Source organism: Massilia eburnea (assembly GCF_009720745.1).
GTDB classification, from domain to species: domain Bacteria; phylum Pseudomonadota; class Gammaproteobacteria; order Burkholderiales; family Burkholderiaceae_D; genus Rugamonas; species Rugamonas eburnea.
In genome coordinates, this window is sequence record NZ_WNKX01000025.1 from 1 (window position 1) to 56,214 (window position 56,214).

Annotated in this window: 51 protein-coding genes and 1 tRNA gene (1 of these 52 only partly in view); 25 read left to right on the plus strand and 27 right to left on the minus strand. The window is 63.3% G+C overall.

Annotated features, from left to right (window positions below; genetic code table 11):
• Window positions 1-115 (plus strand): transposase (locus GM658_RS23735; protein WP_155456544.1); only part of this gene is annotated, 115 nt, incomplete at its 5' end.
• 142 nt (window positions 116-257) lie between these two features.
• On the opposite strand, the gene GM658_RS23740 is transcribed toward GM658_RS23735, so the two are convergent.
• From GM658_RS23740 to GM658_RS23755, 4 genes are all read right to left on the minus strand, one after another.
• Window positions 258-2,504 carry a carboxy terminal-processing peptidase gene (locus tag GM658_RS23740; RefSeq protein ID WP_155456545.1) on the minus strand — a complete coding sequence of 749 codons (2,247 nt, stop codon included), beginning with the start codon at window positions 2,502-2,504 and terminating at the stop codon, window positions 258-260.
• Between the two features lie 194 nt (window positions 2,505-2,698).
• Complete coding sequence (locus GM658_RS23745) at window positions 2,699-3,205, minus strand: hypothetical protein (RefSeq protein ID WP_155456546.1); 507 nt, start codon at window positions 3,203-3,205, stop codon at window positions 2,699-2,701.
• A 7-nt stretch (window positions 3,206-3,212) separates the two neighbouring features.
• Complete coding sequence (locus GM658_RS23750) at window positions 3,213-5,333, minus strand: xanthine dehydrogenase family protein molybdopterin-binding subunit (protein ID WP_155456547.1); 2,121 nt, start codon at window positions 5,331-5,333, stop codon at window positions 3,213-3,215.
• Window positions 5,334-5,336: 3 nt separating this feature from the next.
• Window positions 5,337-5,792, minus strand: a complete 456-nt coding sequence (locus GM658_RS23755) for a (2Fe-2S)-binding protein (protein WP_155456548.1) — start codon at window positions 5,790-5,792, stop codon at window positions 5,337-5,339.
• A 110-nt stretch (window positions 5,793-5,902) separates the two neighbouring features.
• On the opposite strand from GM658_RS23755, the gene GM658_RS23760 reads away from it, so the two are divergent.
• Window positions 5,903-6,262: a helix-turn-helix domain-containing protein gene (locus GM658_RS23760; protein ID WP_155456549.1), complete on the plus strand. Its 360-nt coding sequence runs from the start codon at window positions 5,903-5,905 to the stop codon at window positions 6,260-6,262.
• Here GM658_RS23760 and GM658_RS23765 read toward each other — a convergent pair.
• Window positions 6,250-6,801: a thymidine kinase gene (locus GM658_RS23765; RefSeq protein ID WP_170298941.1), complete on the minus strand. Its 552-nt coding sequence runs from the start codon at window positions 6,799-6,801 to the stop codon at window positions 6,250-6,252. The two genes, GM658_RS23760 and GM658_RS23765, sit on opposite strands and share 13 nt — an antisense overlap.
• A 142-nt stretch (window positions 6,802-6,943) precedes the next feature.
• Here GM658_RS23765 and GM658_RS23770 point away from each other — a divergent pair, with 142 nt between their 5' ends.
• From GM658_RS23770 to GM658_RS23780, 3 genes are read left to right on the plus strand one after another with little or no spacing between them, the layout of a single operon-like run.
• Window positions 6,944-8,320 carry a pyridoxal-phosphate dependent enzyme gene (locus GM658_RS23770; RefSeq protein WP_155456550.1) on the plus strand — a complete coding sequence of 459 codons (1,377 nt, stop codon included), beginning with the start codon at window positions 6,944-6,946 and terminating at the stop codon, window positions 8,318-8,320.
• Window positions 8,317-9,495 carry a trans-sulfuration enzyme family protein gene (locus GM658_RS23775; protein ID WP_155456551.1) on the plus strand — a complete coding sequence of 393 codons (1,179 nt, stop codon included), beginning with the start codon at window positions 8,317-8,319 and terminating at the stop codon, window positions 9,493-9,495. Before GM658_RS23770 ends, GM658_RS23775 begins: the two co-directional genes overlap by 4 nt.
• Window positions 9,485-10,414 carry a TFIIB-type zinc ribbon-containing protein gene (locus GM658_RS23780; protein ID WP_155456552.1) on the plus strand — a complete coding sequence of 310 codons (930 nt, stop codon included), beginning with the start codon at window positions 9,485-9,487 and terminating at the stop codon, window positions 10,412-10,414. The genes GM658_RS23775 and GM658_RS23780 overlap by 11 nt, the downstream gene beginning before the upstream one ends.
• Here GM658_RS23780 and GM658_RS23785 read toward each other — a convergent pair.
• The 3 genes from GM658_RS23785 to GM658_RS23795 all read right to left on the minus strand — a co-directional run bounded on the left by GM658_RS23785 (window position 10,411) and on the right by GM658_RS23795 (window position 14,852).
• Window positions 10,411-11,715, minus strand: coding sequence for a hypothetical protein (locus GM658_RS23785; protein WP_155456553.1), 1,305 nt, complete (start codon window positions 11,713-11,715; stop codon window positions 10,411-10,413). The two genes, GM658_RS23780 and GM658_RS23785, sit on opposite strands and share 4 nt — an antisense overlap.
• An 83-nt stretch (window positions 11,716-11,798) precedes the next feature.
• A complete protein-coding gene (locus GM658_RS23790) occupies window positions 11,799-14,000 on the minus strand; it encodes an acylase (RefSeq protein WP_155456554.1) in 2,202 nt (733 codons plus the stop codon).
• A 3-nt stretch (window positions 14,001-14,003) separates the two neighbouring features.
• Window positions 14,004-14,852, minus strand: coding sequence for a hypothetical protein (locus GM658_RS23795; RefSeq protein ID WP_155456555.1), 849 nt, complete (start codon window positions 14,850-14,852; stop codon window positions 14,004-14,006).
• Between the two features lie 122 nt (window positions 14,853-14,974).
• Here GM658_RS23795 and GM658_RS23800 point away from each other — a divergent pair.
• From GM658_RS23800 to GM658_RS23830, 7 genes are all read left to right on the plus strand, one after another.
• Window positions 14,975-15,058 (plus strand) — tRNA-Leu (locus tag GM658_RS23800).
• Between the two features lie 33 nt (window positions 15,059-15,091).
• Window positions 15,092-15,991 carry a WD40 repeat domain-containing protein gene (locus GM658_RS23805; RefSeq protein WP_155456556.1) on the plus strand — a complete coding sequence of 300 codons (900 nt, stop codon included), beginning with the start codon at window positions 15,092-15,094 and terminating at the stop codon, window positions 15,989-15,991.
• A 291-nt stretch (window positions 15,992-16,282) separates the two neighbouring features.
• Window positions 16,283-17,974 carry an ABC transporter permease gene (locus GM658_RS23810; RefSeq protein ID WP_155456557.1) on the plus strand — a complete coding sequence of 564 codons (1,692 nt, stop codon included), beginning with the start codon at window positions 16,283-16,285 and terminating at the stop codon, window positions 17,972-17,974.
• Window positions 17,971-19,251 carry an ABC transporter ATP-binding protein gene (locus GM658_RS23815; protein WP_155456558.1) on the plus strand — a complete coding sequence of 427 codons (1,281 nt, stop codon included), beginning with the start codon at window positions 17,971-17,973 and terminating at the stop codon, window positions 19,249-19,251. The genes GM658_RS23810 and GM658_RS23815 overlap by 4 nt, the downstream gene beginning before the upstream one ends.
• Window positions 19,211-19,891, plus strand: a complete 681-nt coding sequence (locus GM658_RS23820) for a PA4824 family protein (RefSeq protein WP_155456559.1) — start codon at window positions 19,211-19,213, stop codon at window positions 19,889-19,891. Before GM658_RS23815 ends, GM658_RS23820 begins: the two co-directional genes overlap by 41 nt.
• A 4-nt stretch (window positions 19,892-19,895) precedes the next feature.
• Window positions 19,896-20,429, plus strand: a complete 534-nt coding sequence (locus GM658_RS23825; RefSeq protein WP_155456560.1) for a hypothetical protein — start codon at window positions 19,896-19,898, stop codon at window positions 20,427-20,429.
• Between the two features lie 111 nt (window positions 20,430-20,540).
• Window positions 20,541-21,404, plus strand: a complete 864-nt coding sequence (locus GM658_RS23830; protein ID WP_170298942.1) for a DUF72 domain-containing protein — start codon at window positions 20,541-20,543, stop codon at window positions 21,402-21,404.
• Here GM658_RS23830 and GM658_RS23835 read toward each other — a convergent pair.
• The 5 genes from GM658_RS23835 to GM658_RS23855 form a co-directional block, all read right to left on the minus strand.
• Window positions 21,387-22,601 (minus strand): voltage-gated chloride channel family protein, encoded by a 1,215-nt coding sequence (locus GM658_RS23835; protein WP_371865249.1) that lies wholly within the window; start codon window positions 22,599-22,601, stop codon window positions 21,387-21,389. The genes GM658_RS23830 and GM658_RS23835 overlap by 18 nt on opposite strands.
• Window positions 22,597-23,973 carry a multicopper oxidase family protein gene (locus tag GM658_RS23840; protein WP_155456562.1) on the minus strand — a complete coding sequence of 459 codons (1,377 nt, stop codon included), beginning with the start codon at window positions 23,971-23,973 and terminating at the stop codon, window positions 22,597-22,599. Before GM658_RS23840 ends, GM658_RS23835 begins: the two co-directional genes overlap by 5 nt.
• Window positions 23,970-25,325 (minus strand): TolC family protein, encoded by a 1,356-nt coding sequence (locus GM658_RS23845; protein WP_155456563.1) that lies wholly within the window; start codon window positions 25,323-25,325, stop codon window positions 23,970-23,972. Before GM658_RS23845 ends, GM658_RS23840 begins: the two co-directional genes overlap by 4 nt.
• Before the next feature lie 72 nt (window positions 25,326-25,397).
• On the minus strand, window positions 25,398-25,781 hold the full coding sequence (locus GM658_RS23850) for a hypothetical protein (protein ID WP_155456564.1): 384 nt from the start codon (window positions 25,779-25,781) through the stop codon (window positions 25,398-25,400).
• Window positions 25,782-25,806: 25 nt separating this feature from the next.
• Window positions 25,807-27,726, minus strand: coding sequence for a TOL_0244 family TonB-dependent receptor (locus GM658_RS23855; RefSeq protein ID WP_155456565.1), 1,920 nt, complete (start codon window positions 27,724-27,726; stop codon window positions 25,807-25,809).
• Window positions 27,727-27,882: 156 nt separating this feature from the next.
• On the opposite strand from GM658_RS23855, the gene GM658_RS23860 reads away from it, so the two are divergent.
• Window positions 27,883-28,740 carry an MBL fold metallo-hydrolase gene (locus GM658_RS23860; RefSeq protein WP_155456616.1) on the plus strand — a complete coding sequence of 286 codons (858 nt, stop codon included), beginning with the start codon at window positions 27,883-27,885 and terminating at the stop codon, window positions 28,738-28,740.
• 122 nt (window positions 28,741-28,862) lie between these two features.
• Here the strand turns inward: GM658_RS23860 and GM658_RS23865 are convergent, their stop codons facing one another.
• Complete coding sequence (locus GM658_RS23865; RefSeq protein ID WP_155456566.1) at window positions 28,863-30,302, minus strand: M20/M25/M40 family metallo-hydrolase; 1,440 nt, start codon at window positions 30,300-30,302, stop codon at window positions 28,863-28,865.
• Between the two features lie 195 nt (window positions 30,303-30,497).
• On the opposite strand from GM658_RS23865, the gene GM658_RS23870 reads away from it, so the two are divergent.
• Entirely contained in the window at window positions 30,498-30,923 is a 426-nt protein-coding gene (locus tag GM658_RS23870; protein WP_155456567.1) for a glycine zipper 2TM domain-containing protein, read from the plus strand.
• 77 nt (window positions 30,924-31,000) lie between these two features.
• Here GM658_RS23870 and GM658_RS23875 read toward each other — a convergent pair whose 3' ends face one another.
• Window positions 31,001-31,684, minus strand: coding sequence for a hypothetical protein (locus tag GM658_RS23875; RefSeq protein ID WP_155456568.1), 684 nt, complete (start codon window positions 31,682-31,684; stop codon window positions 31,001-31,003).
• A gap of 193 nt (window positions 31,685-31,877) precedes the next feature.
• Between GM658_RS23875 and GM658_RS23880 the strand changes: the two genes are divergently transcribed.
• Window positions 31,878-33,353, plus strand: a complete 1,476-nt coding sequence (locus GM658_RS23880) for an FHA domain-containing protein (RefSeq protein ID WP_155456569.1) — start codon at window positions 31,878-31,880, stop codon at window positions 33,351-33,353.
• Here the strand turns inward: GM658_RS23880 and GM658_RS23885 are convergent.
• Genes GM658_RS23885 through GM658_RS23900 form a run of 4 tightly spaced genes read right to left on the minus strand, consistent with a single transcriptional unit; the run spans window position 33,350 to window position 39,199 of the window.
• The gene (locus GM658_RS23885) at window positions 33,350-34,234 is read right to left on the minus strand and encodes a pirin family protein (protein ID WP_155456570.1); all 885 of its coding nucleotides are present in this window, start codon (window positions 34,232-34,234) and stop codon (window positions 33,350-33,352) included. The genes GM658_RS23880 and GM658_RS23885 overlap by 4 nt on opposite strands.
• A 5-nt stretch (window positions 34,235-34,239) precedes the next feature.
• Window positions 34,240-34,638 carry an OsmC family protein gene (locus GM658_RS23890; protein ID WP_155456571.1) on the minus strand — a complete coding sequence of 133 codons (399 nt, stop codon included), beginning with the start codon at window positions 34,636-34,638 and terminating at the stop codon, window positions 34,240-34,242.
• Window positions 34,639-34,680: 42 nt separating this feature from the next.
• On the minus strand, window positions 34,681-36,996 hold the full coding sequence (locus tag GM658_RS23895; RefSeq protein WP_155456572.1) for an SUMF1/EgtB/PvdO family nonheme iron enzyme: 2,316 nt from the start codon (window positions 36,994-36,996) through the stop codon (window positions 34,681-34,683).
• A gap of 13 nt (window positions 36,997-37,009) precedes the next feature.
• Window positions 37,010-39,199, minus strand: a complete 2,190-nt coding sequence (locus GM658_RS23900) for a hypothetical protein (RefSeq protein WP_155456573.1) — start codon at window positions 39,197-39,199, stop codon at window positions 37,010-37,012.
• A gap of 243 nt (window positions 39,200-39,442) precedes the next feature.
• On the opposite strand from GM658_RS23900, the gene GM658_RS23905 reads away from it, so the two are divergent.
• On the plus strand, window positions 39,443-39,991 hold the full coding sequence (locus GM658_RS23905) for a YXWGXW repeat-containing protein (protein WP_155456574.1): 549 nt from the start codon (window positions 39,443-39,445) through the stop codon (window positions 39,989-39,991).
• Between the two features lie 8 nt (window positions 39,992-39,999).
• Here GM658_RS23905 and GM658_RS23910 read toward each other — a convergent pair whose 3' ends face one another.
• Window positions 40,000-41,916, minus strand: coding sequence for a S9 family peptidase (locus GM658_RS23910; RefSeq protein WP_211841925.1), 1,917 nt, complete (start codon window positions 41,914-41,916; stop codon window positions 40,000-40,002).
• A 61-nt stretch (window positions 41,917-41,977) separates the two neighbouring features.
• Here GM658_RS23910 and GM658_RS23915 point away from each other — a divergent pair, with 61 nt between their 5' ends.
• The gene (locus GM658_RS23915; RefSeq protein ID WP_229417044.1) at window positions 41,978-42,445 is read left to right on the plus strand and encodes a ribonuclease HI family protein; all 468 of its coding nucleotides are present in this window, start codon (window positions 41,978-41,980) and stop codon (window positions 42,443-42,445) included.
• 6 nt (window positions 42,446-42,451) lie between these two features.
• Here GM658_RS23915 and GM658_RS23920 read toward each other — a convergent pair whose 3' ends face one another.
• Entirely contained in the window at window positions 42,452-43,999 is a 1,548-nt protein-coding gene (locus GM658_RS23920) for a methyl-accepting chemotaxis protein (protein ID WP_155456576.1), read from the minus strand.
• Entirely contained in the window at window positions 43,996-44,466 is a 471-nt protein-coding gene (locus GM658_RS23925; RefSeq protein WP_155456577.1) for a chemotaxis protein CheW, read from the minus strand. Before GM658_RS23925 ends, GM658_RS23920 begins: the two co-directional genes overlap by 4 nt.
• 150 nt (window positions 44,467-44,616) lie before the next feature.
• On the opposite strand from GM658_RS23925, the gene GM658_RS23930 reads away from it, so the two are divergent.
• From GM658_RS23930 to GM658_RS23945, 4 genes are read left to right on the plus strand one after another with little or no spacing between them, the layout of a single operon-like run.
• Window positions 44,617-45,267: an HD domain-containing protein gene (locus tag GM658_RS23930; protein WP_155456578.1), complete on the plus strand. Its 651-nt coding sequence runs from the start codon at window positions 44,617-44,619 to the stop codon at window positions 45,265-45,267.
• Window positions 45,264-46,508, plus strand: coding sequence for an MFS transporter (locus tag GM658_RS23935; protein WP_155456579.1), 1,245 nt, complete (start codon window positions 45,264-45,266; stop codon window positions 46,506-46,508). The genes GM658_RS23930 and GM658_RS23935 overlap by 4 nt, the downstream gene beginning before the upstream one ends.
• A gap of 7 nt (window positions 46,509-46,515) precedes the next feature.
• Window positions 46,516-47,337, plus strand: a complete 822-nt coding sequence (locus tag GM658_RS23940) for a substrate-binding periplasmic protein (RefSeq protein WP_155456580.1) — start codon at window positions 46,516-46,518, stop codon at window positions 47,335-47,337.
• Window positions 47,337-48,212, plus strand: a complete 876-nt coding sequence (locus GM658_RS23945) for an EamA family transporter (protein ID WP_155456581.1) — start codon at window positions 47,337-47,339, stop codon at window positions 48,210-48,212. Before GM658_RS23940 ends, GM658_RS23945 begins: the two co-directional genes overlap by 1 nt.
• A 127-nt stretch (window positions 48,213-48,339) precedes the next feature.
• Here GM658_RS23945 and GM658_RS23950 read toward each other — a convergent pair whose 3' ends face one another.
• Complete coding sequence (locus GM658_RS23950; protein ID WP_155456582.1) at window positions 48,340-50,226, minus strand: CocE/NonD family hydrolase; 1,887 nt, start codon at window positions 50,224-50,226, stop codon at window positions 48,340-48,342.
• 132 nt (window positions 50,227-50,358) lie between these two features.
• On the opposite strand from GM658_RS23950, the gene GM658_RS23955 reads away from it, so the two are divergent.
• The 3 genes from GM658_RS23955 (at window position 50,359) to GM658_RS23965 (ending at window position 52,272) form a co-directional block, all read left to right on the plus strand.
• Window positions 50,359-50,733 carry a YXWGXW repeat-containing protein gene (locus tag GM658_RS23955; protein WP_155456583.1) on the plus strand — a complete coding sequence of 125 codons (375 nt, stop codon included), beginning with the start codon at window positions 50,359-50,361 and terminating at the stop codon, window positions 50,731-50,733.
• A gap of 211 nt (window positions 50,734-50,944) precedes the next feature.
• The gene (gene trpS / locus GM658_RS23960; RefSeq protein ID WP_155456584.1) at window positions 50,945-51,964 is read left to right on the plus strand and encodes a tryptophan--tRNA ligase; all 1,020 of its coding nucleotides are present in this window, start codon (window positions 50,945-50,947) and stop codon (window positions 51,962-51,964) included.
• Complete coding sequence (locus GM658_RS23965) at window positions 51,964-52,272, plus strand: DUF1294 domain-containing protein (protein WP_155456585.1); 309 nt, start codon at window positions 51,964-51,966, stop codon at window positions 52,270-52,272. Before trpS ends, GM658_RS23965 begins: the two co-directional genes overlap by 1 nt.
• On the opposite strand, the gene GM658_RS23970 is transcribed toward GM658_RS23965, so the two are convergent.
• Complete coding sequence (locus tag GM658_RS23970) at window positions 52,219-53,550, minus strand: erythromycin esterase family protein (RefSeq protein WP_155456586.1); 1,332 nt, start codon at window positions 53,548-53,550, stop codon at window positions 52,219-52,221. The two genes, GM658_RS23965 and GM658_RS23970, sit on opposite strands and share 54 nt — an antisense overlap.
• Window positions 53,551-53,611: 61 nt before the next feature.
• Here GM658_RS23970 and GM658_RS23975 point away from each other — a divergent pair, with 61 nt between their 5' ends.
• Window positions 53,612-54,565, plus strand: a complete 954-nt coding sequence (locus GM658_RS23975; protein ID WP_155456587.1) for a DMT family transporter — start codon at window positions 53,612-53,614, stop codon at window positions 54,563-54,565.
• Here GM658_RS23975 and GM658_RS23980 read toward each other — a convergent pair.
• The 3 genes in view from GM658_RS23980 to GM658_RS23990 are tightly spaced (at most 50 nt apart) and all read right to left on the minus strand, a layout consistent with a single transcriptional unit that may run on beyond the window.
• A complete protein-coding gene (locus GM658_RS23980) occupies window positions 54,552-55,220 on the minus strand; it encodes an FMN-binding negative transcriptional regulator (protein WP_155456588.1) in 669 nt (222 codons plus the stop codon). The two genes, GM658_RS23975 and GM658_RS23980, sit on opposite strands and share 14 nt — an antisense overlap.
• A 50-nt stretch (window positions 55,221-55,270) precedes the next feature.
• Window positions 55,271-55,885, minus strand: coding sequence for an LON peptidase substrate-binding domain-containing protein (locus GM658_RS23985; protein WP_155456589.1), 615 nt, complete (start codon window positions 55,883-55,885; stop codon window positions 55,271-55,273).
• A 6-nt stretch (window positions 55,886-55,891) separates the two neighbouring features.
• Window positions 55,892-56,214, minus strand: the 3' portion of a protein-coding gene (locus GM658_RS23990; protein WP_155456590.1) for a metal-dependent hydrolase family protein. 964 nt of this gene lie beyond the right edge of the window; the window shows 323 of its 1,287 coding nt (coding positions 965-1,287); its start codon lies off the right edge, out of view; the stop codon is at window positions 55,892-55,894.

Here is a 56,214-nt window from a genome sequence, read left to right on the forward strand (position 1 = left end):
CCAACTGGAGGGAATCAATAACCGGATTAAGGTGATGAAGCGGATGGCTTACGGATACCGCGACTCCGAATTCTTCTTCATGAAGATCAAAGCCGCGTTTCCCGGAAATCCGTGATGAACCAAAAAAAAGCCCGCTCTGGGAGCGGGCTGAAGTCTATTTCCTTGGAGGAGAATAGAGGAGACAGGTGTAATTATGCTGCGACGCGGTATATCTGTCTACTTTATTGTAGTAATACTAGATATAACCAAACGCAATATCACTTGTCTCCCACATACGGCAGCACCCGGCTGGCCAGGCGGGTATCGGTACGCAGCACGCTTACCTCGTCAGCCAGGATGTGCACCGCCTCATTCAACAGTACATCTTTGGCGTTCTTGGCCGCTTTTTCAGCCTCCAGTTCCGCCGACAGCGAACGTTCGTCACCCTGCAGGCCGTCATCGGTGTGGATCGCTCCGCGCACCTGGTTGGTCTGGCGCTGGGCGGCACGCGGATTGGCTGGTTTGGCGGCAATCGCCTTGTTCAGCGCATCTTTGGCGTCCGCTACCTGGATAGGGTCATCCGGCGACGGGCCGGCGGCGAGGCGCTGCTCACGCAGCTTGGCACGGGCTTCCTGCTGGTCGCGTTCCTTGCGGCGCACCGTTTCGTTGAGCGACACCACATTGTCCTTGCGCTGCTTTTTGACGTAGTTGATGTCGTCCAGCAGGTACTGGTAGTCCTTGTCCTTGGCCACGCGGGCTTCGTGCTTTTTGTCCAGGATCGGCACGATTTCTTTCAGCTCACCGGCAGGGATATACACCGCTGGCTTGACCTGGGTGTAGGGCAGCGCGTTGTCGTAGCTCGATTCGCCGAAGCTGTCGGCATCGCTGGTGGCGGCCAGCTTGATATCCGGCGTCACGCCGCGCAGCTGGGTGGTGCCGCCATTGATGCGGAAGAACTGGGCAATGGTCATCTTCAGCTCACCGAAGCGCGATTTGTCGCTCTGGCCGAAGCGGTCCAGGTTGACCAGGGTCTGCACGGTGCCTTTGCCGAAGCTTGGCTCGCCGATGATCAGGCCGCGGCCGTAATCCTGGATGGCGGCAGCAAAGATTTCGGAGGCGGATGCAGAGCCGCGGTTGATCAGCACACCAACCGGACCTTCCCAGGCCAGGCCAGGGACGTTGTCGGACTCCACTTCGACGCGGCCTTCGGCATTACGCTGCTGCACTACCGGACCACGGTCGATGAAGAGGCCGGTCAGCTCCACGGCCTCGGTCAGCGAGCCGCCGCCGTTGTTGCGCAGGTCGATCAGCACATTGTCGACCTTCTCTTTCTTCAGTTCGCCCAGCAGGCGGGCGACGTCGCGCGTGGCGCTCTTGTAGTCCTTGTCGCCCTTGCGGCGGGCGTCCCAGTCCTGGTAGAAGGTCGGCAGCGAGATCACGCCGACACGGCGCTTCACGGCGCCATCCTTGACTTCCAGGATGGTTTTCTTGGCCGACTGCTCTTCCATGCTGATTTTCTTGCGTACCAGCGACAGCACGTAAGGCTTGCCGTCCGGGCCGGCGTCTGCCGCCAGCACCTGCATTTTGACGGTCGAATCTTTCGGTCCGCGGATCAGTTGCACCACGTCGTCGATACGCCAGCCCAGCACGTCGGTAAACTTGTCGCTATCGCCCTGGGCCACGCCGACAATGCGGTCGCCCACTTTCAGCTTGTTGGACAGGCCGGCCGGGCTGCCCGGCACGATTTCGCGGATGACGGTGTACTCATCGCGGTTCTGCAGCACGGCGCCGATGCCTTCCAGCGACAGGCGCATGGCGATGTCGAAGTTTTCGGATGCACGCGGGCCCAGGTAGTTGGTGTGCGGCTCGATCGACATCGCATACGCGTTCATGAAGATCTGGAACACGTCTTCGTTATTCAGCTTGCGCGAACGGGTGACATAGTTCTCGTAGCGCTTGTCCAGCGTTTCGCGGATGGACTTGTCGTCCTTGCCGGCCAGCTTCAGGCGCAGCCAGTCGTTCTTCACGCGCTTGCGCCACAGGTCTTTCACTTCGGCTTCGGTCTTCGGCCAGTCAGCCTTTTCACGATCGAACTGGTAGCTCTCGTCCTGCGTGAAGTCGAATTTGGATTTCAGCAGTTCGCGCGCATACGCCATGCGGTCGGCGAAACGCTGCTGGTACAGGTTGTAGATAGCGAAAGGCGTTTGCAGGTTTTCGCTGTTGATGGCGTCATCCAGGCGGGTTTTTTCCTTGCTGAAGGAGTCGATATCAGCCTGGGTAAAGAACAGTTTTTCGCCGTCGAGCGATTTGAAGTAGCGGTCGAAAATCTTTTCCGACATCGCATCGTCCAGCGGCGTAGCCTTGTAATGGTAGCGCGACAGCACGCGGGACGCCCACAAGGCGGCCTGGGTCTGCTGTGCTGCAGGCTTCATTGGTGCATCTGCGGCCTTGTCTGCCTGGGCTGCGCCAGCATAGGCGGTGACCAGTGCCAGGGACATCGTGGCCAACAGGGTGTGCTTCTTCATCGGCTTGCTCCGAACGTAGGTGATTCCAAGAGAATAGTGCTAATCCCATTCTACAGGATAGGTCATGCTTCTGGAGAGAGGGATGACGGCCAGTGTGCTGCGCTTCACTTAAGCCAGACTGAAGGCTGAGCTCTCTGACAATATTTGCCCTAAGTCGTTGAATTTGGCAGAAATTTCCGCAAGGCAATTGGCGTTCAGCGCCCTGGCTGCCATGAATGCAGCCAGGGATATGCCGTCCATGCGTACCACCCGGCGCCTGCAATAAGGGCCAATGGCCATGAACGCATGGCCAGCTTCCAGTCCGCCGCGGATGGCCAGCAGGCCAGGAACTGCGGCGCGATCAGCAAAGCCAAGCCGGCGTCCAGCGGCGTGAAATGCCATGCGCCGTGCGTGCGCTGTACGGCGATCCCCCAAGGAATCAGTACCAGCAGCATCGGCGCCAGCGCCGTGAGCGCGGAGTTGTACCAGCTTGCGTTGGCGAGTTTGACCTCGCCCAGGCGATAGCCGTTCCCATCGCGGCGCGGGATGACCGACAGTGAAACTGGCTGCGCAAACGTGACCAGGCCGGCCAGAAAATGGGCCAGTTCGTGGCACAGCGTGCCGGGCAGCTGCAGCAGCGTGAATACGACAAAGCGCCGCGACAGCACCCAGATTGCCGCCGCCAGGCAAAGCGACGGCACGAGATAGAGGCCTATATCCATCGAGCCATTATACCGGCCCCACCTCCAGCGGCAGGGTGCGCAGGCGCTTGCCGGTGGCGGCAAAGACCGCATTGGCCAGCGCCGGAGCGATCAGCGCCGTACCCAGTTCGCCCATGCCGCCGGGCGATTCGGTGCTCGGCACGATATGGGTTTCCATCACCGGCATTTCATTCATGCGCATCAACGGATAGTCATGGAAATTGCTCTGCATGATGCGGCCATTTTCCAGCGTCAGCTTGCCGTACAGCGCGGCCGTCAGCCCGTAGACCTGGCCGCCTTCCGCCTGCGCCACGACGCCATCCGGGTGCACCGGCTGGCCGCAATCGATGGCGGTCACCACGCGCTTCACCGTCACCGTGCCCTCTTTGCTGACAGCGCATTCAAGTACCGCTGCGGCAAAGCTGCCCCAGGCGGTGCCGACCGAGACGCCAAAGCCCTCGCCCGGCCCCGGCTTGCGCGTAGCCCACCCGGCTTTTTGCGCGGCCAGGTTCAACACGGCCAGCGCGCGCGGGTTCTTGCCCAGCAAAGCCTGGCGGTAGGCGACGGGATCCTTGCCCGCCGCATCCGCCAGCTCGTCGATAAAGCTTTCCACCACAAAGATATTGTGGGTCGGTCCCACGCCGCGCCAGAAACCTGTTGGCACGCCGGTTTCGACCGGCATGTATTCGACATAGCGCGCCGGGATGCTGTACGGTCCTTCGGCCATTTCGACCGCATCGGTATCGATACCCTTCGCCAGCCACTCCGGCGCGTAGCGCGCTTCGATGGACGAGCCGGCGAAACGGTGGCTGAAAGCGACCGGCATGCCGCCTGCATCCAGCACGGCCGCCATCTCGTCGCGCCAGAATGGCCGGTAGTAATCGTGCTGGATGTCTTCCTCGCGGCTCCAGATCAGCTTGACCGGATAGTCCACCTGCCGGGCCACCAGCGCCGCCTGCACCGCTACGTCCACCTCGAGCCGCCGGCCGAAGCCGCCGCCCAGCAACTGGTTATGCACCCGCACCGACGCCGGCGCAATGCCGAGCGCCTTGCCCACGAAATTCTGCAAGCGCTCGGGTGCCTGGGTTCCGGTCCAGATGTCGACGCCATCCTTGCCTACGCGAGCGGTTGCGTTCATCGGCTCCATGGTCGCGTGCGCGAGGAAGGGCATGGTGTAGACTGCATCCACCTTGCGCCCCGCGCCCCCGGCCACCTTGGCGTAGCCGCCTTCATCGTGCACCACCAGGCCTTTTTCCTTGCCGGCACTGGCCAGTTTCTGCTCCCACGCCGCACTGGAAAAGCCTTTGTTGCTGCCTTCATCCCAGGTAATGGCGCAGGCGGCCAGGCCCTTGCGGGCCGCGCCGGTATGGTCGGCAATCACCGCCACCGCATCGTCCAGCCTGACTACCTTGCGCACGCCTTTGACTTTCAGCGCCTTGCTGTCGTCCACCTTGGCGAGCTTGCCGCCGAACACCGGGCAGGCGGCGATGGCAGCAACCTTCATTCCCGGCACCACCGCGTCAATGCCGAATTTTGCCGTGCCGTTGACCTTGGAGGGCGTATCGGTGCGCTTGGCGCCCTTGCCGACCAGGGTATAGCTGCCAGCCGGCTTGAGCGCGATGTCTTTTGGCACCGGCAGCGCCGCCGCGTCGGCAGCCAGCGCACCGTAAGCCAGCTTACGGCCGCTGCCAGCATGCACCACTTCGCCGCGTACCGCCTTGCAGCTTGCCGGATCGACGCCCCATTGTTTGGCGGCCGCCTGCACCAGCATGGTCCGTGCCGCGGCGCCGGCCTGGCGCAGCGGCATCCAGGCCGCACGGATACTGGCGGAGGCGCCGGTCAGCTGGACGCCGAACAGGCCGTGCCGGTAAGCCGGATCGGCGGGCGCATGGGCCGTCCTGACTTGCGACAGGTCGACCTCCAGCTCTTCCGCGACCAGCATGGGAATCGAGGTATAAGTACCCTGCCCCATTTCGACATAGGGCATGGTCAGCGTGACCATGCCGTCACTGCCGATGGTCACAAATGCATTCGGGGTAAAGCTGTGGGCCGCAGCGGCCAGCCCGGGCAGGTGCACGGCCAGTACCAGGCTGCCAGTAGCACCTGCGCTGGCCTTGAGGAATTCGCGGCGCGAGACAAGGGCTTCCATGGCTCATCCTTTCGCAGCAGTCTTGATGGCGGCACGAATGCGGGAATAAGTCCCGCAGCGGCAGATATTGCCCGCCATGGCGGCGTCGATATCGGCATCCGTCGGGTGCGGATTGGAGGCCAGCAGCGCGCTGGCGCTCATGATTTGCCCCGACTGGCAGTATCCGCACTGCGGCACATCGTGCGCGATCCAGGCCTGCTGGATGCGCTTGCCCGCCGCCGTCTCCCCGATCGCCTCGATGGTCGTGACCTTGCCCTTGCCGACACTGGACACCGGCGTCTGGCACGAACGGATCGGCTGTCCGTCCAGGTGCACCGTGCAGGCCCCGCACAAGGCCATGCCGCAGCCGAATTTGGTGCCATTCATCTGCAGCACATCGCGCAATACCCATAGCAGCGGTGTATCGCCGTCGACATCGACGGTGTGCCGCTTGCCGTTGATCGTCAGGACATAGCTCATGGCTGGCTCACTTTCGTAACAGATGGTATATAGTGATTATCTTGCCAGTCGCTAAGTCCTTGTAGGACTGGCTTGCTCACTTCTGGTACTTTCTTGCTACGAGGGATGCTATGCCTGCCACGCTGCCCCCGCGCGTGCAGCATCGGCTGGAGGATTTCATCCAGGCGCACCTGCACGAAGAGATCAACCTGGATACACTGGCCTCCGTGGCCAATGTCAGCCGCTTCCATTTTGCGCGGGTCTTCCGCGCCAGCAAGGGCAGCAGCGCCATGGCTTACCTGGAACAGCGCCGCATCGAACGCGCGCAAGACTTGATCCGCAGCGGCGAAAGCACGCTGGCCCAGGTCGCGTCGTTGGTGGGGTATGAGGACCCGAGCTATTTCACCCGGCGCTTCCGGTTAAGGACGGGCCTGACGCCGTCCGCCTGGGCGCGCCAGGCCGGCAAAGCAGCAGAGGGTCAGCCCGTGTAGAAGCAGCGGCCGCAGGCCTGGCGATAGGCTTCGTTGCCGCCGATGCTGATTTGTTCGCCCTCGCGGATGCGCTCACCCTTTTCATCCACGCGGATGTTCATGGTCGCCTTCTTGCCGCAGGTGCAGATGTTCTTGATTTCCTCGATATCGTCGGCCAGCGCGAGCAGGTAGGCCGAGCCTGGGAACGGCTCGCCGCGGAAGTCGCTGCGCAAGCCGTAGCAGATCACCGGCACGCCCTTGGCCTGCGCCAGCTGGTGCAGCTGCTTGACCTGTTGCGGCGAGAGGAATTGCGCCTCGTCGACAAGCACGCAAGCGACCTTCTGCATGTCCTGCAGGAAGTCGGTGTCGGCCGAGAACAGCTCGACTTCGCGCTGCGGACCAAGGCGCGAGGTGACCTTACCCACGCCATAGCGGTCGTCGATGGCGGCGGTGAACAGGCGCACCATCAGGCCCTGCTCTTCGTAATTGTGGGCGACCTGCAGCATGGAGGTCGATTTACCTGCGTTCATCGCAGAATAACGGAAGTAGAGTTTTGCCACGGTGGAATGTATGTTAAAAGTCGCTGCGGGATTATACGGTGCCGCCCGCCATCTTCCAAAAAAGGTATAAGCTAGCGCAGAGAAATTCCTTCTTGATTCATTCGAAACGCCACACAATGCGCGCTTTTCGCAAGGAGAGAAAATGCAGAATACCCGACCTGCAGCTTTGTTCAGTCTGATCGGCAATACACCGCTTGCCGAAGTCACACGTCTCGATACCGGCCCGTGCCGGCTGTTCCTCAAGCTCGAATCGCAGAATCCCGGCGGCTCCATCAAGGACCGCATCGGCCTGTCCATCATTGAAGCGGCCGAGCGCGATGGTTTGCTCAAGCCGGGCGGCACCATCGTTGAAGCCACGGCCGGCAACACCGGCCTGGGGCTGGCCCTGGTCGGCGCCATCAAAGGCTACAAGGTGCTGCTGGTAGTGCCGGACAAGATGGCCACCGAAAAAATCCTGCACTTGAAGGCGCTTGGCGCGGAGGTGCGCATTACGCGCTCGGACGTGGGCAAGGGCCATCCCGAGTATTACCAGGACTACGCCGCCCGCCTGGCCGGCGAGATTTCCGGCGCTTTCTTCGCCGACCAGTTCAACAACCCGGCCAACCCGCTGGCGCACGAAACCACCACCGGCCCGGAAATCTGGGAGCAGATGGCGCGCGAAATCGATGCCATCGTGGTCGGCGTCGGCTCCTCAGGCACGCTCACGGGCCTGGCGCGCTATTTCCGCAAGGTGGCGCCGCACATCAAGTTCATCCTGGCTGATCCCAAGGGTTCGATCCTCAAGGAGTATGTCGACACCGGCAAGGTGGCCGACACCAGCGGTTCCTGGGCGGTGGAAGGCATCGGCGAAGACTTCATTCCCGCCATCGCCAATATGGACGCTATCTCACAGGCCTACACCATCAGCGACCAGGAGAGCTTCGACACCGCGCGCACCCTGCTGCGCGCAGAAGGCATCCTGGCCGGGTCCTCCACCGGCACCCTGCTGGCGGCGGCGCTGAAATACTGCCGCGAACAGACCACGCCGAAGCGCGTCGTCACTTTCGTCTGCGACACCGGCACCCGCTACCTGTCCAAGGTCTACAGCGACAGCTGGATGTTCGACCAAGGCCTGCTGCAGCGGCAGAAGCTGGGCGACCTGCGCGACCTGATCGGCCGCCGCTTCGAGAACGGCGACGTGGTCAGCGTGGCCCCTGGCGACACCCTGCTGATCGCCTTCAACCGCATGCGTGCGGCCGACCTGGCGCAACTGCCCGTGATCGCGGACGGCAAGCTGGCCGGCATCATCGACGAGTCGGACATCCTGCTCAATGTGGAAAACGATGCCTCGCATTTCAAAGGAGAGGTGGGCGATACCATGACCACCCGCGTCGAAACGCTGGCGCCATCGGCCGGGATGCCCGCGCTGCGCGATACCCTGGACCGGGGCCTGACTGCTATCATTGCGGAAGGCGGCAAATTCTATGGCCTGATCACCCGCTACGACTTACTCAATCACCTGCGCAGGACCTTATCTTGAGCGACAAGAAAAGCAAAGCCAGCCTGGCCACGCGCGTCATCCACGCCGGCCAGCATCCCGACCCATCGACGGGCGCCATCATGCCGCCGATCTACGCCACTTCCACCTTCGTCCAGCAGAGCCCCGGCGTTCATAAAGGCCTGGACTATGGCCGCTCGCATAACCCGACACGCTGGGCGCTGGAACGCTGCGTGGCTGACCTGGAAGGCGGCGCCCAGGCCTTCGCCTTCGCTTCCGGCCTGGCCGCCATTTCCACCGTGCTGGAATTGCTCGATGCAGGCTCGCACATCGTGGCTGGGGATGACATGTACGGCGGTACCTTCCGCCTGTTCGAACGCGTGCGTCGCCGCAGCGCCGGCCACGAATTCACCTACGCCGACCTGACCAATCCGGAAAACCTGCTGGCCGCCCTGCGGCCCGAAACGAAAATGGTCTGGGTCGAGACCCCGACCAACCCGATGCTCAAGCTGGCCGACCTGTCCGCCATCGCGCGCATCTGCCGCGAGCGCGGCATTCTGGCTGTGGCCGACAACACCTTCGCCAGCCCGATCGTGCAGCGCCCGCTGGAACTGGGCTTCGACATCGTGGTTCATTCCGCGACCAAGTACCTGAATGGCCACTCGGACATCATCGGCGGCATCGCCGTGGTGGGGGGCGAAGAGCGCCAGTCGCAATGGCGCGAACAGCTGGCCTTCCTGCAGAATTCCGTCGGCGCGATTGCCGGTCCGTTCGATGCCTTCCTGGCCTTGCGCGGCGTGAAGACGCTGGCGATCCGCATGGAGCGCCACTGCAAGAGCGCACTGGAACTGGCGCGCTGGCTGGAACGCGAGCCGAAAGTGAAGAAGGTGTTCTATCCCGGCCTGGAGTCGCATCCGCAGCACACGCTGGCCAAGGCGCAGATGGACGGTTTCGGCGGCATCATCTCGATCGACCTGGACACCGACCTGGCCGGCGCCCGCCGCTTCCTGGAGCGCTGCGAAGTGTTCGCACTGGCCGAAAGCCTGGGCGGAGTCGAATCGCTGATCGAGCACCCTGCCCTGATGACCCACGCCTCCATTCCTGCCGCACAACGTGCTGCGCTGGGCATCGGCGATGGCTTGATCCGCCTTTCCGTTGGCATCGAAGATCTCGAGGACCTGCGACAAGACTTGCGCAATGCCCTTGATGCAATCTGAACGCCACTGCAGCAACTGCGCACGCCCGATGCAGGTGCTCGACTTATCCGGGCACTACCAGCACCGGGTCCAGGTCGACACCTGCCAGCATTGCTGCCTGGTCTGGTTCGATGAGACGGAGTCGGTACGCCTGGCGGGACCGGGCATCGCCGCATTCGTGCGCGAGATCCACGGCGCCATGCAGGCCACCGAAGGGCATGACCACGCGATCTCGCTGTCGCGCATGCAGACTTGCCCGGTTTGCCAGTCCGCGCTGAAGACGGTAGCCAACCGCACGCGCTTCGGCCGCACCAGGCAAATGGAATGCCCCGAGGGGCACGGCTATTACCAGACCTATATTCTCTACCTGGCGGAGAAAGGTTTCGTGCGGCCGCTGGCCTGGTCGGATATCCATTCCCTGCAGGCGGCAGGCAAAAAGCTGTTCTGCGCCGATTGCGGCCATCCCCTGCCCGACCGCCCGATTGCCGAATGCCCTGCCTGCCGCTCCGCCATCGAGGTCATCGACCCCACACGGCTGGCCATGGCGATCGACCGGATCGACGCCCCCCTTGCGGCCCCTGCCCCTGCCGCAACCGCGCTTGACCAGTACAAGTGCCACGGCTGCGGCGGCGCCGTCGACCAGACGCGTGAAATCTACTGCCCGCATTGCCACGCACCCGTGCTGCGCCACGACACTGAGGATGCCGCTACGGCAGCGGCGCATGCTTCCGAACTGGCGCAGGCGGCCGTTCGGTCACAGCGCATGCGCCAGGAAGCTTCAGCCAGCGCGGCCCACGCCCTGGCCGAGCAGCGCGCGATGAACGCCTACATCGAAGGCCAGCGCGGCCAATGGGCGAAAAAGCTCGAAGGCAAGTTCGCACTGGGCATCCTGCTCGCAGCCCTTGCTTTCATCGTCTACATGAGAAGCCACTTTTTCTAGTCTGTCGGGCGGCGCGCCGGGTCGGTGATGTTGAAGACCCGCCGCACCAGGCTTTCCAGCGCCACGAATACGCCTTCCACGCCAAAGCCGGCGATGAAGGACAGGGCCGACGTGCTCAATGCCCAATTCCCCAGCAGGCCGATTTCGCTGCCCGGCGTCTGGCCGGAAGGGTTGACGAACAGCGCAATGCAGGCGCCGATCGTGGCCCCAAGCGCGAGCTGCAGCAAGGCCAGCGTGTAGTCGCGCGGCGATAGCAGGCTTTCCCGCATCTTGGCCCACAGGCCGCGCACCACCGCCGCACCTGCGCCGAGTATGCCGTAGAACAGCGGCAGCACGGCGGTTCCCACCACCAGCGTGACGACGCGCGCCTGCTCCTCGACGCTGCTGCGCGCGATGCGCTCCTTCTCTACTGCCGTCGCCCCGGCGGGCGCGGCTTCCGCCGGCGGCAGCGGCCCAAACAGCTGCGCCACCTTGCCGTAGCATATGCGCCACGGCACCAGCCAGTCACGCAGGTTGCTGCGCACGACCGCCACCTGCCCGGAGAGCACGCGGCGGCGCGTGCAGAGCTGGAATTCCTCGGTGCTGCGGAATTGCGGCATCCCGGTACGGTCAACCGCCGTACAGAATTGCAGCGGGGGCGCGTTGGCATTGGCAGCGTGCTTGATTTCCGCTTCGTCGATTGCTTTGGACAGCGTGGTTTGCTGCGCTTCCAGCGTATCCAGGTGCTGCAGCATGGCGTTCCCGCCGGTGATATGCCAGGACATCACGCAGGTCATCACCAGGCCGATCAGCAGCAGGAGCACGATCCAGAATATGCGCCGGTTGAAGCGGTCGGCAGCTTTCACCAGACCAGGGAAAGCATAGCGTGCCAGCGTCAGGCGCGTCGGCTTGTCCATGTGGCGCGCCGGCGCGGCAATGACCGTCCCGCGACGCAGCATCATCGCGCGCAGCCAATTGCGCCAGTCGCGCTGGTTGTCCTCACCCACCACCAGCAGCGTGAAGGCAATGGTCAGGCCGGTGGCCGGGCGCGCGACGGCGTTCAGCCTGTCCTTGGCGCACAGCACTTTCACCGCCTGCGCCACACGCTGCTCGTCGTTCTCCGGCGGCGTCAGGCCGATGGCGCACAGTTCATCGATGTGCGGCTCGCCGTCGTCATGGTTGTGGAAATTGTAGAGGCTCTTGTCCCAGCGTCCGGAGATGTGGTCAAGCAGCAGGAAGACTTCATTCAGTTCGCGCACGAAGATGAAGTCTTCGATCCTCTGGCAGGCCTGGCTGCCGTTCTCGTCTTGGCTGGAAGACATGGCGCCTCCCCATTGGGCAAGTTGTCACTTCATTGTGCGCCTGGCAGGACGGGGAGGAGTTTGCGCCAGCTCAAAAGTACGCCTTATTCGCCCGGATGGTACTTGCGCTCCAGGTTCTTTTCAATGTCTTCCTTGTAGAACAGCACGTCCTTGAATTCACCGCGCGCGTACATCTCGGCCTGGTCGGTGAAGTGCGGCGAGGCCGGGTCGCCACTTTCGCCGCCGGCCAGGATGCTCTTGGCCTTTATCTTCGGTCCGAATTCCACGGCCGCCACAAAGCTATTGCCGCGCTCGCCATAAATGCGCTTGGTGCGCTGCGGCGAAGTCATGCCGAAGGCCGCCAGCGAGCCCCAGTTGCCGGACGCGAAAGGCACGGGGATGCTTGGCTTGTTGTCGTCGTAGGTCTGCACAATGTCGCCGGTGAGGCGCTGGAAGCGGTTGATCTCGCCCCATGGCGTTTTCCAGCTGCCGAAATCCGAAGCCAGCTTGTTCGAAGCGCGCACCAGGGCTTCCAGACGCTGCTTCGGCGTCAGCTGCGTGGCCAGGTAATCCAGCAAAGGCATGCCCTTTTCTTTTGCCGCCGGACCGTATTGCTTGGCCTGATCCTGCAGCCAATAGATCGCCACCGAGGTCGGCACGGACGTCAGCGAATAGCGCATGTCCCAATCGCGCAGCAGCGTGACCTGTTCGATCACCGCGGCCTTCGACAGGTCGCTGGCAGGAGCCTCGTCGTAGGCGCGCACCAGCAGAGGCAACAGTGGTTCGAATGCAGTCAGCTGGCTGTCGTAAGCGGCGGCGATCAGGCTGTCGATGGTGAAGTCCCTTTTCCCCTGCAGCACGCGCACCGCATGGATACCGCGCGCGTTTTCGCCGTTGACCGACATATAGGCCGGGTAGTCTTGCGGACGCGGGCTGTAGGCGCCCGCGGCAGAAAACGGCCAGTTGTTCGTGTTCTGGATCCAGCCATTCTTTGGATTGAACAGCTGGATGGTCTCGCGCACCTGGTGCAAGCCCTTCCAGTCGGTCGCCGGATCGGCGCCGTCCACAGGTTTTGTGAAGTCGAAGCGGGGATCGCGCACAGGCATGAAATTGCCGTGGAAGTAGGCGATATTGCCGTCTGCGTCAGCGTACACGGTGTTGTTCGAGGAATTGGTGCGCAGCTCCATCGATTTGTAGAAGGCCGCGTAGCTGCGCGCCTTGGTGCGGATGAACGACTGCGTGAGCGCCTTGAGCGGCTCATTCATCATCGCCACCGAAACCCACTTTCCATCCTTCTCGCGCACCACGGGGCCGCGATGGGTGAAGTAGGCTGTTACCGTCTTTTCGGCCATGCTGCCGTCAGCCGCCTTGTATGGCAAGCGTACGGTCTCCGCGCGGAACGGGCGCAACGCCTTGCCGTACTGATAGAAGAACTTACCGTTCTTCCCGACCACCGTTTCCAGGTATTCGTCGATCACATCGCCGCCGCCGGACGTGTGCATCCAGCCGATACGGTCATTGAAACCCTGGTAGACGAAGAACTGGCCCCAGGTCACGGCGCCGTAGGCATTCAATCCTTCCTGGCTGCTGACGTGGATCTCCGGCCGGAAGTAGAAGGATGTATGCGGGTTGATCATCAACAGCGCATGGCCCGATTTGCTCAGCGACGGCGCGATGGCGAATCCGTTCGAGCCGCTCGGCTCTTTTTCCAGCGCGCTCACGCTGCCCATTTGCACCGGCGCCGGCTGCTTGCTGTAGAAGGCTTTCAGTTGCTCGATGTTGACCGACTCGATATCGCCGCCGATGCTGCCTTCACTGAAGCTGAGCGCCATCCATGGTTCGAAGCGGGTCAGCAGGCGTGCCTGCACCTTCGGGTGGCTGTGCAGGTAGAAATTCAAACCATCGGCCCAGCCGATCATCAATTTCTTCAGCCACTCCGGACTGGCTTTGTACTGCGCCATCAGCTGCTCCGGCGTGATGAAGAGCTTCATACGCAAGTCCTGGTACAGCGCCTGCTCGCCTTCCACTTCCGCCAAGCGGCCCATGGCGTTGATGTAGTTCAGCTCGATGCGCTTGAAGTCATCTTCCGCCTGGGCGTACATCATCCCGAATACCGCATCCGCATCGCTCTTGCCATATATATGGGGAATGCCCCATTTGTCGCGCAGGATGGTAACGCGCTTGGCAATGGCTTGCAGGCGCAGCACTTCGGCAGGACTCAGCTGGCTCGCCGGCTGCTGCGGCGCCGGGGCGGCAATCGCGGGGACGGCGCAGAATGCGAACAAGGCGGCACTCAGGTTTTGCATGCTTTATTGCTCCACTAATTGGGCAATGCGTTCGCGCAGGTCGGCATTTTCAGCGCGCAGCGCGGCATTCTTTTCCTTCAATTGAGAGATTTCCAGGCGCAGCACTTCTACTTCCGTCAGCGGAGCTGGACGTTCGGCAGCCTGGTATCCGCCTTCCTCAGCGTCCTCTTTCGGCGGCTTCGGCGGGCGGTTGGCGGCGCGCTGTTCGCGGATTTCACGGGCGGCCTGCTGCAGGAACTTGCGGCCACCGGCCACGGCGGACTTCTGGTCTTCTTCCGGCAGCGAGGCCACGGTAGCGGCGGCGTTGATCGAAATCGTCCCTGATCGCACAGCCTCCACCAGTTCCGGCGTGGCGCTGCGGGTGATCTTTTCGATCTGGCCCAGGGTATTGGCGCTCAGGCGCGCTGCGCGGGCGATGTCCTCACGCTTGGCCTTCGGCTTCGGCGGCGGAGCGGCTTCCTCGCTTTCCGGCTCGGGCGGCGCAATGGCTGCATCTTCGGCTTTGGCCGTCTCTTTCGCGGCCTGCTCGCGCTTGGCCAGGATTTCCTGCTGGCGCAGGGCCAGCACGCCACGCTGGAAATCCGACACACTGCGCCGGCCCAGGTGGTTGTCGATCATCCACAGCATCACGTCTTCAATATTGTTGAAGCTCGTGTTCTGGGAAACCTTGAATGGAATGCCATGCTGCTGGCAGATCGAATAGCGGTTATGGCCATCGACCAGAACATCGTTCCACAGTACCAGCGCATCGCGGCAACCTTCGGCCAGCAGGCTGCGCTCCAGCGCAGTGCGTTCGGCTTCGGTCAACGGCTCGATATAGTCCCGCAGGACGTCATTGATTTGGATTTGCATGTGGTCTTTCCAGGAATTCTGCGACCAGCATGCTACAACATTCCGCGCCGATTACAAGCGTTGTCAGATTGATCACTGCTGGATGTTAACGAACAGTCATGCCATAATAGCGGGCTGCATCTGCCCCGGTGGTGAAATTGGTAGACACACCGGACTTAAAATCCGTTGGCCGCAAGGCCGTGCCGGTTCGATTCCGGCCCGGGGCACTCCATACAAATGCGGGTTTCAAGCGAAAAGCCATGGATTCGAGAAAAATCCTTGCACTTGCCCTCTCCATCATTTTTCACGGCGCCACGGCGCACGCGCAAACAACTTCCTCATGCCGCCTGCTGGTCGAGAACCAGAACGATTTGTGGCTGGCCCGGCCGGACGGCCATGTCATCTCGAGAATTACATCAGATGGGCAATTAAAGCCGGCGGCCGCACTCCAGCCAGGCGGAAGGCTCGTCGCCTACAGCACACTGGATTCTTCGCGTGACCTCGTCCTGTCGGATTCAACTGGCCACATTGTGAACCAGGCAAGCATCGGCGCCGGAGACGCCGTCACGGGCCTTGACTGGACTGCCAGTGACGCTCTCCGGATTGCCATTCACGATGGGCCGGCCACCAGCCAGTACCATTTCTTCAGAATCCAGCCGGGCAATCGCCTGGTTCGCTCCTCGCCAGGAATAGCTCAAGGTTCAGCATGTGCCCTCTCGCCAAATGGCAAGCAGATGGCTTGCCTCGTCGCCGATGCGCTGACTGTCGATGGCAAGGACATCTTTTACCTTGGCGGTCCTCATGAAGCGGCAGGCGCTCTGGCCTGGAGCCCCAATGGACAACATATCGCCATCGTCGAAGCCAACGATGCAGGGCAAGCTGCCCTGCTCTTATTGCAAAACCGCGGGGCGGTTGAGGCCAGGCTCGAGGTGCCAATCGCCGGCCCGATTTCCTCAATTCGCTTCCGGACGAACACTTCGATCGAGGTCAAGGGCCGGCTAGATGTTGTCGAATATGCCGTCCCTGCAACTGGAGTGGTAAAGTCAGCCAGCAATGTGCTCAAACCGCTTTTCCTCCGGTCGAATACGATGCCGCTGCACGTAAACGGAACTGTGGCCGACGCCATCGTAAAGGATTGGACTTGCGAGAAACAGAGGTGAAAATAGCCGCCGGTAAATAATTGTTTCAAAATTACGGGATCCCCTAGTTGACGGCGTGCATTGTTCACGAATAAACTCCGCCCCGTTATCATTTTTGGAGCCCCCTTTCATGGGCACTTGTTCGAGTCATAGTTGTTCCCGAATTTACTTCGGCATCGCATAACGGCACGATCACGTCCTGGGCTCCTGTCCCTACCGTCATCTGCCATACGCGGATGATGGACCTCCATCAGACAACCTGAGATTCAAAGCGCGCACGATCGCGGGCCCGCATCCATTGCGGAGAGCCTGATGTTCGCTTCATTCACTACGCGTCCCAATCGCTGGGACTGGGCACTGTTGCCGCTCGTCCTGGCGGTGCTGGTTGCTGTCGCCTATGGCGCCATGCAGATGGCACGCCCGTTCGTGCTCGGCCAGCCTACGCCGGTCAGCCTGGACGTGGCGGGACTGCCCTATTACCTCTTGCGCACGATCTTGCGCATGTTCGCGGCAATGGCTTTCTCGCTGCTGTTCGCCTTCGTCTTTGCGGCGGTGGCGGCCAAGTACAAGATGGCCGAGAAGATCCTGGTGCCGCTGCTGGACGTACTGCAGTCGGTGCCCATCCTGGGTTTCCAGGCGATTGCGATTGCGCCTTTCATCGCCCTGTTCCCGGGCAGCCAGTTGGGGGTGGAATGCGCGGCGATTTTTGCGATCTTCACCTCGCAGGCCTGGAATATGGCGTTCAGCCTTTACCAGTCGATGCGCGCGGTGCCGGCCGAACTGCATGAGGCGAGCCGCATGTTCCGCCTGTCGGCCTGGCAGCGCTTCTGGCGCCTGGAACTGCCTTTCGCCATGCCTGGCCTGCTGTGGAACATGATGATGTCGATGTCCGGCGGCTGGTTCTTCCTGGTGGCGGCAGAGGCCATTTCCGTCGCAGGACAGGACGTCAAGCTGCCCGGCATCGGCGCCTACATTGCCGTCGCCATCGAGGCGGAAAACGGCCGCGCCATTGCCTGCGCCATCGGCGCCATGTTCGTCGGCATCGTGATGTACGACCAGCTGTTCTTCCGTCCCCTGCTGGTGTGGGCGGACAAGTTCCGCTTCGAAGAATCGGAAGGCGATGTGGGCCGCCGCTCCTGGCTGCTGGACTGGGTGCGCCGCAGCCGTATCGCCAGCCGCCTGAGCGACAAGGCGTGGACCGTCATGCGCGGCACCCTGGCCTGGTTCCCTGCCCGCCCGGTGCGCGCTGAAGTCGCGGACAAGCCGGCCGGCCGCTTCCGCCTGCCTGCCCGCGCAGCCGATACAGTGCTGCTGGTTGTCGCGATATGGGCCAGCTACCGCGTCGCCGCCTTCATCCACACGGAAGTGGGCTGGCGCGAAGCGGCCAGCGTATTCGGCCTTGGCCTGGCGACCCTGGTGCGCGTAACGGTACTGATCGCCCTCGCCTCGCTGTTCTGGGTGCCGGTAGCGATCTGGATCGGCCTGCGCCCGCGCTATGCGCAGAAAATCCAGGCGGTTGCCCAGTTCCTGGCGGCCTTCCCGGTCAACCTGCTGTTCCCGGTGGTGGTGTATTCGGTGCTGCACCTGGGCCTGAATCCGGACATCTGGCTTAGCCCATTGATGGTGTTCGGCACCCAGTGGTACATCCTGTTCAATGTGGTCGCCGGCGCCTCCACGCTGTCCAACGATTTGCGCCTGGCCGCGGCAAACCTGGGCCTGAAGGGCTGGCTGAAATGGAAGCGTATTTACCTGCCGGCGGTCTTCCCGAGCTATGTGACGGGCGCGATTACCGCTTCCGGCGGTTCGTGGAACGCCAGCATCGTGGCCGAATACGTTACCTGGGGCAAAACCACCCTGGTGGCGCATGGCCTGGGCAGCTACGTGAAGCAGATGACCGATGCCGGCGACTTCCCGCGCATCGCGCTTGGCATCGGCGTAATGTGCATCTTTGTAATGACAATCAACCGCTTCGTCTGGAGCCGTTTGTATCAGGAGCAAGCATGAACGATAAAGTCCTGGTCGACCTGCAAGGTGTCGGCAAATCCTTCCGCATGGGCGATGGCGCCAGCCGCAAGGTGCTCGATGGCGTCGACTTCACCCTCCAGTCGGGTGAAATCGTGGCGCTGCTCGGCAAATCCGGTTCCGGCAAATCGACCTTGCTGCGCATCATTTCGGGCCTGGTCAAGGCCGACGCGGGCAAGGCTTGCTATCGCGGCGCGCCCCTCTCCGAACCGGTGCCGGGCATCGCCATGGTATTCCAGTCGTTTGCATTGTTCCCATGGCTTACCGTGCAGCAGAACGTGGAACTGGGCCTGGAGGCGCAAGGCGTCGCCGCGGACGAACGGGCCGTGCGCAGCGAAGCCATGCTGGACTTGATGGGCCTGTCGGGCTTTGAAGGCGCCCTGCCGCGCGAGCTTTCCGGCGGTATGCGCCAGCGCGTGGGCATCGCCCGCGCCCTGGTCACCAATCCCGACGTGCTGCTGATGGACGAAGCGTTTTCCGCACTGGACGTGCTGACCGGCGAAACCCTGCGCAACGATATCCTGGAACTGTGGGACCACGGCCGCATTCCGACACGCGGCATCCTGGTCGTTTCGCACAACATCGAAGAAGCGGTGATGATGTCGGACCGCATCATCATGCTGTCCAGCGACCCGGGCCGCATCCGTACCGAGATCAAGATCGACCTGCCGCGCCCGCGCAATGCGGATTCCCCGGCAGTGCGCCAGCTGGTGGACGAGGTGTACGGCCTGATGACCATGCGCCCGGCGCCTGCAGCCGGTCCCGCACGCGAGGCAGGACCCGACTATCGCCTGCCGGACGCCGACATCGAGACCATCGAAGCGGTGCTCACCCTGCTGGCGTCCGCGCCGTTTGAAGGCCGCGCCGACTTGCCGCGCCTGTCCGACGAAAGTGAACTGCCTGGCGAGGAACTGTTCCCCGCCTGCGAAGCACTGTCCCTGCTCGGACTGGCCATCGTGGAAGGCGGCGACATTGCCATGACCGCCCTGGGCCGCCGCTATGAAGCAGCCGATCACGCCGGCCGCCAGGCCATCTTCGGCCGCCAGCTGCTGGCGCAAGTCACACTGCCGCAACTTGTGTACAGCATGCTGCGGGCATCCGCCGACGGCGCGCTGCCCGAGGAACAGATTCTTTCCCTGCTGATGGAAACCAGCGAGCAGGAGGAAGCTCGCCGCATCATGCGTACCGCCGTGGAATGGGGGCGCTACGGGGAAATTTATGAATTCGATTTTCACACTCGCCGCCTGCGCCTGGCCTGATCGACGACGCATCCTGCTGGCAGCCGGCGCGCTGCTGGCCCTTCCCGCCTGGGCTGGCCGCCCGCTTGCCACCGACGACGCGGCCATCCTCGATCCGCATGATTGCCAGGTCGAGGCCTGGCACCAGCATACGGGCAGCCTGCGCGAATGGTGGGCCATGCCCGCCTGCCGCGTGGGCGATTGGGAACTGGGCGCCGGCAAGGGGCAAGCCAGCGCTTCGGTCCTGCAGGCCAAAACCATGTTGCGCAATCCCGGCGAGAGCGGCGAAGGCTGGGCCCTTGCCCTCACTATCGCCAGCCAGCAAGGCCCGGTGCGCCAGCAAATACTCAACCTGCCGCTGACAATGGCGTTCCTCGACCAGGCCGTCCTGTGCCACCTGAACGCAGGCTGGATGCGCCCGCACGGCGCTGCGACCCGCAACACCTGGAGCGCGGGCGCCGAATATGCTTTCGCCCAGCGCTGGAGTGCATCCCTGGAAAGCTACGGCAGCAAGCGCCAGGCGCCGACGCGGCAGGTGGGCATCCGCTACACATTGATCGCAGACCGCCTGGACCTCGACGCCAGCGTTGCGAAAACATCGGGCGCGCGGCCGCAACTGGCTCTCGGCATGACCTGGGCCCTGCCGCACGCGCTATACTAGGTTTATGAAAAAACTACTTCCCATTGCGGCCCTGGCAAGCCTGCTGTCGGCCTGCGCCGGCATCAGCCAGCAAGCGTTTTATGCCAACCCGGCCGAAGCGAGCCCGTTCGAGATGTGCAAAACGCTGAGCACGGGCGTGCCCGACATGAACTTTGCCAATGCCTTGCGCATGGAACTGGGCCGCCGCGGCGTAGCCGAGTCGTCCTGCCCGCAAATCATCAAGACGCGTGAAACCGGCGTGGGCGTGGGCGTCGCAGCCGGCGTCGTAGCGCTGGCCATCGCCGCCAGCAAGAGCAGCAATACCAGCGTCGGGGTTGGCGTGGGCGGCACCATCGGGCTGGGCGGCGGCAGCGCATCCGGCCCAGCCGCAGTACCGGTGGCCGAGCAATTCGCCTGGGATCAATATTTGGGCGAAAACGGCAGCGCTATCTGGACTTGCCGCAGCATCCAGACCGGCGTCCCCGCCGATCCGGCTTATTGCAACGGCAAGCCGATGGCCGACACGACCTGGCCAGGCATGTCCGCGCCACTCCACTAGCGTTTCGTCGCACGGCGCCTATGCGCCCGGCGCGCACGATAGCGGCAATCTTTCGGCTGATCAGCACACTCGCGAGGAAAATGGGCACTTTCCTCACGGGTGATACGCACAGTGATCCGAATCGGCATTTCCGGCTGGCGCTACAAGCCGTGGCGCGGCGTTTTCTATCCGCCTGACCTGGCGCAGGCGCGCGAGCTGGAATTCGCCGCCCGCGCCGTGCGCACCATCGAGATCAACGGCTCCTTTTATTCACTGCAGCGCCCGGAAAGCTACCAATCCTGGTACGACGCCACGCCGCAAGATTTCGTCTTCGCCCACAAGGGCAACCGCTACATCACCCACATCCGCCGCCTGCGCGAACCGGAAAAACCGCTCGCCAATGTATTCGCCAGCGGTGTATTGCTGTTGCGCGAAAAACTCGGTCCTTTCCTGTGGCAGTTCCCGCCCAATTTCACATTCGACGAGGCCTTGTTCGAGCAGTTCTTTAGCCTGCTGCCGCAAGATAGCGAACAAGCGTCCGAACTGGCGCGCCGCCACGAACCACGGATGAATGGCCGCGCCGCTACCGAGACCGACGCCCGCCGCAAATTGCTGCATGCGGTGGAGATCCGCAACGACTCTTTCGCCGATCCCGCCTTCATCCGCCTGCTGCGCAAATACAAGGTTGCGCTGGTGGTGGCCGACACCGCCGGCAAATGGCCGGATCATGAAGACGTTACCGCCAGCTTCATGTACCTGCGCCTTCACGGCGAACAGGAACTCTACGCCAGCGGCTACACGCCCGAGTCGCTTGACCGGTGGGCTGCCCGCATCCGCGCCTGGGCCGGCGGTGACCAGCCTCCGGACGCAAAGCTGATCGTCGACAGCGCGCCGCCAAAGCGCGCCAGCCGCGATATCTACTGCTACTTCGACAATGACGTGAAAGTCCATGCGCCGTTCGACGCGCACAACCTTGAGTTAAGGGTGCTCGGATGAAGGCTGCCGCTGCGCGCGGTAGATACCCTGCTGGCCAGAGAACATGAAGGCCACCACGCAGGCCAGCGCGGCGTAGGGGCCAACCGCCGGCCCGAACAGTTCCATCGCCATCACCGTGCAGGCGAGCGGCGTATTGGCCGCGCCTGCGAATACCGCGACAAAGCCGATGGCGGCCAGCAGCGGGAACGGCAGGTGCAGGATCGGCGCCAGCGCATTGCCCAGCGTCGCGCCGATATTGAACAGCGGCGTCACTTCGCCGCCTTTGAAGCCGGCCCCCAGTGAGCCCACGGTGAACACAAACTTGCCGAGCCAGTCCCACCAGTCAAGCGGCACGCGGAACGCTTCCACCATCGGTCCGATGCCCAGGCCAAGGTAGCGGTGCAGGTCAAAGCTGGAAAGTCCGACCACAGCCGCGATGACGAAGCCACCCACCAGCGGCCGCAGCGGGGCATAGGCAAAGCGCGCCTTGAACCAGGCCGACAGGCTATGCGTGGCAGCGGCAAAAGCGCGCCCCACCAGGCCAAAGATCACGCCCGCCACGACGATGGCCGCCAGCGACAGCGCCAGCGGGCCATCCGGAGCGCCCAGCGGTCCCGCCGGATAATGCGTATGCCCCACGCCCCACCAGCGCGTCACCTGGTCGGCCAGCACGGCCGCCAGCATGCAGGGATAGATCGCGGCAAGGCGCATGCGCCCTACCACCAGTACTTCCAGGCCGAAGATGGCGCCTGCCAGCGGCGTACCGAACACCGAAGCGAAACCAGCGCTGATGCCGGCCATCAGCACCGTGCTGCGGTCTTCGCGGTGCAGGCGGAACACGTGGGTCAGCTGGTCCGCCAGCGCGCCGCCCATCTGCACCGCCGTACCTTCGCGCCCGACGGAGGCTCCGAACAGGTGCGACACCACGGTGCTGCACAGGATCAGGGGCGCCAGGCGCAAAGGCACCACTTTCTTGGGATCGTGGATCTCGTCAATCAGCAGGTTGTTGCCCGCCTCGACATGGGAGCCGATGTGGAGGTAGATCCAGCCGACCGCGAAGCCGGCCAATGGAAGCAGCCATACCACCCAGCGATAAGCTTCACGCCAGGCGGTGGCCACGTCCAGCGCCACCAGGAAAAATGCGGAAGCGCTGCCTGCCGCCACCGCGACCAGCGTCGCCAGCAGGCTCCATTTTCCAAGATAGCGCAATTGCTTAATGATGATCGTGCCCCTTCTTGTCGCGGGTGACTTCCAGCGGCTTGACGCCGGCCGGCACCGATGCGGCCGGCGCGCTGACCGCAGGCGGCAGTTCGCCAGTCCACTCATAGGCGGTGCTGCCTTTCGGCGCCCTGTACCAGCCGGGATCGGTGTAATCGCCCCTCTTCTGGTCCGGGCGCACTTTCATCAGCGTGAACATGCCGCCCATTTCGATTTCGCCATGGGGGCCGGTACCGGTCATCATGGGCAGCGTGTTTTCCGGGATCTCCATCTCCATGCCGCCCATGGAACCGCCCTTTTCGCCCATCGCCATATAGCCCGGCACCAGCTTGCTGATTTTTTCCGCCACGCCGCTATGATCCACGCCGATCAGGGTCGGCACGCTGTGCCCCATGGCGTTCATGGTGTGGTGCGATTTGTGGCAATGGAATGCCCAGTCGCCGGGATTGTCGGCGATGAATTCGATGGCGCGCATCTGGCCCACGGCCACGTCGGTGGTCACTTCCGGCCAGCGCGCGGCCGGCGGAATCCAGCCGCCATCGGTGCCGGTCACTTCGAAGCGGTGGCCATGGATATGCATTGGGTGGTTGGTCATGGTCAGGTTGCCGGCGCGGATGCGCACGCGGTCGCCCTGGCGCACGACCAGCGGGTCGATGCCAGGGAAGGCACGGCTATTGAATGTCCAGATGTTAAAGTCCGTCATTGTGTTGACCTTGGGGACCATGCTGCCCGGTTCGATATCGTACGCGCTGAGAAGGAACACGAAATCGCGGTCCACCGCGTGCTGGCGCGGGTCTTTCGGATGGGTCACCCAAAAGCCCATCATGCCCATCGCCATCTGCGTCATCTCGTCAGCATGGGGATGGTACATGAAAGTGCCGGCATGTTTGGCGACAAATTCATAGACGAAGGTCTTACCAGGCTGGATGGCGGGCTGGCTGACACCCGACACGCCGTCCATCCCGCTAGGCAGGATCTGGCCGTGCCAGTGCACGCTGGTGTGCTCCGGCAGCTTGTTGGTGACAAAGATGCGCACGCGGTCGCCCTCGACCACTTCGATGGTCGGACCGGGGCTCTGGCCGTTGTAGCCCCACATCTTGGCCACCATGCCGGGCGCGAACTCGCGCAGCACCGGCTCGGCCACCAAGTGGAACTCCTTGACGCCATCCTTCATGCGCCAGGGCAGGCTCCAACCGTTCAAAGTGACTACCGGGTTGTAGGGGCGCCCATCGGGTGGCATCAGCGGCGGCGCAGTCGAGGCATTGGATTGCACCGGCGCTTCCGGCAGGCCGGCCGCGCCGGCACGGCTGACGAGGCCAACTCCGATCAGGGTGGCTGCGCCATTGGCGAGGAAGGAACGACGGTTGCTCATGGCTGGACTCCTTTTCCGCCAAGCGCGGCATCGAGATTAGCATCCGCGATCCAGAATTCCTTCAGCGCGGTGATGGTGTTGTTGACGGCCGCGGCCTGCTCGCGCGCATCGGCCAGCAGTTCAAACACGGACAGCAGCATGCCGTTGTAGCGCAGCAGGGTCTCCTCGGAAATCTTCTGGCGCAGCGGGATCACCACGTCGCGGTAGTGCTTCGCCAGCTCATAGGAGGCTTGGTAATCCTGGTAGCTCTCGCGCGCCTCGCTGCTCGCGTTAGTGGCTGCAGCGGCCAGCATGTTGAGCGACTGCATATATGTCGCCTCGGCGTGGGCGACGCGGGCGCCGCCCCAATCGAACAGAGGCACTTCCAGCGAAATCTCGTAGCCGTGGGAACGGCGTTCGCCGTCACGCTCGCTGATGCCGCTCAATTCCAGCACGTTGATGAAGCGCGTGGCCCTGGTCAGGCCCAGGGCGTCGGCTGTGTTCTGCGACGACAGGCGGGCCGCCTGTACGTCCAGCCGGTCGCGCAAAGCCGTGGCTTCGGCGTCGGCCACCGTGCGCGGGCCGGCCGGCAGCTCCGGCAGGCGCGCCGGCAAGCGGTAGGCCGTGGCCTGCTCGCCGGACAAGCCGAGGATGCGCGTCAGCCTTTCCCGGCTGGCGGTAGCGGCCTTGCGGGCACGCGCCACGTCGGCCATGGCGTCGGCGTGGAAGGCCTGCTCGCGCGCGGCGTCGTATTTGCTCCAGTTGCCGGCGGCCTGCATACGCTTGGCCAGCTCGCCGCTGGCTTCCGCCGCGTCGCTGATCTGCTGCGCGTATTCCACGCCCTGCTGCGCCGCCACGGCTTCGATCCAGGCAACGCGCGCCTGGCGGGCCATGGACACGGCCTCGCCAGCCAGTTCCAGCTTGACCTGTTCGAAGCGCTGCTTCTCGATGCGGCTGGCCAGCGGCAGCGTCAGGAGCTGGATGAAGTTCATGCTCAGCGTCCGCTCGATCGCCACTTCCCCGCCGCCATGCGTACGCTTGAAGCTGAAGCCCGGGTTGGCCATGCGGCCGGCTTGTACCAGTTCCGCCTCCGCGATCCCAAGATCCCAGTAGCGCGCCTGCAGGCTGCGGTTGTTTAACAGCGCCACATGGACGGCGGCATCCACGCCGACCAGTTCGGCCAGCAGCTTTTTCAATTGTTCGTCCAGCGCACGCCGGTCTTCGTCATTGCGCAACAGGCGCGTCTCGGCGCCGCTGCGTGACTTGCTTGCTTGCGCCACCGCGCCGAAGCCGCCATCGCTCGAGAACGTGGCGCACCCGGCTAGCAGCGCAGCTGCGGCGGCCAATGCCGCCAGCTTGAATGCTTGGTTCATGATTGTCTTTCCATTGCTTGGTCGTCCTGCGCGGGGGCGCAGGAAAAAGCCAGCGGCCAGGGCTGGCATGGATCAGGCAAGGATGGCCCGGGGCGGGCGCTTGGGAAGGGCAAGGTCGACCGGCAATGGCGGCACTGCATCGCGCAGGCGCAGCCTCTCGGCGCGCTGGAGACAGGTGGCCGCTTGCGGCAATCCATAGGCCAGGGCGGCGCCAACGCAGCAATCGCCCATCACGCCGCCGTGGCAGTTGCCCTGGCCGGCGGAATGATCGTGCTGGCCGGAAGCCAGCATGGCAGCGTGATCGTGATGTGCGCCGTGCCCTGGTTGCACTTCTTGCGCCAGTGGCGGCATCGGCTTGGCTGGCCCGCACAGCAGCATGCTGGCCGAAGCGAAGCCCTGGAAGGGCAAAGCCACCAGCATCAGCCAAAGCGCAACGATACGGATCACGGATTTCATGGGCAGCGATATTACCATGTCCGCCTTAGAAGCGGCTTATCAGCCTGGCATAAGCGCCCCGCCCCAGCGACAGCCGCGTGGCGCCGCTGAACTCCTCGTGCTGGCGGACCAGCGCATTGCTGGCGCCCAGTGTCAGGTCGAGCCGGGGCATCAGGCGCCAGTTGAAATTCACGTCCAGCGCGGTGTAGCCCCCTACTTGCGTAAAGCGCAAAGGGCCGACATAGCGCAAGGTGAGATCCAGGTCGCGCCCCTCACCGAATGTGAAGGATGAGCGCAGCCTCGCCATGCGGCGCGGATCCCAGTTGCCCTGAACCGAGCGATTCAGAAAATCGGCTTCCCCAGGCTTGATGGAGAAGTCCTCATGCATCATGGTCAACCCGGCGCTGAGGCGCCAAGCCGGCGCCGCCTGGAAACTGCCCCAGGCCTCCACGCCACGCGTATCGCCTTCCATGCCGTTGCCGATCTCGTAGCGCAGCGGTGCAACCGGCTTGACGGTGCGCAGGTGGTCGTATGTGGCGCGATACACGGTCAGCGAATAGCTGGCCAGGTTGCCGAACTGCTGGCGCAGGCCAAGCTCAATGACGCGGGCGGTCTCGGACTCGAAATCGGGGCCGCCGGTCAGGCTGCCGAGGGCGCCGGCGTTGATATAGATGTCGCGATCGATGCGCGATGGTGCGCGCACGGTACGCGACGCTTCGGCCCACCAGAAAGTCGATGGCGTCGCCTTCCAGGCCAGGCGCAGGTTGGGTAGCAGCTCGGTTCCGGTGTACATATTGCGCTCAGCGCGCAGGCCAGCCGTCAAGTTGACCGCCTCGCTCAGGGCAATGGTGTCCTGGCCGAAAAAACTGGTCCAGTGCAGATTGGCGCGTTCCGGATTGAAGGCAACCCCGCTGACGTTGTTCACCCGGTCGCGCGCGAATCGATAACCGCCGCCCAGCGCCAGCGTGTGCCGCCCGATTGGCGCGAAGTCATACAAGGCCTGCAAGTCGACGATGTCCAGGGTCTCCTGGAACAAATTGGTCAGGTCACGCTCCGTCCGGTCGTAATAAGCCTGCAGCGACAAGCTGGCGCCGCCCATCATCTGATGGTTCCAGTGGCCCATCAGGTTGGCGCCGCGCATTTCGGCAGTCGGCATGGGAACGGTGGTAGCGACCTGCCCTTCGATGGTGCGGTAAGCATCGCCCTGCAGCGTCATCGAATCGCTGCCGCGCATCCAGTCGCTGCGGAAGCCCACTTGCCCGGTATGCCAACCGTCGCCCAGCCTGGTGCCAGCCGCCTTTTCGCCCTGAGGCATGACGTGATCCATCCCGTAGGCGCGCCAAGCGCCATCGCCCATCGGCGCACCGTACATGAAGACGGCGCCGGACTGCTCCTGCCCCCAGCGCAAATCCACGGCCCCGCCCAGGGTGGCTGCCGCGGACTTGGTGATCACATTGATCACGCCATTCACCGCATTGGTACCCCACAGCGTGCCGCCTGGCCCGCTGATAACCTCGATGCGCTCGATGCTCTCCATCGGCAGCTGCTGCACGTCCCAGAACACGCCGGAAAACAAGGGCGTGTAGACCGAACGGCCATCGATCATGACCAGCTGCTTGTTGGCGCTGTTGCCGGCGAAGCCGCGTGCCGTAATGGTGTAGCCGCCGGAAGGCGCCTGGGCGACGTGCAGGTTGGGGGCGAGCCGCAGCGCCTCAGGCAGGCTGCGCGCGCCGCTGCGGCGAATGTCGTCCGAGGTAATGACGAAGACCGATGCCGGCGCGTCGCCCAGCCTCTCCTCACGCTTGGACACGGATACCACGCGCACGTCGCTCAACTCCTCAAGCGACAGGTTGGCGAAATTCTCCGGCACAGGTGTGCCGTCGCCCGCGGCAGCGGCCGAACAGGTCTGGCAGCAGATACAGCCGGCGAGCAGTCCCCACTTCAGTGAACGGCCAGCTTTGCGCATGGCGGCCTCTCTTTCAGGAAGCACTGTTCGAAAATCTTATCATGCCGACAGTTTTGCCTGCCACACCTGTTGCTTGCAACATAAAATGCATAAGCCTCGCCCGCCATATCAGGATTCTTTATAATGGCAACGCTTGATTCATCCTACTATCCTGATATGAAGCCTGAGATCCAGGGGTTCTTCGACCCCACTACATCCACCGTCAGCTATGTTGTTTACGAAGCCGACGGCAGCGAATGCGCCATCGTTGACTCGGTGCTGGACTACGATCCAAAGTCCGGCCGCACCTCCACCACCGCAGCCGACAAGATCATCGCCTTCGTGCGCGAACACCAGCTCAAGGTAAGCTGGCTGCTCGAGACGCACGCCCACGCCGATCACCTGTCCGCCGCGCCCTACCTGCAGGAGAAGCTGGGCGGCCGCATTGGCATTGGCGCCGGCATCTGCAAGGTGCAGCACGCGTTTTCCGCGATCTTCAACCGCAAGGACGAAAAGGAAGACGGATCACAATTCGGCCACCTGTTCGAGGCCGACGAAGTATTCATGATCGGAAAGCTGGAAGCACGCGCGTTGCACGTGCCGGGCCACACGCCGGCGGACATGGCCTACCAGGTAGGCGACGCAGTATTTGTAGGCGATACGATGTTCATGCCCGACGTCGGCAGCGCGCGCTGCGACTTCCCGGGAGGCTGCGCAGGAGACTTATACAAATCGGTGCACCGCCTGCTGTCGATGCCGCCCGAGACCCGCCTGTTCATGTGCCACGACTACCCGCCGGCCGGCCGCGAGCCGCGCTGGGAAGTGACGGTCGCCGAACAGCGCGCCGCCAACATCCACATCCGCGACGGCGTCAGCGAAGAAGAATTTGTTGCCATGCGCACCAAGCGCGACGCCACGCTGCAGATGCCGGTACTGATCCTGCCCGCGATCCAGGTCAACCTCAGCGCCGGCCACCTGCCGGAAGCCGAAGACAACGGCGTGCGCTACCTCAAGATCCCCATCAACGCCCTGTAACTACTGCCCAGCCCGTGTCCCACCTTGGGGTCACACCCGTTTTGAGACACGAGCACAGCCGTCCAATAGTCGTGCCCGTGTCCCATTTCGGGTGTGACCCCATGGTGGGACACGGGCTCGGCTTATTTCTGCTGTGCGGGCGAGCGGCCGATCGGATCGTCGGTGTTGGCCAGGTACCAGACCAGCGCTGACATGACGGCGACGTGCTTCTTCATATTGGCCGGGTCGACCTTGTCGAAGGTGTCGGCCGGGGTGTGGTGGTAGTTGAAGTAGGCGCTGGTGTCGACATAGGGCTCGAACGATGGCACGCCATTCGCCTCCAGCTGGTGCACGTCGGAGCCCGAGGCGGAATCGCGGCGGCTGAATACCGCGGCGCCAATCGGCAGCAGGGAATTCATTACCGGCGCGAAGTATTTTTCCGCTTCCGGACGAACGCTGCCCATGATGCCGAAGGTGCGGCCGGTGACGCCGCCGTCGGTTTCAATCGCTGCGAATTGCTTTTCCAGGCTGCCCTTGTTGGCGTTGAAATAGGTGGTGCCGCCGCGCAGGCCATTTTCCTCGTTCGCCCATGCCACCATGCGGATGGTGCGGCGCGGCTGCAGGCCCAGCTTCTTGATGGTGTCCAGCACGCCCATCGAGGTGGTGACGCCGGTGCCGTCGTCATGGGCGCCGGTCGCCAGGTCCCACGAATCGAGGTGGCCGGATACGATCACGACTTCGTCCGCTTTGTCGCTGCCCGGCAGGTCGGCAATCACATTGAAGCTGTCGGCGTCCGGCAGCATTTTCGGCGTCAGGATCAGTTTCATCTTGACCGGACCGCGCTTCATCAGGCGCACGATCAGCATGGAGTCTTCCGCTGTCACGGCCGCCGCCGGAATGCGCTGTTCATCCTTCAGCAAGGTGGCGCCGGTATGCGGCAGGCGGTAGTCCGCTCCGCCCACGGAGCGCACCAGCGCGGCGACGGCGCCCAGTTCTGCCGCCAGTCGCGGGCCGTTGGTGCGGTAGCGCGAACCCTGGCCATAGGCATTGCCTGCCAGGCCGCGATCAGCCATGTTCTGGTCGAAGGCGACGTCGAACAGCACGATGGCGCCCTTCACTTCCGCTGCGCGGGCTTTCAACTCGTCGAAATCGTGCACGATCACGATAGGCGCGGCCAGGCCGGCTGCCGGGGTGGCGCCGGAACCGCCGAGGGCCGTCAGCACAACCTTTTGCGTGATGTTGCCGGGGCGGCCTTTGTAGTCGACCAGTTCCGCCTTCTCTTCACCGCGCACCCAGTGCGGCACCTTGACCGGCTGCAGGGTCACTTTGGCGCCCATGGCGCGCATCGCGGCGGCCACCTGTTCCACTGCGGCAGCGTTGCCTTCGGAACCGGACAGGCGCGGGCCAACCAGGTCGGTCAGGTCTTCCAGGCGCTGGTAGGAGTAGTCGCTTTGCATCGCGGCGTCGCGGATCTTGCCGAGGGTAGCGGCATCGGTCGGGCTGGCGGCACTCGTGATGCCGGAGAAGCCTGCGCCCAGCAGGCAGACAAACAGGGTAGAGAGTGCGGGCTTGCGGAGGTTCATGCGTTTCCTGTGAGAAGGTTAAGTTTCGCTCGGAACTTGAAACAATAGCGTATTTATAAAATCTCTGCAGGACGGGCAACTTAACGATACAAATCTCTCTTCTCTGTGGAGTTTGTAAGAATGTGTATATGCACTGGCGCAAGATTTCGCGGGTCGCTAATCTACGCTCTAACAGATCTCGAAAGGGGAATTACCATGTTCAACAAACGACTTGCCGGGCTGATGCTGATGGGCGCAGCCCTGACCGCTTCTTCCGCCGCATTTGCAGCCGGCGACCGTGACTTCAACACCGCAGCGGGGGCCGTGATCGGCGCCGCGATCGGCAGCCAGAATGGCAGCGGCGGTGCGGTGGTTGGCGGCCTGGTGGGCGCTGCAGTTGGTAACTCCCTGCCGACCCGTGGCGGCCGCGGCTACGTCTCGACCCGCGTCTATGCCGGCGCCCCGGCACCGGTCTACTACGAGCCGGCCCCGGTGTACTACCAGCCGGCGCCACGCGTCTACTACGAACCGGCACCGCGCGTGTACTATGAGCCAGCCCCGGTTTACGTTGAGCCGCGCCCGGTCTACTACTACGGCGACCGCTACTACTACCGCGGCCATCACCACCACGGCCGTTGGTAATGAAATAAAAAAGGGGACGTACCCCTTTTCCGCCGAGGCGGAAAAAGGGGGACGTCCCTTTTTTACGTGCTTCCTATTTAGCTGAAGTCAGCGTGTATCCGCGCCATCGGCAGCGCCGATTCCAGCGCCACCCGCATTGCCATTCCGGCATCAAGTCTCCCCTGCCCGACCTCCATCGCATGCTGCAGCGCCAGCGCGCACATCACCGGCCAATGCGCCGGGTTGTTGCAATACTGCGCAATCACGGGCTTCACCATCGGCCAGAACAGGCGCAGGTAGTCGGCCGGCAAGTTGCGCGGCGCGTGCTGCGGCGGCAGGCGTGGCACGCCGAAATCGGCGCCGCCTTGCGTTTTCGCAACATGGGCCCAGATTTCCGACGGTTCCACACAATCGGTACAGCCATGATGGCGGGCGGCGCCGGCCACCAGGCCCCAGACCGAGAATTCCATGCCGAACAGGAGCAGGCTGAGGTCTTCCGCCATGCGGTCGCTCTCGGGCATGCCGTGCGCGTAAGCATTGGTACGGGCGCTAACCTGGCAGGCAAAACCGGCCAGCGCACCCAAGGCGCACAGCAGCGATTCGGGACGGGTGTCGCCGCGCGATTCCAGCTGCCCGGTGACGAGGCGCACCAGCTCCCGGCTGCCAGCCTTGGCATTTTGCATAGGGTCCAGGCGCGCACGCTCGAGCGCCTGGCGATGCAGGCTCTCGCTGACCGCGCGGCGCGGATCGCGGAAGGCCAGCAGCTTCTTGAGTAATGCCATTCCATCAACTCCCTTGTGTTATACGAACTCATCTTACCGAAGGGTAATGGCCCGGCATAGTTTTCGTCCTTCAAGTGTGGCGCGGAACACACTCCGAATACAGGGGTAAAAACAGCCCTTCTCGACGGACGGCCGGGTTGCCAAGCCGAGGGGAAACCGCGTAAAGTTGCGTTATCCCTAGCTTCGCATTCCCATGAACAAGTGTTGTAACCCTGACCATCCGCATTGCACCTACTGGGTCGTGCCAGGGGAAAGCACTTGCGCGGGCGGCCACGCGCAAACCGCGCCTGAATCGGATGGCAGCAGCTTTGGCTTGCTGAACACCATGCGCAACGCCCGTACCGGCCCGCCATCGGCGCCGGCTGCGTCGGGCTATTCCGCTCCGGCACGCGTCTATCCCCAGTTGCACATCAGCGGCTTCGATCCGCGCGCCGCCGGCGGCCGCCAGTCGCTGAAGATGGAATTGCGCGGCATGCCGCAGGATTGCGCACCCTCATTGTCGATTTGCCTGCGTTCGGAACTGATCCCGCACGGCGCACTGCAGCAGCAGTTCATCCGTTCCGTGCATGGCGATTGGCGTCCGGTGTTCGTGGAATTCTCTTCGCGCGGCAAGGAACATGGCCAGTACCAGATCCACGCCGAAATCGTCAGCAAGGACGACAGCGCGCAGCGCCAATGGGAATGCACTTTCGTCATCCTGGTGCCGCGCGTCGACGCCAGCCTGAATGAGATCCATCGTACCTTCCTCAGCACGCACAAGAACGTGCGCGTGATGGCTGACGATGCGGCGATTGCCCGCGTGTCCGCGCAAGGCGGCAACACCATGGACATCGACGTCACCGCCCGCAACGCCGGCATCGCCCACCTGGACCTCGGCGCGCCGCCGGGCAAGGTGGATGTCGGCTATTCGACCATCGCCTGGGATGAAGACCTGATCGAGATCGAGCAGCCGCGCAGCGGCCCTTCGCATCCGCACCCGACGCTGGCTGCGAGCTTCATCAATGCCGCGCCGGAAAACGGCGCCTGCCGCCATATCCGCCTGTTCGCGATGGAGGAAGTGGCATTCGGCCGCTTTGAACTGGCCGATCCGGAGGCGGACGTGCTGCTGCACCACTTCAGCGCCGACGGTCCCGATTGTGCCGGCCTGACGCGCCGCCTGTCCGGCCGTCACGCCGTGATCCGCCGTACCCGCAACGGATTTGAAATCGAGGACGTGTCGCGCTACGGCCTGCTGCTGGACGGGGTCTGGCCCGGCAAGAACAAGCCGGTACCCCTGCGCACGGGGATGAAGATAGAAATGAGCGCCAGCATCAAGGGCATCGTGCTGCTGGAAGTCAGCGCGGTGATGCCGCACGGCGTGATCCTGCACCGCATCGACGAAGGCGCCCGCGCCGAGTGCTTCGTGCTGCTGGCAGCGGATACCCATCCCGGCTACCCGCTGGCGCGCCATAACGCCCTGCCCAAGGCAGCCACCCTGCCGCTGTTCATGCACCACCAGGGCGGCTTCTGGCATATCGACCAGCTGACCGGCAAGGAAACCGCGCTGGCGCCGACGCCGAAGCAGGAAAAGCTGAGCCGCATTCCGGCCCACACCCGCTTCGCCAGCGATCCCTATCCGGAGCACTGGATTGTGCGCAGCGGCGCCGCGCACTCGCCTGCAGCTGCTTAAGTCGCGCTGGAGGGGCGCTTCGGCAGCGGAATGAATTCCGTCTCGCCGGGCACCTTGTCGAAGCGCTGCGCTTCCCAGTCGTCCGCCGCCTTGACCAGGCGTTCCTTGCTGGACGAGACAAAATTCCAGAACAGGAAACGCTGGCCATCGAGCGGCTCGCCGCCGATGATCACGAACTGCGCATCGGTCAGCGCCGTTACACGCTGCGACGACGATGTATCGAGCAAGGCCATGGTGTTCTGCGGCACGGCTGCGCCGTCCACCTCCACCGAACCGCTGACCGCATAGACCGCCGCTTCCGCCGGCAAGCTTGCCAGCGCCAGTTGCTGGCCCGCTTTCAGGCTCACGTCCAGGTACAGCGTCTGGCTGAAGGTCTTCACCGGCGAAGTGTGGCCGAAAGCGGAGCCGATCAGCACCCGCACACGCGCGCCGTCGACTTCCATTTCCGGGATCGCCGCTGCAGGCGTGTGGGAGAACGAAGGCTCGTCTTCCTCATGCGCCTGCGGCAAGGCAGCCCACAATTGCAAGCCGTGCGTGCGGTGTGGCACGCCGACCAGGTCTTTCGGGGTGCGTTCGGAGTGTACGATGCCGCGTCCCGCCGTCATCCAGTTGATCGCGCCGGGTTCGATGCGCTGCAGCGTCCCCAGGCTGTCGCGGTGCTCCATCGCGCCTTCAAACAGGTAGGTTACCGTCGCCAGGCCGATGTGCGGGTGGGGACGCACGTCGTGGTCCGCGTCCAGCGGCACGTCGACCGGGCCAAAATGGTCGAAGAAAATGAAGGGACCCACGGCCTGCTTGACTGCCGCAGGCAAATAGCGGCGCACGACAAAGCCGCCGCCCAGGTCCTTCTCGTGGCCTTTCAGGAGATGCGCAATATTCATGGCTCTTACCCCAGTTGAGTGGAGATTTCCGTGGTGACGGCCGTCATCAGCTTATGTACTGGGCACTTCTGCGAAATGGCCAGCAGTTCTTCGCGCTGCTCCTGGCTCAAGTCACCGGTGAGATGCAGGGTGGCGGCCAGACGGTACACGCCCTTGCGTTCTTCGCTGGCATCGCGCTCGGTCGTCACTTGCACGTCTTCGACGGGAATGCCTTTGCGGCGGGCGTACCAGATGACGGTAAGGGCCTTGCAGGCGCTGACGGCAGCGTCGTACAGGTCGTGCGGCGAAGGTCCGGCGTCGTTGCCGCCCTCCTCCAGGGTGCCGTCAACGGAGACGATATGGTTACGCACATGCAGGATGCTGCGCATTGGAAGCGACTGGTCGCGGGCTACTTTAACGGTCATGTTGAAATCCTGCGTGTTGGTTAAGATCGCAATTATCGCAATTTACACCAAGTTGCGTGCCACGCGGAAGCCCACTACATCGTTCGCCAGCAGCGCCGAATAACCGTTGCGCAGCGCGGAACGCAGGTAACGCGGCTGGTACAGCCAGGCCCCGCCGCGCAGCACGCGGCGCGCCTGGTCGCCGCCCTCCTCCCATGCGCTGCCATCCGCTGGCGCACCAATGTAATTGTCATGCGCCGTATCCTGGGTCCATTCCCACACGTTGCCGTGCATGTCGAACAGGCCCCACGGATTGGGCTGGTAGCTGCCGACGCGCGTGGTGCCGCCATGGCTATTGCCTTTCGGCCCATCGTTGTAGGTGAAGTGGCCGTCATAGTTGGCGTGTTCCGGCGTGATGCTGTCGCCGAAGCTGAAGGCGGTATGGCTGCCGGCGCGGCAGGCATATTCCCATTCCGACTCGCTGGGCAGGCGGTAGGCCTGGCCGGTCTTTTCGCTCAGCCATTGCAGGTAGAGCTGGACGTCGTGCCAGCTCACGCACACGACAGGGTGACGCTCGTCCTGCGGGAAGCCGGGCTGCTGCCAGTCCACGTCCAGCTTCGATTGCCAGCCGGTCGCCCTGGCAAAGGCGCGCCATTCGCCCACCGTCACCGGGTAGCGGCCCAGCGCAAAGGATTGCTCGATGCCGACCCAATGCGCCGGCAGTTCGCGGTCCATCCAGGCTTTTTGCGCGCCCGCCTTCACTGCGATCTTGTGCTCATGTTCATTGGAACCCATCTGGAAGCGGCCGGTCGGGATCAGCACCAGGTCCGGCCCGACGCCGCTGCCATCCGTAAAGCGGTCGCGCAGCACGCCTTCGGCATCGGCCACCGGGCTACTCGCCGATGGCAGCAAGGCCGCCAGTTCGGCCGCCTTGCGCGCGGCCTGCTCCTTGCGATGCCGTTCCTGCTCGGCGCGGTAAGCCGCTTCCGCCTTGAACTGGGCGAGTTTGCGCTGGTGCTCTTCCTCCGCCTGGCGCGCCTTGAGCGCATCGGCATCGCGGCGTGCGATCAACTGCTGGCGCAGGCGTTCCTTGCGCTCACGCGCCTCCTGCTCCATCTGCAGCTTGCGCTGCTTTTCCTGCTCGCGCCGCAGCTGGTCCTGGCGCACTTTTTCCTGGGCCGTGGCAAGCGCCTCCGCCTTGAGCCGGGCCGCCAGTTCCACTTCTTTTTTTCGGCGCTGCTCTTCCTCCTCCGCGCGGGCGATGGCGTCGGCGCGGGAACGCGCGTCGCGTGCGGCGCGCGCTTCCCGCTCCTGCTGCTCGGCCGCCGCGCGCTCGGCCTTGCGGGCCGCTGCACGCTGGGCGGTTTCTTCTGCGTCGGGTTCTGCGGCCTGGCGCAATTCATCCAGCAGCGCGGCAACCGATTCTGGCCGTTCACCGGCGCGGTTGGCAAAGCCGCGCTTCAGGACCTCCCATTGCTGCGCGTTGTGTGCTTGCGGTTTGACTGGTTCGAGCAGCGCGGTAGCCTGGCCGTCGAACGGCAGGCGGCCTTCCAGGAGCTGGTAAATCATGACCGCGACGGCGTAGACATCGACCTGCGGACGAGGAACGGCCTGGCCGGCGCCGGCTTCCGGCGCGCGGTAGCCCGCAGTGCCTGCGTTCGGCGTAGCGATGCCAAGATCGGTGCCGGTCGAGCGCGCACGCGAGGCGATACCGAAATCCAGCAGTTTGATCTCGCCGGCCGTGGTCAGGAAAACATTGCCCGGCTTGATGTCGCGGTGCACCAGGCGGTGCTTGTCCCAGGCGTATTGCAGTGCCTCCGCCACGGGCCGCAGCATCTGCTCCACCTGGGCGTGCGTGGCCTTGCCATGTTCGGCCAGCCAGGCGTCCAGGTCTTGTCCTTCCAGGCATTCCATGATGATGAAATAGCTGGAAGTGGCCGGGTCTTGCGCCCACTCGTAGACCCGCACGATGTTGTCATGCGCCAGCCGGCGCGCCTGCGTCGCTTCCTCGATCAGCAGCTTGGCGTGGGCCGGGCTTTGCGTCAGTTGCGGCGGCAGGATTTTCAACGCCACCACGGCGCTATGCCCCAGCTCCGCGTGGGTCGCCAGGTCGGTCGCTTGCCAGACCTGGCCCATGCCTCCCATTCCCAGCAGGCGCTCCAGGCGGTAGCGGCGGTTGTGGGGGCCGATTTCCTGGCCCGACATGAGGCCCAGCTCCGTACCCTGGCGCGGGATGGCGATAGGTGCAGCGGATCCTCCCGGCGGCGCGTACTCGGCGTCCAGGATGGCGTTCTTGCGGCGGTCGAACTCTTGCAGGCTTAACAGGCCATCTTCGTGCAGGGCACGCAGTTCGCGAATCTTGTCTCGGGCAGTCTGCATTTCTTTTGTTACGTTACCTCGCTATCGGCGCTCCGCACTCCGGACAGAATTTCGCATCCCCGCAATCGGTCGGTACATGATGGCCGTTCGGGCAGCGGCGCACCACGACGGTTTCGACACTGGCCTGCGCACGCAGCAGGTCCAACTGGTGCTGCCTTTCCTTGTCGCCCACGCTGTCGCGATACGACCGTTCATTCCCGACTTCCTCGCGCGCCAGCCGCATGGCCTCGGCGGGCGTAATGCTGTTTTCAGCCGCCACCACGCCGGCCAGCGCCTGCAGCTGCTCCGGCGACATGGCCGATTGCGCCTGCTGGCGCATCAGGCGCGACAGGGCTTCCGCATTCGGCGTTGCGGCAAGCGCAATCTTGGCAGTATCGCTCATGCGGCCGATCGATTCCAGCCTTTCGATGTCGATGCGCGCCATGTCGGCGGCGTGCTGCTGCTGCGCCACCATGCTGTCATAGTCTACCTTCCAGCGGTTGAAGCGCTCATCGCGCTCCACTTCCATCTTTTTCAGCGATTGCTGCCATTGCGCTTCCTGGTCGCGCAATTTGAGCTCCAGGCGCTGCTCTTCCACCGCCACCTGGTCCAGCATGGCCTGGCGCGCCAGGTTTTGTACCTGGCGCTGCTGCACTCCATCGGCCTCGATGGTGCGCAGCAGCTTTTCGTATTGGGCGACCGATTCGGCGTTGGCGCCGCTGCGCTTCAACTCTTCCAGTTTGGCGCTGATCTCGGCCACTTGCACCTGGGATCCGGCATCCTTTGCCGCTTCGCCGCGCGCCATGTCGCGCTTGCGGGCCAGGTATTGCTCTTCTTCCCATTCGATGATGCGCTCCGCCTCGCGATGGCGCGCAGCATTGGCGAGCGCAATGCCCTGGAATTTCGCACGGTGATGCTCGGATTCGATTTCCTGTTCGCGCAATTTGGCATCGGTTTCGGCCTTGCGCAGGAGCTGCAGCTGCTTATGGCGGTAGTCCTCGTCCTCGACCGCAAGCGTCTGCTGGATGCGGTACTGCAGCTGCTGCTGGTAGAGCTGGTGCGAGAAGCGCTGCTTGGCGAGCGCCTTTTCCTCCAGGCCGGCTTGCTGCGCCAGTTCCATCTCGGTGCGCATCTTGATTTGCGCCAGGCGCCGCACCTGGTCCCATTGCGCCGCTTCGCCGGCATGCAGCGATTTATGGCGCGCCAGCTCGTGTTCCAGGTCGGTCAGCGCAGCGCCCGCGCCGTGCTCGAAAGCCTGCTTGCGGGTCTTGGCCTCGACGATGCGGCCATACAGGTCGATTTCGCGCGCGCGGATCGCCTGCATCTGCTCTTCCGCTTCGATCTTCAGTTCCGCCTTGCGGAAATCGCTGCGCATTTTCTGCTCCTGGCGCCAGATTGCCTGCCATTCTTCCTGGTCGTACAGCTTGTCGATCTGCTTGACGTGCTCCAGCTGGTGCTGGCGTTCGTCGGCAACCAGGAACAGGCTGCCCACCCGCTCGCGGTTGTCGTCGTATTTATCGTGGCGCAGTGCCAGCGTTTCCACCTCCACCGCAGCCAGCCCGAACTCCGCCAGCCGCTGGCCCAGGGCGCTTTGCAGGCGTTCATTCAACTGCTCGCGCAGCACGCTGGAGCTGGCCATGTCGCGCACCGAGCGGCTGCCGAGGAATTCGGCGGCAACCTGGCGCACGGATGGCGCAACCAGCTCATGCAGCTGCAGCGCCGTGACGGTGCCCGGGACGGTCATGAAATGCCGGGCAAAGGCTGGCACGTCTGCGACCTGGAGCCCGATCGTGAAGCGGGCGGTCAGTTTCAGGAATTCGGCGGTATGCAAATCGGTGAAATTGAATTCCACCGGCAGCGGCGTGGTGCGGGTAATCAGGATTTCGCCGCCCTGGTCGCGCAGCAGGCCGGTAAGACGGCTGAAGAAGCCCTCCAGTTCGTACTCGCCCTCCGGCACTTCCGTGGCGCGGTCACCCTGCAGGATGTAGGCGCGGGTGGTGGCAGGCACGCGCAGGGTCTTGGTGAAGATGCCGGACAGCTGGCGCACGCCGAAATACACCGCCAGCTCGTCGTTGGCGGGAATCCAGCGGTTTTCGCGCAGCACCGGCGCATTGTGCGCCGCACCCAGCGACAGGCCGCACTGGTTGCAATAACCGGAAGTATCGCCGTTGCGGTGATCGCATCGCGGGCACTTCACGCCGCCAAAACCAAACATCTTGAACATTTGCTACTCCTTGTTCGCCCAGCGCTGACTGATTGTAGCAGGGGCATCGGCGCGCCCAATGCACGCCTCCTTATCTTGGCACAGGAGCAGCCCATCCATTCGTTTTGATAGAGGGGGTTTTTCCCTCCTGATCCGGGCAATTGTTACTACGCAGCGGGATTTGTAAAAAACTGAATCAGCCTTTTATCAATGCGCGAGCGCTTGATATATTGAACTCAGCGCATCACCAACAGGAGAAATGCCATGTTCAAATCGAAATTTATCGCTGCAGCCGCCCTGGCACTTGGCGTGGCTGCTATCGCGCCGACCGCCGCCCAGGCACAGGTTGACTTCAGCGTCGTGATCGGCAACGCTCCTCCACCGCTGCGTTTTGAAAGCGTGCCGCCGCCGCGCTACGGCTATGTCTGGGCGCCAGGCGTGTGGCGCTGGGACGGCTACCGCCACGTATGGGTTGCCGGCCACTGGCTGCAGGAACGCCCGGGCTACCGCTACACCCCGTCGCAATGGGTCCGGGTCAACAACGGCTGGGGATGGCGCGAAGGCGGCTGGGTGGTGTATGACGACCGCCAGCACTTTGTGCAAGGTCCTAGCTACAGCTACCGCGAGCCGCGCCGCGACTACTATTACCACGACCGCGGCCGCGGCCATGACCGCGACCATGACGGTATTCCGGACCGTTACGACCGCGACCGCGATAACGACGGCGTTCCAAACCGTTTCGACCGTGACCGCGATGGCGACGGCGTCCCTAACCGCTACGACCGCCGCCCCGACAACCCTTATCGCCGTTAAAGCGCGGCTTATTGCTGCCCCATCTGCTTGCCCTCGGTGGAATTCTTCAGATATTTATCGAGGAATTCCACCATCTTTGCATTTGCCGTGGCCTCATTCTTTTTCTTGCGGAAGCCATGGCCTTCATCGTCGAAGACCACGTAGTCGACCGGCACATTGTTCTTCTTCACCGCTTCCACGATTTCATCGCTTTCCGGCTTGATCACGCGCGGGTCGTTCTTGCCCTGGATGACCATCAGCGGCTTGCGGATTTCTGCGGCATGGAATAGCGGCGAAGTCGCCATCAGGAATTCCCTGTCCTTCACCGGATCGCCGATCTCCTGGTACAGCGCCTTGCGCTGCGCTTCCCAATAAGGCGGAATCGATTCCAGCGTACGAATCCAGTTACTGACGCCGAAGATGTCCACCCCGGCCTTGAAAGCCTCTGGGCGGAACGCCATCGCCGCCAGCGTCATGTAACCCCCATAGCTGCCACCTACAATGCCGATGCGTACAGGATCGATGTAGCCCAAACTGGCCAGGTAGGTCTTGGCCTCGACGCAGTCCCACAACGGCTCACGGCCATGCTTGCGGTCGTCGGCCGTGAAGAAAGTCTTGCCGTAGCCGCTGCTGCCGCGGTTGTTGATGCCCAGCACCGCATAGCCATTGTTCGCCAGGTACTGCATCATGGCGCTGTAGCCGCGGCGTGTCTGGCCGCCTGGTCCGCCGTGCACGAACACCACGGCCGGCACCTTGTTACTGGCGGAAGCGCCCTTCGGCTTGTAGTAAATCGATGGGACCACCGTGCCATCAAAGGACTTGAAGCGCACCACTTCCGCTTCCACCAGGTCGTTCGGATCGATATCCTTGCTCAGGCTTTGCGTCAGCTGCTTCACCTTCCTGGTTGCCAGGTCATACACGAAAAGGTTATTCGGCGAACGGTCGCCGTTGACGTAAAACGCCATCAGCTTGCCGCTGCGGGAAAAGACGGCGGAACTCATTGCGCCGCCAGCCACCTTCGGCAGTGTCACGGGCTTTTCATCCTTCCCTTCCACTACCCGCAGCACGGTACTGCCATCCTCGTTGACAACGGAAGTACGGAAGCGGCCATTGCGGGAGAAACTGGTGCCCACCATGTCCCACTTGGCCTTTTCATGTTCCGCCACCTGCCCCGTCGCCAGGTCGTAGGTACGGATGCTGGAGAATTCACCGCCGGCGTCGGAGGTGAAGTACAGCTTTTTCGATTCGGGATCGAAGGTTGCCGTATCGTGGCTGGCCGCCTCCTTGTGCGGTGTAATGTGCCTGGTTTCCTTCGTCGCCAGGTTATACAGGTAAATATCGCTATCGGAGGTGGTGTTTGGTTTGTCCAGCGCGATCCACTTCTCGTCGCGGCTGATGCGCGACACGCTCATGCCGCTGTCGTTCCGGTACAGCATCGTGCGCGAATAATCCTTCACGCTGTAACGGTACAGGTCCGGGAATTTCGGGTCGCGCTCATTGGACAGCACATAAAACGCACTGTCGTCGTCGCTCCAGCCGAAGAAGCTCGCCTTCAGCTTCTCGCCTGGCGTCAAATCCTTCTCGCTGCCGTCGGTCTCGCGCACGTAAAGGTGATTCAGCTCGTCGCCGCCCTTATCGCGCGTGAACAGGAAGCGGTTATCGGCCGGGAAGTAGCTGATCGCATAAGTGCTGTCCGTGGTCGACTTGGTCAATGCGAGCGGTTTGCCGCCCTCCACCGGAATCGAATAGGCATTGAAGATGCCGGTCTCGTTGCTGTTGAAGAGAATGGTTTTTTCATCATGGCTGAAAGAAGCGCCGTTGATTGACGTGGTCGCCATGAACTGCTCGATCGTGTACTTGCGCACCGGTTTTGCTGGAGCCGCGAAAGCCACCTGCATCGCCAGTGCCAATGCAACTGCGCCTGCGGCGCGGTGGATCAATTGCATGGGTATTCTCCTGTTAAAGTGGAGGGAAACGACCCAGCAAGTGTTGCAAACATATTTACACATGTCAATAAAACAAGAACGAGCCCGCGCTGAAAAACTGGCGCGCCAGGCCGTCCCAGCATCGCCCGCCGCATGGCGCGCATGGTTCGACGGATCCGCCCACCCCAATCCAGGCCGCATAGGCATTGGCGCCCTGCTGGCCGGCCCCGCTGGTGAGCGCGTGGAAATCAGCCGCCGCGCGGGCCACGGCAGTAGCGGCGATGCGGAATACCTTGCCCTGATCGCGGCCTTGGAAAAAGCGGTGGAACTGGGCGTGACCGAATTGCTCGTGTATGGAGACAGCCAGGTGGTGGTGCAGGATGTACTGCTCTCGCCCCAGTCCGGAGCGAGGGCGCTCGGTGAGCATCGCGCCCGCGCAGGGCAATTGATGACGGCACTGGCGCAGGTGAATGTGCGCTGGGTGCCGCGCCACAGGAACTGCGATGCGGACCGCCTGTCGCAACAGGCGATCCACGAGAGTGCCGCTTAGCGCAATTTAGCGCACCTTGAATACGCTGACCACCTGGGCCAGGCTGCTGGCCTGGTTCTGCATGGCTTCGGCGGCGGCCGCCGCTTCTTCCACCAGGGCGGCGTTCTGCTGCGTGACCTGGTCCATCTGGCCGACGGCCTTGTAGACTTCGTCGATGCCGGAGCTTTGCTCGGCGCTGGCTGCCGTGATCTCGCTGATGATGTCCGACACGCGCTGCACGCTGGAGACGATATCCTGCATCGTATTGCCGGCATCCGACACCAGGCGCGTCCCGGCGTTGACCTTCTCGACCGAATCGCCGATCAGCTCCTTGATTTCCTTCGCCGCTGCCGCCGAACGCTGCGCCAGGTTGCGCACCTCGGAAGCGACCACGGCAAAGCCGCGGCCCTGCTCACCGGCACGCGCCGCCTCCACCGCTGCATTCAGCGCCAGGATATTGGTCTGGAACGCAATGCTGTCGATGACCGTGATGATATCCACGATCTTGCGCGAGGAAGCGTCAATCGACTCCATCGTGCCCACCACTTCCGCCACCACATCGCCGCCCTTGCGCGCGACCGAAGCTGCGGCCCCGGCCAGCTGGTTGGCCTGGCGCGCATTGTCGGCATTCTGCTTGACGGTCGACGTCAGTTCTTCCATCGAGGAGGCGGTTTCTTCCAGCGAGGCCGCCTGTTGCTCGGTCCGTGCAGACAAATCCTGGTTGCCCGCCGCGATTTCAGTGGAAGCGATGCCGATCGAATCAGTACCGCTGCGCACCTCGCTGACGATGTTCCGCAAGGACTGGTTCATGTCTTTCAAAGCGTCCAGCAACTGGCCGGTTTCGTCGCCGCCATGCACCCGGATGTCGCCCGTCAGGTCACCGCTCGCCACGCGGCGCGCCGCATCGACTGCGCGCGCCAGTGGAATCGTAATGCCCTTGGTCAGGAGGTAGGCGCACACGGCGCCAAACGCCACCGCCAGCACGGCAAGCACCGTCAGCAAGCTGCGGCTGGTGCTGGAAATACCGTCGATCTCCTTGCCGATGGCATCGATCTTCCCGCGCTGCATGGTCAGCAAGTCCTGCACCAAAGCCTGGTATTGCGCTGCCGCCGGCTGGTATTTCTTTTCGAAGACTTCGTTGGCCTGTTCCAGCTCACCGCCGGTTTTCAGCTTGGCGACCTGGTCGCGCGTGCTGATGTAGGCCTTGCGCTGTTCCATCACCCGTTCCCACAACGCCTTTTCATCGGCATCGCTGATCAGCGGCTCGATGCGCTTCTGCAGGTCCGCCGAAGCGGCGGAAGAAGCTTTGGATTCTTCGGCAAAGAAGGCGCCCAGCGAGGCATCGCTGCTGCGCGCAATGGCCGTGGTGCGGCGCACCGCGCTGTCGATCTTCGAATACCAGTCGGAGATCATGCGCTCCTTGGCCAGCGGCGTTTCCATCATGTGGCGCGTGGCGCCGGCAACCTGCTGCAGGCGCCAGACGCCAATGGCTGCAATGACGATCGACAGGGCGAGCGTGACGGCAAAGCCAAATGCCAGGCGTTTGCCGATGCTAAGGTTATTCAACACCTTCATGCCGCCATCTTCTCGATCAGGCCCATGTCGGCCGAGGACATCAAGCGTTCGATATCGACCAGGATCAGCATGCGGTCTTCAATGGTACCCAGGCCGGTGATGTACTCCGTATCCATCGAGCCGCTGATGTCCGGCGCAGGCTTGATCTGCTCCGGCTGCAGCGTCGTCACGTCCGATACCGCGTCGACCACAATGCCGACCGTGCGCGTACCGATGTGCAGGATGATCACGACCGTAAACGGGCCATAAGTCGGCTCGCCCAGCTGGAAGCGCACGCGCATGTCGATAATCGGCACGATCAGGCCACGCAGGTTGATCACGCCCTTCACATAATCCGGCGCACTGGCGATGCGGGTCGGCTGCTCGTAGCTGCGAATCTCGCTGACCTTCTGGATATCGATGCCGTATTCTTCCTGCCCAAGGGTGAAGGCCAGGAACTCGGCGGCTTGGCTGGTCGTTGTAGTCATGATAATTTATTTCACTTATGAATGATGACAGTAATATGTTACCGTAGACCAATAAAATAATCACCAACAATTTTGCCATAGAGAAACATACAAGCTTGCGCTAAAGTCATGGCACAATTGCGCAGCTATTAACAGAGATACGGCATTTCCATGGATATTTCGCTGAGCAGTTGGCAGCCGCGCCTCGTAGCGCTGGCCAGCGCTGCGGCGGGCGACGATGGCGCCCACGACATGAATCACCTGCACCGGGTGTGGCGAAATGCCACTTTATTGCTGAAGCAGCATCCCGGCGCCGACCAACTGGTCGTGCTGGCCGCCTGCTACCTGCACGACCTGGTCAACCTGCCCAAGAACCATCCGGAACGCCACCTGGCCTCGCGCCAGGCCGCCGCGCTGGCGCGCACCCAGCTGGCCGAAGCCGGCTTTCCCACCGCCCGCCTGGACGCCGTGGCCCACGCCATCGAAACCCACAGCTTCTCCGCCGCCCTTCAGCCAACCACGCTGGAAGCGCAGATCGTGCAGGATGCCGACCGCCTGGACGCCCTGGGCGCCGTCGGCCTGGCGCGCATGTTCTACATCGCCGGCCGTATGGGCACCGCCCTGGCGCACCCGGACGATCCGCTGGCCTTGCATCGCGAGCGTAACGACAAGATCTATTCGCTGGACCACATCGAAGTGAAGCTCGCCACCCTGCCCGGCACCATGCAGACCGCCGCCGGCCGCGCGCTGGGCGAACAGCGACTGCGCGAGCTGCTGGCCTTCCGCGACAGCTTTGTCGCAGAATGGGCGGTGGCGGCATGAGCGCATCGCAATCCAAGGGCAACCTGAACTTCGTCCTGGTCAGCATCTTCATCGACATGCTGGGCATCGGCATCATCGTGCCGGTGCTGCCCATCCTGGTCGGCCAGTACGTGCAGGACCGCGAGCTGCATGCGCTCTGGTACGGCATCCTCGGCGCGACTTTCGGCCTGCTGCAGTTCATCTTCATGCCGATGCTGGGCGCGATCAGCGATCGTGTCGGCCGCCGTCCCGTACTGCTGTATTCCATGGCCGGCATGGGCATCAACTTCCTGACCACAGCCTGGGCGCCTAACCTGGCCTGCCTGTTCATTGGCCGCGTGATTGGCGGCATGTCCTCGGCCAGCATGTCGGTCGCTTCCGCCTACGCCTCGGACATCTCGACCCACGAAGACCGCGCCAAGAGCTTCGGCAAGATCGGCGCCACCTTCGGCCTGGGCTTTATCTGCGGCCCGATGCTGGGCGGCCTGCTGGGCGACGTCAACCTCCACCTGCCGTTTTACGTGGCGGCCGCGCTGTCCTTCGCCAATTTCAGCTACGGCTATTTCTTCGTCCCCGAATCGTTGCCGGAAGAACGCCGCGAGAAATTCAAGCTGGTGTCGGTCAACCCGTTCAGTGCCTTGGCCAAGCTGGCCCGCCGCCAGGACATTCGCGGCCTGGTCATCACCTTTGCCCTGGTGACGGCGGCGCAGATGATGCTGCAATCGACCTGGGTGCTGTACACGCACTTCCGCTTCAACTGGACCCCTGCCGAAAATGGTGCGGCCCTGTTCTGCGTGGGCGTGGCGGCGGCCGTGGTGCAGGCCGGCCTGCTGGGCATCTTCATCCGCAAGTTCGGCGAAGTACGCCTGTCGCTGATCGGCCTGAGCTCCGGCGCCATCACCTATATGCTGTATGGGCTGGCGACCCATGGCTGGATGATGTACGTGTTCATCCTGTGCAACCTGCTGTCCTTTGCCGCCGGTCCGGCGCTGCAAGGCATCGTTTCCAAGGCCACGCCGGCCAATGAACAGGGCGAGCTGATGGGCTCCCTGCAATCGATCAGCAGCCTTGGTTCGGTGCTCATGCCCTTGCTGGGCGGCGCCATCCTCAGCGCCGTCAGCCACCTGCCGCCAAGCGACTGGCGCATCGGCAGCACCTTCTTCGTCTGCGCGGCGATGCAAGCGGTGGGCATCTTCGTGGCCCGGCGCTACTTCCGCCAGCACCATATGGCGACTGCATCCACGCCGGAAACGAGTGCATAATCAGGGTATGACCATACGCGTGCACAGCTTCTTGCGCCAGTTGCTCACCGCCCTGCCCTTTGTGGCGGCGCTGCCGGCGTTTGCCGACTGCTCGCGCGACATCGTGGTGCCGCTCTCCAGCACCGGCGTCAGCGTCATCGTCGACAACGGCGCCTTCAGCGGCATTTACCCGGACATCTTCCGCAGCCTGGGACCACGCGCCGGCTGTCATTTCACCTTTACTTCGGTGCCGCGCGCCCGCCAGCAACTGCTGTTCGAAACCGGCAAGGCCGACCTGCTGGTCCCCGCCACCCGCACCGCGGCGCGCGATGCCTACGGCGTCTTCGTCCCGATGGTTGGCCATCGCGCCATGCTGATTTCCCTGCAAAGCCCGCGCCCGCCGATCACCAATGCCCAGGACCTGCTGGACCGGCGCGACCTGCGCGTGGCCGTGGTACGCGGCTACGATTACGGCGATGCTTACCAGGCCCTGCTCCGCGATCTCGCCCGCCAGGGGCGCCTGTTCACCGAAGTCGATCCCACCGCGGTGGCCCGCCTGATGCTGATGGGCGCCGTGGACATGACAATCATGGGGCCGACCATCATGGCCGGCTCGATCAACCGCGAACCCCGGTTGAACGGCATGCTGGACCGGCTGCGGCTCGAATCGATCCCGGAGCTGCCCTGGCAGCAGTCCGGCGTCTACGTCTCACGCAGTTCACTGTCGCCCGACGACCGCGCCGTGCTGCTTGAATTGCTGGAGCGCGCGGCCAAGTCCAACGTGGTGATGGAAGGCTTCCAGCGCTACCACCGGCCAGAAATCCTCAGCGAAAGCGTGCGCGCCCGCTGATGGCGCCTTCGGTCGTCGCTATCGTCCTGTGCGGCGCACTGTTGCACGCGGGATGGAATGCCCTGGTCAAGAAAGGACGCGACCCATTCCTCAGCAGCGTCCTGGTCGCCGGCGGCGCGAGCCTGATCTCCTTGCCCTTGCTGCCTTTCCTCGCCCAGCCTGCCGCCGCCAGTTGGCAGTACGCCCTGCTGTCGACTGCCATCCACTATGTTTATTACGGCCTGCTTGCCGCCGCCTACCGCCATGGCGACATGAGCCACGCCTACCCGCTGATGCGCGGCAGCGCCCCGCTCCTGGTCGCGCTCTCGAGCGTGCCCTTGCTGGGCGAACGTCTCACGCTCACGCAATATGCCGCCGTCGCCTGCATCAGCGGCGGCATTTTCGGCCTCTGGTTCGCCAGCCGCGCGCAAGCGCCTGCGTCGGACGCAGTGGACGATGGTGCCTTTGCAGCGCGCCACCGCTCCACGACCTACGCCTCGCTGAATGCCGTCGTGATCGCCGCCTACACTCTGGTCGATGGCATGGGCGCCCGCGCTTCAGGCGCCCCGGCTGCATACGTCATGTGGCTGCACGTGCTGAGCGCGGCAGGCCTGCTGGCCTGGTGCCTGGTCCGCAGCCCACGGCAATTGCGCGAATACGCCCGGGAATTCTGGCGCGTGGCGCTGCTCGGCGGCGCCGGCACGCTGGGCGCCTACGGCATGGCGCTATGGGCAATGACGCTCGCCCCGCTGGCCGCAGTTGCCGCCCTGCGCGAAACCTCGATCCTGTTTGCCGCCCTGATCGCCAGATTCTTCCTTTCCGAACGCATTGGCGGCAAACGGGTAGCGGCGATAGTCGCTATTGCCGCCGGAGCGGTCCTGATGCGCCTCGCTTGAGCGGCTGCATTTTCCAGACCGTCCTGATGGAGTTCGTCCGCTCCCCGTCGTCGTACTCGGACCATTGGTCCATCACGATGCCAAGCTGCCAGCCCTCAAAGATCCCATCGAACCCTTGGCGCCCTCATTATTTCTGCACAACAGGGAGTTCGATTGAACTGCCATGGAACACGCGCTGCGTGGCCTTCTTATAATCGCCTGGCGCCGCGAAGAAGATGTTCGGCACATAGGTCTGCGGATTGCGGTCATACAGCGGGAACCAGCTTGACTGCACCTGGATCATCAGACGGTGGCCCGGCAGCACCACGTGGTTCACTGGCGGCAGCGCAAAGTTGAATTGCACTGGCTTGTTCGAAGGGATGGCGGACGGCTTCTCGAAGCTGTCGCGATAGCGCCCGCGCAGGATGTCCATCGACAGCGGCAGCTGATAACCGCCCAAGGCCGGCTGCGACGGCACTTCGTCCGGATAGACGTCGATCACCTTCACCACCCAGTCCGCATCGCTGCCCGAAGTCGACGCGGTCAGGTGAACCTGCGGCGCGCCAGCCAGAACGAGCGGCTCTTTCAATGGCTCGGTCACATAGCTCAGGACATCGGTACGGTCGCTGACGAAGCGCTGGTCGTGCACCAGCCAAGGCTTCCAGACGTTTTCGTCGCCCATGCGCACTGGACGGGGCACGAACGGCACAGGCTTGGCGGGATCCGCCACATATTCATCGAAGCCCTTGTCGCTGGCAGACTTGGACCAGGAGAGCTTGAAGCCATCTTCCAAGAACACAGCCTTCGCCGGCGACGCGCAACCCGACGCACACGACAGAGGCCATTGGTTCAGGCGCTGCCATTGATTGGTCCCGGTCTGGTAGGACAGCACCGGCGGCGTATTGGCAGCGGGCGCGCCATCCACCAGGTACTGCTTCAGGAAAGGCACCATGACGTCGCGGCGGAATTCCTGCGCCGTATCGCCCGTGAAGCGCAAGGCCCCGAGCGAGGAACCGTCGTAATTGACGCCGCTATGGCGCCAGGGGCCAACGGCGAGGAAGTTCAGCTTATTGTCCTTGTCCAGCTTTTCCAGCGCAGCATAAGTCGCGTAGGCGCCGTAGATATCTTCCTGGTCCCAGCGGCCCACCACATGCATGGTCGGCACGGACAATGGACGCTTGACCAGGATGCGGTCCAGCGCCTGCTCCTGCCAGAAGCTGTCGTAGGCTGGATGCTCGAACAGCTTCTTCGTGAAATTCAATTTATCGAGGCCGTGTTTGCGGGCCAGGTCCGCCACCGAACCGGCGCGCAGCACCGAATCGTAATCGTCATACGCGCCTGTCGCCAGCGCCTCGCCGCGGCCCCTGGCAGTGTTCTGGCTGGCAATGTAATCGAGGGTATTGACGCGGAAAGCGCCGTTGTGGAACCAGTCGTCGCCGCGCCAGCCATCGACCATCGCGCTCATCGGCACGGCAGCTTTCAGGGCAGGATGCGGATCGGTCAGCGCCATCAGCACGGTGAAGCCCTCGTAGGAAGAGCCGATCATGCCCACCTTGCCGTTCGTCTCCGGCACGTTCTTCACCAGCCAGTCGATGGTATCCCAGGCATCGGTGCCGTTATCGGTTTGGCTCGCATTGAGCGGACCGCGCACCGGGCGAGTCATCACATAGTCGCCTTCCGAGCCGTATTTGCCGCGCACGTCCTGGAACACACGGATGAAATCGCGCCCGAACTCCTCATCGCCCTGCGGCATGGAAGACAGCATATAAGGGCTCGTATTGCGCTTGGCACGGCCATCCGCGTTATACGGCGTGCGGGTCAGGATGATCGGCGCCTTGCTGGCTCCTTTCGGCACCACGATCACCGTATGCAGGCGCACCCCATCACGCATCGGGATCATCACCACGCGTTTGACGTAATCCGCTTGATCCTGTGGCGCCTCGAAGCCAGGAACAATATCCGGCGCCATAGGCGAGGTTTGGGCGAGCGCCTGGGACGCAAGCAGGAAAGAAATCAGTGAAAGGCAGCGACGCATGGTGTCTCCTACGGGCATGAATTTGCGCAATATTACTAGAAAATTAATGCAGAGATGAAAGCGTGTGTGCGCACATACGGCCGCGGCAGACACGGCAAAAATGACTCCCATCACGAAATGAAGGAGCCAATCATGAAAAAATTGCTCATTGCCACTTTTATTGCAGCTTCCCTCGGCGGCGGCCTGGGGTTGGCCCCGGCCGCCTACGCGGACGTGGTTGTGATCCGCACCGCCCCGCCCCCACCGCGCGATGAAGTCGTTCCGCCGGCACGGGACGGTTTCGTCTGGACGCCAGGCTATTGGCGCTGGAACGGTCACCGTCACGTGTGGGTCAACGGCAAATACGTGCGCGCCCGTCACGGCTACCACTGGCGCGAACCGAGTTGGGCCCAGCTGGAAAATGGCCGCTGGCGCATGGAGCGCGGCCGCTGGGAACGTGGCGACCGCGACCATGACGGCGTGCCCAACCGCCTCGACGAGCACCCCAACAACCCGAACCGCTATTAATTGAAAAGTCGGGGTCAGTGCTTGACAGGGCTGCGTTGAACTGTAACCATTGCGGGATGAAATTTATCCAATCACATCTGCTTTCCCGCAATTGGTGGCGCCGCTGACATAGCGCGGCCACTGAAAAGTGATGTGATTTTAATATCAACGCCGCCTCGATCAGGTGGCGTTTTTCTTGGCGCAATCGATAGGGGCAAGCAGAAAGAACCCTATGAGCCAGCCAGCATCCAGCACCAAACCGATTATCCTGACCGGCGACCGTCCGACCGGTCCGCTGCACCTCGGCCACTTTGTCGGCAGCCTGCGCAACCGTGTGTCCTACCAGGACGACTATAACCAGTTCATCATGCTGGCAGACTCGCAGGCGCTGACCGACAATATGGACGACACCAACAAGGTGCATCGCAACGTGGTGGAAGTGGCGCTGGACTATATGGCTTGCGGCATCGATCCGGCCAAGTCCACCATCCTGATCCAGTCGCAGATCCCCGAGCTGGCCGAGCTGACCTTCTATTACCTGAACCTGGTCACCGTGGCGCGCCTGGAGCGCAACCCGACCGTGAAGCAGGAAATCGTGCTGCGCGGCTTTGAACGCGACATTCCGGCCGGCTTCCTGACCTACCCTGCTTCGCAAGCCGCCGATATTTCGGCCTTCAAGGCGTCCATCGTGCCGGTCGGTGAAGACCAGATCCCGATGATCGAGCAGACCAACGAAATCGTGCGCAAGTTCAATCGCCTGGTGAACAAGGAAATCCTGGTCGAGTGCAAGGCCGTGGTGCCGGAAGTGGGCCGCCTGCCTGGCATCGACGGCAAGGCGAAGATGTCCAAGTCGCTGGGCAATGTGATCAACCTGGGCGCCAGCGCCGCTGAAATCACTGCGGCAGTGAAGCAGGTCTACACCGATCCGCTGCACCTGAAAGTGTCCGACCCTGGCCACCTGGAAGGCAACGTCGCCTTCATCTACCTGGATGCGTTCGACACCGACAAAGCCAGCCTGCAAGAGATGAAGGACCACTACGTGCGCGGCGGCCTGGGCGACTCCGTCGTCAAGAAGCGCCTGGAGGCCGTATTGCAGGACATGCTGGCGCCGATCCGTGCCCGCCGTGAAGAACTGGCCCAGGACAAGGGCTACATCATGCAGGTGCTGAAGGAAGGCACCATGCGTGCGCGCGAAGTGGCTGCACGTACCACCGACGAAGTGAAGGCCGCCCTGGGCCTGTCCTACTTCTGATGAGCGCCACCGCGCTGGCCGCGCTGTATGCCGTGGCCAGCGTCGCCTGCTTCATCGCCTACGCGCTGGACAAATCGGCCGCACGCCAGGGCCGCCGCCGCACCCCGGAACGCACCCTGCTCCTGCTGGGCCTTGCCGGCGGCTGGCCCGGCGCGCTGGCAGCGCAACAGCTGCTGCGCCACAAATCCGCCAAGACGTCCTTCCTCGCCAAGTTCTGGTTCACCGTCGTCCTGAACCTGACGCTGCTCGTCGCGCTACAGGCCGGATGGGTAAGTCTCGGCCGGCTCTTCGTGCTTCCACAGGGCTGAACGCTCAAGCGGCGCCAGCGCCGTACTGCGGTCGACGTGGATCAGCGCATCGAACTGCCGTTCCGCATCGGCATAGAAGTAATGGCTCATGCGCTCCGTATCGGGCCGGTAGATCACGCCGATCGCCCGCTCCAGCAAGCGCCCGTCGGCCCGCGTCAGGGCACTATCGCGCCCGCGCAGCGGCAGGAAGAAAGTCCCCTTCCCGACCCCATGCATCACGTGCTCGACGCTGTCTGGACGCGACGGCACCACCGGTTTCAGTTCCGCCGGCCCATCCCATTCGCTGGCGGCAGTCACGCTGCCCGCATGCGTGGTAAAGCCAAGCAGGAAACTTTCGTGCGGCCGGTAACGCTCGCGCACCAGCTGCCCCAGGTTCAGTTGGCCATGCGCGCCCATTTCGGTGGCGCGCGCATCGCCCAGGTGTGAGTTATGCGCCCACACCACGATGCGCGCAGGCCGTCCTATCGCCTGGCCAAGATGCTCCCGCAAGGCTTGCAGCGTTTCCGCCATATGGGAATCGCGCACATTCCAGGATTCGTCGCGCCCCTTGAACATCGCGCGGTAATAAACCTCGGCATTGCGCGTCACGCGTGCGTTCTGCTGGGCGTAGAAGAATTCGTCCGGCACCATCCCGGTGCTCAGGTGCTCATTGGCCAAACGGTTCATGTCGACCAGCTGGCGCAGTACCTCGGCCTCGCAATCGGGCTTCATGCCGAAACTGGTGGCGTAGCCGTAGCGCTGCGGGTCCTCGGCAAAGTGGTCGATGCAGCTGTAGCGTTCACGCGCGCGTGCGCCCGCAGCCGGATCGACCTGGTCGAGGTAGGCGATCACGGCGTGCATCGATTGCTGCAAGCTGTACAGGTCCAGGCCGTAGAATCCGCAGCGGCGCGCGGGGCTGGCCACATGATGGTTGTGTACCCGCAGCCAGTTCACCAGGTCCATGGTTTCATGATTGCGCCACATCCATTGCGGGAAGCGTTTGAAACCGGATAAGGCCTGGTCGGCGCTCATGTCGTCGCCGCTGTGCTGCACATAGCGGCTGACGCGCAAGGCGTCCGGCCAGTCGGCTTCGACGGCGATGGCGTCGAAGCCCTTGTCGACGATCAGGCGTTTGCTGATGTCGGCGCGCAGGCGGTAGAACTCGCGCGTACCGTGTGTGGCTTCACCGAGCAGCACAATCGTGGCGTCGCCGATAAAGTCCAGCAGGTAGTCGAGATCCTCCGCAGTTTCCAGGGGCCGCGCCTCGCGCTGCAACGCGGCGATCAAGGTCTTGTCCATGATTCAGCAAGATATCGCAAGCTGTGCGAAACTGTCGCAGGTTTAACCGGGGAAATATTGCATGTGGATTGGTGTGGTATGCGGCCTGCTGGCAGGCGCGATGTGGGGCATGGTATTTGTCGTGCCGGAGCTGCTGTCGGCCTTTACGCCGCTGGAAATGGCGGTGGGCCGCTATATGGCTTACGGCGCGATCGCTTTCGTGCTGATGCTGCCGCGCCTGCGCAACCTGTTCGGGCGCCTGGAGCGCGCCGACTATTTTGCGCTGCTGCGGCACGCCTTGGCCGGCAATATCGTCTACTACATGTTCCTGGCGCTGGGTGTGAAGCTGGCCGGCGTGGCGCCGACTTCCCTGATCATTGGCGTGCTGCCTATTGCCGTGACGCTGATGGGGCGCAACGACCACGGCGCGGTGCCGCTGCGCCAGCTCGCCATGCCTTTGCTGGTGACGGCTGCCGGCATTGCCTGCATCAATGTCGACGTGTTCCAGCATGCCGCCGCTGCGGGCGCATCGCTTGCCAACACCGTCATCGGCGTGCTGTGCGCCACGGGCGCCTTGCTGTGCTGGTCCTGGTACACGCTCGACAATGCGCGCTACCTCAAGCGCAATCCTCATTACAGCAGCGCTGAATGGTCGGCGCTGTATGGACTGTCCAGCGGGCTGATTGCGCTGGTGATCGCTGCCATCGCTTTTGCCATTTTCCACGGCGAAGTCACGGGCGCCGCCGGCGCTGCCTCGGGCCGCAACTGGACGCTGTTCTGGATCTGCAATAGCCTGCTGGCCCTGGGCGCCTCGGTCATCGGCAACCATTTGTGGAACGTGGCCAGCCGCCGCGTGCCGATTACTTTGTCCGGCCAGCTGATCCTGTTCGAGACCCTGTTCGCGCTGCTGTATGGCTTTATCTATAAGCAGCAGTTCCCGCGCCCGCTGGAAATTGCCGCCATCGTATTGCTGATCGCCGGCGTCACGTGGTCGATGCACGTCCACGCGCAGGAGGAGGAACTCAGTCCGGCCTGATACGCTCGTTCACCAGGTCCGCCATCGCTAACGCGCCGCCGCCCAGCGGCGTGCCGATATCGCTGGCGGCCAGGCTGCGCAGTCCTGCCTCCACGCCCGCGGCGTCGGCAGCGCTGCGGTTCTGGCTCACTTTCCACTTGCCGCTGATGGAGGCGATCGGAATCTCGATGCCGATGATTGCTTTCAGCAGTCCATCGACAAAATCGGCCGGGGCATCTTCCACCGCCCACGGCTCCGGCAGGCCGGTCTCCTGCATGGCAGTCAAATCGCCGAGTTGACGCCGCAGCCAGGCCGCATCTTCCACCATCCGCGCGGCGCCGCGCACCTGCACCATGGCGTAATTCCAGGTCGGCACCACCTTGTGCGTCACGGCCTTGGTGGCGTACCAGCTTGGGCTGATGTAGGACTCCGGTCCCTGGAACACCACCAGGCATTCGCCATGGGCAGCCAGCGCCAGCGAGGCCGGGTTGGCACGCGCCATATGCGCGCGCAGCACGCCCAGCCCGGCCTCGCCCTCATCGGGATAAAGCGAGAACGGCAGCAGGTCCGCCGTCGGTGCGGCGCCGGGAATAACCAGCATGCCGAGCGGATAGGCCCGGATCAGCCCATGTTTGACCTCAAGGCGGTCTTCAGCGAAAGCGGTAGGAAGGTACATGCGCTCAGTGTAGCGTGGTGCGCTCAAACGTGCATAGGGCCAGCCATGGCCTAATTCAGCAGGCCATGCTCGACCATCACGTCCTGCACCAGCTCCAGGCGCAGCACCGGATTTTCTTGCGCCAGCAGCAGCTGTTTCTGCGCCAGCGGCAAACGAAGCAGCTCGCACCAGCGGTTGGCGACCCAGCCCGCCTCCTGCAGGCGGTATGGCGCCTGCATCGGCATTTGCTCGGGTGGCACGCCGCGCTCTTGCAAGGTCTGGATCAGGACGCCCAGGCTGTCGGCGACATCCTGCTGCTCGGAAGGAATCGGCACCGTCATATCGTCGTCGATGGCAGATACTTCCGCCATCCACAAGCCATGCTTCAGCTGTTCGGCGGCGACGATGCGGAAGCGCTGGCGCCCGCTGCAGCGCAACTGCATCAAGCCCGGAATGACCGCCTTCCATTCACCGATATGCGCCATGGTGCCCACGGCGCACAGGGTTTCATGCTGGTCGGGTTTGCGCACTTCGTCGCCCTGGACCAGGGCGACCACGCCGAAGTCTTCCTGATGTTCGATGCAACGCTTCACCATGTCGAGGTAGCGCACCTCGAAGATTTGCAGCGGCAGGTACCCATCCGGATACAGCACCGTTTGCAACGGAAATAAGGGAATCGCGGACATACTTCATCATCGCACGTTTCGGACCACACTGCCGCCTTTCATGACGAAGCCGACATGGTACAAGGCGCCGATATCGGCCGTAGGATCGCCCTCCACCGCCACCAGGTCGGCCAGATAGCCCGGCTTTACCTGGCCCAGTGTCGCGGCGCGGTCCAGCACAGCGGCGTTGACCACGGTGGCCGCCCGCAGCGCTTCGGTCGGCGTCATGCCCAGCTTGACCAGCCATTCCGCCTCGCGCGCGCTGCCGCCATGGGCAAACACGCCGACGTCGCTGCCCAGGCCAATCGTCACGCCCGCCTTGCGCGCCAGCTGGAAGGCACGCGCCGCCG

Coding starts and splice junctions, on each gene's coding strand:
- GM658_RS23820 (WP_155456559.1), top strand. CDS start 19,211: ATGAATTCGATTTTCACACTCGCCGCCTGCGCCTGGCCTGATCGACGA.
- GM658_RS23930 (WP_155456578.1), top strand. CDS start 44,617: ATGGATATTTCGCTGAGCAGTTGGCAGCCGCGCCTCGTAGCGCTGGCC.
- GM658_RS23785 (WP_155456553.1), bottom strand. CDS start 11,715: ATGTCTTCCAGCCAAGACGAGAACGGCAGCCAGGCCTGCCAGAGGATC.
- GM658_RS23860 (WP_155456616.1), top strand. CDS start 27,883: ATGAAGCCTGAGATCCAGGGGTTCTTCGACCCCACTACATCCACCGTC.
- GM658_RS23770 (WP_155456550.1), top strand. CDS start 6,944: ATGCAGAATACCCGACCTGCAGCTTTGTTCAGTCTGATCGGCAATACA.
- GM658_RS23910 (WP_211841925.1), bottom strand. CDS start 41,916: ATGCAATTGATCCACCGCGCCGCAGGCGCAGTTGCATTGGCACTGGCG.
- GM658_RS23980 (WP_155456588.1), bottom strand. CDS start 55,220: ATGTACCTTCCTACCGCTTTCGCTGAAGACCGCCTTGAGGTCAAACAT.
- GM658_RS23955 (WP_155456583.1), top strand. CDS start 50,359: ATGAAAAAATTGCTCATTGCCACTTTTATTGCAGCTTCCCTCGGCGGC.
- GM658_RS23865 (WP_155456566.1), bottom strand. CDS start 30,302: ATGAACCTCCGCAAGCCCGCACTCTCTACCCTGTTTGTCTGCCTGCTG.
- GM658_RS23945 (WP_155456581.1), top strand. CDS start 47,337: ATGGCGCCTTCGGTCGTCGCTATCGTCCTGTGCGGCGCACTGTTGCAC.
- GM658_RS23900 (WP_155456573.1), bottom strand. CDS start 39,199: ATGTTCAAGATGTTTGGTTTTGGCGGCGTGAAGTGCCCGCGATGCGAT.
- GM658_RS23950 (WP_155456582.1), bottom strand. CDS start 50,226: ATGCGTCGCTGCCTTTCACTGATTTCTTTCCTGCTTGCGTCCCAGGCG.
- GM658_RS23940 (WP_155456580.1), top strand. CDS start 46,516: ATGACCATACGCGTGCACAGCTTCTTGCGCCAGTTGCTCACCGCCCTG.
- GM658_RS23890 (WP_155456571.1), bottom strand. CDS start 34,638: ATGACCGTTAAAGTAGCCCGCGACCAGTCGCTTCCAATGCGCAGCATC.
- GM658_RS23905 (WP_155456574.1), top strand. CDS start 39,443: ATGTTCAAATCGAAATTTATCGCTGCAGCCGCCCTGGCACTTGGCGTG.
- GM658_RS23895 (WP_155456572.1), bottom strand. CDS start 36,996: ATGCAGACTGCCCGAGACAAGATTCGCGAACTGCGTGCCCTGCACGAA.
- GM658_RS23875 (WP_155456568.1), bottom strand. CDS start 31,684: ATGGCATTACTCAAGAAGCTGCTGGCCTTCCGCGATCCGCGCCGCGCG.
- GM658_RS23975 (WP_155456587.1), top strand. CDS start 53,612: ATGTGGATTGGTGTGGTATGCGGCCTGCTGGCAGGCGCGATGTGGGGC.
- GM658_RS23760 (WP_155456549.1), top strand. CDS start 5,903: ATGCCTGCCACGCTGCCCCCGCGCGTGCAGCATCGGCTGGAGGATTTC.
- GM658_RS23745 (WP_155456546.1), bottom strand. CDS start 3,205: ATGGATATAGGCCTCTATCTCGTGCCGTCGCTTTGCCTGGCGGCGGCA.
- GM658_RS23870 (WP_155456567.1), top strand. CDS start 30,498: ATGTTCAACAAACGACTTGCCGGGCTGATGCTGATGGGCGCAGCCCTG.
- GM658_RS23780 (WP_155456552.1), top strand. CDS start 9,485: ATGCAATCTGAACGCCACTGCAGCAACTGCGCACGCCCGATGCAGGTG.
- GM658_RS23815 (WP_155456558.1), top strand. CDS start 17,971: ATGAACGATAAAGTCCTGGTCGACCTGCAAGGTGTCGGCAAATCCTTC.
- GM658_RS23970 (WP_155456586.1), bottom strand. CDS start 53,550: ATGGACAAGACCTTGATCGCCGCGTTGCAGCGCGAGGCGCGGCCCCTG.
- GM658_RS23965 (WP_155456585.1), top strand. CDS start 51,964: ATGAGCGCCACCGCGCTGGCCGCGCTGTATGCCGTGGCCAGCGTCGCC.
- GM658_RS23885 (WP_155456570.1), bottom strand. CDS start 34,234: ATGAATATTGCGCATCTCCTGAAAGGCCACGAGAAGGACCTGGGCGGC.
- GM658_RS23880 (WP_155456569.1), top strand. CDS start 31,878: ATGAACAAGTGTTGTAACCCTGACCATCCGCATTGCACCTACTGGGTC.
- GM658_RS23850 (WP_155456564.1), bottom strand. CDS start 25,781: ATGAAATCCGTGATCCGTATCGTTGCGCTTTGGCTGATGCTGGTGGCT.
- GM658_RS23755 (WP_155456548.1), bottom strand. CDS start 5,792: ATGAGCTATGTCCTGACGATCAACGGCAAGCGGCACACCGTCGATGTC.
- GM658_RS23845 (WP_155456563.1), bottom strand. CDS start 25,325: ATGAACCAAGCATTCAAGCTGGCGGCATTGGCCGCCGCAGCTGCGCTG.
- GM658_RS23790 (WP_155456554.1), bottom strand. CDS start 14,000: ATGCAAAACCTGAGTGCCGCCTTGTTCGCATTCTGCGCCGTCCCCGCG.
- GM658_RS23750 (WP_155456547.1), bottom strand. CDS start 5,333: ATGGAAGCCCTTGTCTCGCGCCGCGAATTCCTCAAGGCCAGCGCAGGT.
- GM658_RS23810 (WP_155456557.1), top strand. CDS start 16,283: ATGTTCGCTTCATTCACTACGCGTCCCAATCGCTGGGACTGGGCACTG.
- GM658_RS23935 (WP_155456579.1), top strand. CDS start 45,264: ATGAGCGCATCGCAATCCAAGGGCAACCTGAACTTCGTCCTGGTCAGC.
- GM658_RS23920 (WP_155456576.1), bottom strand. CDS start 43,999: ATGAAGGTGTTGAATAACCTTAGCATCGGCAAACGCCTGGCATTTGGC.
- GM658_RS23740 (WP_155456545.1), bottom strand. CDS start 2,504: ATGAAGAAGCACACCCTGTTGGCCACGATGTCCCTGGCACTGGTCACC.
- GM658_RS23915 (WP_229417044.1), top strand. CDS start 41,978: ATGTCAATAAAACAAGAACGAGCCCGCGCTGAAAAACTGGCGCGCCAG.
- GM658_RS23925 (WP_155456577.1), bottom strand. CDS start 44,466: ATGACTACAACGACCAGCCAAGCCGCCGAGTTCCTGGCCTTCACCCTT.
- GM658_RS23855 (WP_155456565.1), bottom strand. CDS start 27,726: ATGCGCAAAGCTGGCCGTTCACTGAAGTGGGGACTGCTCGCCGGCTGT.
- trpS (WP_155456584.1), top strand. CDS start 50,945: ATGAGCCAGCCAGCATCCAGCACCAAACCGATTATCCTGACCGGCGAC.
- GM658_RS23795 (WP_155456555.1), bottom strand. CDS start 14,852: ATGCAAATCCAAATCAATGACGTCCTGCGGGACTATATCGAGCCGTTG.
- GM658_RS23825 (WP_155456560.1), top strand. CDS start 19,896: ATGAAAAAACTACTTCCCATTGCGGCCCTGGCAAGCCTGCTGTCGGCC.
- GM658_RS23805 (WP_155456556.1), top strand. CDS start 15,092: ATGGATTCGAGAAAAATCCTTGCACTTGCCCTCTCCATCATTTTTCAC.
- GM658_RS23840 (WP_155456562.1), bottom strand. CDS start 23,973: ATGAGCAACCGTCGTTCCTTCCTCGCCAATGGCGCAGCCACCCTGATC.
- GM658_RS23985 (WP_155456589.1), bottom strand. CDS start 55,885: ATGTCCGCGATTCCCTTATTTCCGTTGCAAACGGTGCTGTATCCGGAT.